Origin of the sequence: Methylobacterium sp. J-067 (assembly GCF_022829465.1) — a bacterium.
GTDB lineage: Bacteria > Pseudomonadota > Alphaproteobacteria > Rhizobiales > Beijerinckiaceae > Methylobacterium > Methylobacterium litchii.
In genome coordinates, this window is record NZ_JAKSXZ010000135.1 from 56248 (window position 1) to 111584 (window position 55337).

The following is a 55337-nucleotide window of genomic DNA, read 5'->3' on the forward strand; positions in this document are numbered from 1 at the left end:
TGCCACGATCACGTTCATCCCAGGAGGTCCGCCGTGGTCACGATGGCGCGGGCGATGTCCGCGATCTTGCGCTTCTCGTTCATCGCCTTGCGCCGCAATTGCCGGTAGGCCTCGTCTTCCGAGAGCCCCTTGAGGTTCATCAGGATGCCCTTCGCCCGCTCGATGAGCTTCCGGTCGGCGAGCTCGCCCCGCGCCTCGGAGAGTTCCCGCTGCAGCCGGGCGAAGGCGTTGAAGCGCAGGATCGCGATGTCGATGATCGACTTGATCCGCTCGGGGCGCAGGCCGTCGACCACATAGGCCGAGATGCCGGCATCCACGGCAGCCTCCATCATCGTCGTGTCGGAGCGGTCCACGAACATCGCCACGGGCCGTCCGGCATGGCGCGAGACCCCCGACATCTGCTCCAGGATGTCCCGGCTCGGGCTCTCCAGATGGATCACCACCACGTCCGGCTTGAGGGCGCTCACCCGCTCCTGAAGGTCGGCCGTGTCGGGCAGGACGACGATCCGCCCGATCCCGGCGGCGCGCAGCCCCTCTTCGAGGATCGCCGCGCGGGCCTGGCTCGGATCGATCACGGCGACGGTGAGACTCGATTCGGTCATCGCGGCCCGTTCTGGGGCGGGGTTCACCCGTGCCCTACGGATGCGGGGCCGCGCTGCCGGAAGCAAGGGACATGCCTTCGGCCAAGCTTGGCGCGTTGTCGCTGGCGGATACCCACAGGCAAACATCCGGTCTAGCTTCTGCCGCAATGTCGCGGCCTTCTGTGACCTTCGGAGCGTAAGAGAGGGTCGAGAAGCGGATGCGCGGGCCTGATCGTACTTCGGTGGCGACGCCTTGCCGGCCTCAGGACCGGCCGGCCATGGCCGATACCGGCGGCCGCGTGACGATGCCGTTCCTGCCGACGCTGGCGACCGTCGTCGTCCTGGCGGCGGCCTCCTTCCTCTGCCCCAAGGGCGATGCCCCGGCGCCGGGCGCCGCCGCGCGGATGATCCCCGCCTCCGGCGCGGCGACCCTCGCCATGTCGGCGCCGGCCACGCCCGCCGCCGAGCCGGCTCCGCGCCCGCCCGCGGTGATCGCCTTCGGTGAGATCTTCCCCCTCACGGCCGATCCGAGCGTCACCTCCGCCCTCCCCGCGCCGTCGCCGAGCGCCGCCGCGATGCAGGCGCCGCGCCCGGCCCGCCGGGTCGCCTCCTCCGTGCGCCGCCCCTGCCCCGGCAAGCGCTGCCAGGAGACCGCCCCCCACGACGCCATGGCACAGGACAACCCGTTCCAGGCGGCGCGCACCGCCTCCGAGGAGCCGGCCACCCCGTCCACGGTGCCGACCGCCCTCCCCTTCGCCGAATCGGTGGTCGAGGCGGTGGTGCCCGTCGCCCGCGAGGTCGGTGCGCGGGTCGAGCGGATCTCCGGAAGCGCGGGCGATCTGGTGCGCGGCGGGCAGGCCGTCGTGAAGGGTTCCGTCGCGGTGCTGACCGACCGCCTGTTCTAACGCCCCTGGATACTGCGCCGCATCATCCTAGTTCGCGCTCAATCGCGGACCGGGGGTAGGCCTGTGGCCGAACGTATCGAAGACTATGCGCTTATCGGCGACGGCCGCACCGCCGCGCTCGTGAGCCGGACCGGCAGCGTCGACTGGCTGTGCTGGCCGCGTTTCGACGCCGCCGCCCTGTTCACCGCCCTCCTCGGCACCAGGGATCACGGTTTCTGGGAGATCCGCCCCGAGGCGACCCATGTCGAGACGACCTGGGCCTACCGCGAGGGCAGCCTCGTCCTCGAAACGCGACACAAGACCCGCCAGGGCGAGGTGCTCGTCACCGATTTCATGCCGACCGGCGACGGGCCGCACCTCGTGCGCCTCGTGAAGGGAATCCACGGCCGGGTCGCCATGCGCTCCGAGATGGCGGTGCGGTTCGATTACGGCTCGGCGGTGCCCTGGGTCTCGCATTCGGAACTCGGCGACCTGCGGGCCATCGCGGGGCCGCACAAGGTGGTCATGCGCACCGATGTCGACCTGCACGGCACCGACCGGCAGACGACCCTGGGCGAGTTCACGGTCCATGCCGGCGAGCAGCGCCGCTTCGTCCTGAGCTACGGCGCCTCGCACGAGCCCGACCCGCCGCCGATCGAGCCGTGCCAGATGCTGGCCGACACCGACCGGGCGTGGCGCGACTGGTCGAAGCGCTGCGCCAAGGGCACGCCCTGGGACGGGTTGCTGCAGCGCTCCCTCCTGACCCTCAAGGCGCTGATCTACCACCCGACCGGCGGCATCGTCGCCGCGCCGACCGCCTCCCTGCCGGAAGGCTTGGGCGGCGAGCGGAACTGGGATTACCGCTTCTGCTGGCTGCGCGATTCGACCCTGACGCTCATCGCCCTGATGGACGGCGGCTACATCGAGGAGGCGCGCAACTGGCTGAACTGGCTGCTGCGGGCGGTGGCCGGCAACCCCGAGCAGGCGCATATCCTCTACGGCATCGCGGGCGAGCGGCTTCTGCCGGAGATCGAGCTCGACTGGCTGCCGGGCTACGAGAATTCCCGCCCCGTGCGCATCGGCAACGCGGCGGCCGCGCAGTTCCAGCTCGACGTCTACGGCGAACTCTTCGACGCGCTCTATCAGGCCCATGCCCGCGGCCTGCCGGTGAGCGAGGACGGGCGCCGGGTCGGCCTCGCCCTCCTCGGACACCTGGAGAAGGCGTGGCGCAAGCCCGACGAGGGCATCTGGGAGGTGCGCGGCGGCTCGCGCCACTTCGTCCATTCGAAGGTCATGGCCTGGGTCGCCTTCGACCGGGCGCTGCGGATGCACGAACTCGACGAATCGGGCGCGACCCACGAGCAGGCCGAGCGCTGGCGGGCGATCCGCGACGAGATCCACGCGGAGGTCTGCGAGAAGGGGTTCGACCGCGACCTCAACAGCTTCGTGCAATATTACGGGGCGAAGGCGCTGGATGCGAGCCTGCTGCTCATGGCCCATACCGGCTTCCTGCCGCAGCACGATCCCCGCGTGGTCGGCACCGTCGATGCCATCGGCAAGGGGCTGATGCGCGACGGATTCATCCTCCGCTACGAGACGCAGGGGTCGGCCACGGACGGATTGTCGGGCAACGAGGGAGCCTTCCTGCCCTGCACCTATTGGTATGCCGACAACCTCATCGGGCTCGGCCGCCGCGAGGAGGCCCGCGCGTTGATCGACCGCCTGATCGGGATCTGTAACGATCTCGGTCTCGTGAGCGAGGAGTACGACGTGCAAGCCAAGCGTCTTGTGGGTAACTACCCGCAGGCGTTCACCCACGTGGCCCTCGTCAACACGCTCCTCAGCTATGCCCATGGCGAGGGGCCCGCCGAGAAACAGGGCGCTAAGTCTGATGGGGCGCCGCCCGCGGTCCACCGCCACCAGGCGGCCCAGCGGTCGCGCTAGAGAACAGGACGACGTGATACCATGAGCGGAGCCGATACACCCGCCCGCGCCGAGCTTGCCGCCATCGACAAGCTCAGCATCGACACGATCCGCACGCTGGCGATCGACGCCGTGCAGAAGGCGAATTCGGGCCATCCCGGCGCGCCGATGGCGCTGGCCCCCGTCGCCTACACCCTGTGGAACCGTTACCTGCGCTACGACCCGGCGCATCCGCACTGGCCGAACCGCGACCGGTTCGTGCTCTCCTGCGGCCACGCCTCGATGCTGCTCTACGCGCTGCTGCATCTGGCCAACGTCGCGGAGAAGGACGGCGGCAACGCCCCGGCCGTGAGCCTCGACGAGATCAAGCGCTTCCGGCAGATCGACAGCCGCACCCCCGGCCACCCGGAATACCATTTCACCACCGGCGTCGAGACCACCACCGGGCCGCTGGGCCAGGGTGTCGCGAACTCCGTCGGCATGGCGATGGGCGGCCGGTTCATGGGCCGGCACCTCAACCGGCCGGGGCTGAACCTGTTCGATTACAACGTCTACGCGATGTGCTCGGACGGCGACCTGATGGAGGGCGTCGCCTCGGAGGCCGCCTCCATCGCCGGCCATCTGCGGCTGGCGAACCTCTGCTGGATCTACGACGATAACACCGTCACCATCGAGGGCCACACCGAACTCGCCTTCGGTGAGGAGGTCGCCACCCGCTTCCTCGCCTATGGCTGGCAGGTGCTGCGCGTCGCGGACGCCAACGACCTCCACGCCATCACGGCGGCCCTGGACACCTTCGTCGCCAGCCAGGACCGGCCGACGCTCATCATCGTGAAGTCGGTGATCGGCTTCGGCGCCCCGAAGAAGCAGGGCACCTCGAAGGCCCACTCCGACGCGCTCGGCGAGGACGAGGTCAAGGGTGCCAAGCGCGCCTATGGCTGGCCGGAGGATTCGCAGTTCCTCGTGCCCGACGGGGTGCACGAGAACTTTCGCGATGGCATCGGCAAGCGCGGCGCCGCCCTCTACGACGAATGGCAGTCGCTCTTCACCCAGGCGAAGGAATCCGACGCGGCCCACGCGGAACAGCTCGACGCGTTCCTCGAAGGGCGCCTGCCCGAGGGCTGGGACAAGGACATCCCCGTCTTCGAACCGGACGCCAAGGGTGTCGCCACCCGTGAATCGTCGGGCAAGGTACTGAACGCCATCGCCCAGCACGTGCCGTTCCTGCTCGGCGGCTCGGCCGACCTCTCCCCGTCGAACAAGTCGAACCTGACCTTCGACGGCGCGGGCTCGCTGACCCCGCTCAATCCCGGCGGGCGCAACGTCCATTTCGGTGTGCGCGAGCACGCGATGGGCTCTATCGTGAACGGCCTCGGCCTCGTCGGGCTTCGGGCCTACGGCGCGACCTTCCTCGTCTTCGCCGACTACATGCGCCCGCCGATCCGGCTCGCCGCGCTGATGGAACTGCCGATCTTCCACATCTTCACCCACGACTCCATCGGCGTGGGCGAAGACGGGCCGACCCACCAGCCGGTGGAGCAACTGCTCTCCCTGCGCTGCATCCCCGGCCTCGTGACCATCCGCCCGGCGGATGCCAACGAGGTGGCGGAGGCCTACCGGGTGATCTTTTCCTTGAAGAACCAGCCGGCGGTGTTGGCTCTCTCCCGGCAGGCGCTGCCGACCCTCGACCGGTCGAAGTACGGCGCCGCCTCCGGCACGGCGAAGGGCGGCTACGTGCTGGCCGATTGCGAGGGCACGCCGGAGGTGATCCTGATGGCCTCCGGCTCGGAGGTGCAGCTGTGCCTCGGCGCCTACGACGCCTTGACGGGCGAGGGCGTGAAGGCCCGCGTCGTGTCGATGCCGTCGTGGGACCTGTTCGAGCGGCAGGACGAAGCCTACCGCCACTCGGTGCTGCCGCCGGCGGTGAAGGCCCGCGTCGCCGTCGAGCAGGGCAGCGTGATCGGCTGGGACCGCTATGCCGGTTCCGAGGGCGCGATCATCGGCATGAGCACCTTCGGCGCCTCGGCGCCCCTGAAGGATCTCCTGACCAAGTTCGGGTTTACCCCCGAGAAGGTTCTGGAGGCCGCGAAGGCGCAGGTGGCCAAGCACAGGGGGTAACCATTCCCCCTCCTCTCCTCCCCGTCGCGGGGAGGAGGGCGCGAACCAATCGGACAACGAGGCTTGGACATGAACGCGCTCAAGGCCCTGCACGACCAACAGGATCAGGCCGTCTGGCTCGACTTCGTCGCCCGGGGCTTCATCGAGAAGGGTGAACTCAAGAAGCTCGTGGAGGAGGACGGCCTGCGCGGCGTCACCTCCAACCCGGCGATCTTCGAGAAGGCCATCGGCCACTCGGAGGAGTACGATGCCAGCCTCAAGGCGGTGCAGGAGACCGGCGACAGCCGGGTCATCGACCTCTACGAAGGCCTCGCCATCGCCGACATCCAGGCCGCCGCCGACGTGCTGCGGCCGGTCTACGAGGCGAGCGACGGCGCCGACGGCTACGTGAGCCTCGAAGTCTCGCCCTACCTCGCCCTCGACACGCAGGCGACGCTGGACGAGGCCCGCCGCCTCCACAAGGCGGTCGCCCGCGACAACCTGATGGTGAAGGTGCCCGCCACCCCGGAGGGCATCCCGGCGATCAAGCAGCTGACCGCCGAGGGCATCTCGATCAACGTCACCCTGCTGTTCTCGCAAGAGGCTTACGAAACGGTGGCCCGCGCCTTCGTCGAGGGACTCGACGAGCGCGCGAAGGCCGGGCACGACGTCTCGCGCATCGCGAGCGTGGCAAGCTTCTTCATCAGCCGCATCGACGCGCTGGTCGACAAGATGCTCGACGAGAAGATCGCGCAGGCGAACGACCCGGACGAGAAGATCGCGCTGACCTCCCTCAAGGGGAAGGTCGCCATCGCGAACGCCAAGCTCGCCTACCAGCGCTACAAGCGCATCTTCGCCGAGCCGACGTGGCAGGCGCTGGCCGAGAAGGGCGCCAAGGCGCAGCGCCTGCTCTGGGCCTCCACCGGCACCAAGAACAAGGCCTATTCCGACGTGCTCTACGTCGAGGAGCTGATCGGCCCGAACACCGTCAACACCATGCCCCCCGCCACCATGGCCGCCTTCCGCGACCACGGCGAAGTCCGCCCGACCATCGAGGAGGACGTGCCCGGCGCCGAGGCGGTGATGGCGAGCCTCGCCCGGGCCGGCATCGACATCGAGGCCGTGGCGCGGCAACTGGTCGAGGAGGGCGTGCAGCTCTTCATCGATGCCGCCGACAACCTGCTCGGCGCGGTGGCCGGCAAGCGCGCGGCCCTGCTCGGCGCCCGCCTCGACCCGCTGGCGCTGGCGCTCGACGATGCCCTCGCCGCCGACGCGAAGAAGGCCGTCGAGGCCTGGCGGGCGAGCGGCGCGATCCGCCGCCTCTGGGCCCGCGACGCCACGGTCTGGACCGGCGCCGACGAGGCCAGTTGGCTCGGCTGGCTCCACATCGTGGAGGAGGAGCTGGAGAAGGCCTCCGACTACGCCGCCTTCGCCGAGTGGGTGAAGGCGCGGGGCTTCACCCATGCGGTGGTGCTCGGCATGGGCGGATCGAGCCTCGGGCCTGAGGTCCTGAGCCTCACCTACGGTCAGCGGCCGGGCTTCCCGGCGCTCCGCATCCTCGACTCCACCCACCCGGACGAGGTGCGCGCCGTCGAGGCCGAGATCGACCTCGCCAGGACGCTGTTCATCGTCTCCTCCAAGTCGGGCTCGACCCTGGAGCCGAACGTTTTTCGCGATTACTTCTACGACCGCGTGAAGCAGAGTGTCGGTGACAAGGTCGGCGAGCATTTCGTCGCCGTCACCGATCCCGGCTCCGACATGGAGAAGGCGGCCAAGGCCCAGAACTTCGCCAAGATCTTCTATGGCGTGAAGCAGATCGGCGGGCGCTACTCGGTGCTCTCGGCCTTCGGCCTCGTGCCGGCCGCCGCCATGGGCCTCGACGTCAAGGACGTGCTCGACCGCGCCCGCATCATGGTCCGCTCCTGCGGTCCCGCCGTGCCGCCGCATGTGAACCCCGGCGTGCTGCTCGGCACCGCCATGGGCGCGGCGGCGCTCAAGGGCCGGGACAAGGTGACGGTGATCGCCTCCCCCGGCGTCGCGAGCTTCGGCGCCTGGGCCGAGCAGCTGATCGCCGAGTCGACCGGCAAGGTCGGCAAGGGCCTGATCCCGGTGGACGGCGAGCCGGCGGGCGTGCCGGCGGTCTACGGGCACGACCGCTTCTTCCTGTACCTTCGCCTCGATTCCCAGGCCGACCCGGCCCAGGACGCCGCCCTCTCGGCCCTGGAGAAGGACGGGCATCCGATCGCCCGGATCGGCCTCGACGGCGTCGAGCAATTGCCGCAGGAATTCTACCGGCTGGAGATCGCCACCGCGGTCGCCGGCGCGCTCTTGGAGATCAACCCGTTCGACCAGCCCGACGTCGAGGCGAGCAAGATCGAGACGAAGAAGCTCTTCGCCGAGGCCGAGCGCACCGGGGCGCTGCCCGACGAGACGCCGCTCTTCGAGGACGAGACGCTCGCCCTCTACGCCGATGCGAAGAACGCCGAGGCCCTGCCGCAGGCGGCCGATGGGCTCGACGCGGCGGTCAAGGGGCACCTGGCCCGGCTGAGGAGCGACGATTATGTCGCCCTCCTCGCCTACCTGCCGCGCAACGAAGCGCACCACGGCGTGTTGCAGGAGGCGCGGCTCGCGGTGCGGGACGCGCGCAAGGTGGCGACCTGCCTGGAATTCGGGCCGCGCTTCCTGCACTCGACGGGGCAGGCCTACAAGGGCGGGCCGAACAGCGGCGTGTTCCTGCAGATCACGGCCGACGCCGCCGAGGACCTGCCGATCCCCGGCCGGTCGCTGGGCTTCGGCACGGTGGTTGCGGCGCAGGCGCGGGGCGACTTCGCCGTGCTCGCCGAGCGCGGGCGCCGGGCGCTGCGGGTCCACCTCAAGGCCGGGCAGATGGAAGCCGGGCTGAAACGTGTCGCGGCGGCGCTGAAGGCGACCGTCGCCTGAACCCATAGTCACTCGCTGCGGAGGCCACCACGATGCAACTCGGCATGATAGGCCTCGGCCGGATGGGCGGCAACATCGTCCGCCGCCTTCTGCGCGGCGGGCATACGGCGGTGGTGTTCGATCAGAACGCCGAGGCCGTGGCGTCCCTCGTGAAGGAAGGCGCCGTCGGCGCGACGAGCCTGGAGGACTTCGTCTCCAAGCTCGAGGTGCCGCGCACTGCCTGGGTGATGCTGCCGGCGGGCAAGATCACCGAGGAGACGGTGCAGGCGCTGGGCAAGCTGATGCAATCGGACGATTGCATCATCGACGGCGGCAATTCCTTCTTCGGCGACGACGTGCGCCGGGGCGGGGAACTGAAGCCGAAGGGCATCCACTACGTCGATGTCGGCACGTCCGGCGGCGTCTGGGGCCTAGAGCGCGGCTATTGCATGATGATCGGCGGCGACACGTCCGCCGTGGACCGGCTCGATCCGATCTTCGCGACCCTCGCCCCCGGGATCGGCGACGTGACCCGCACCCCCGGCCGCGATGGGCGCGACGCCCGTGCCGAGCACGGCTACATCCATGCCGGGCCGACCGGCGCGGGCCATTACGTGAAGATGGTTCATAACGGCATCGAGTACGGGCTGATGCAGGCCTACGCGGAAGGGTTCGACATCCTCCGCCACGCCAATTCCGAGAACCTGCCGGAGGAGCGGCGCTTCGACCTCAACCTCGGCGACATCGCCGAGGTCTGGCGGCGGGGCAGCGTGGTCTCCTCCTGGCTCCTCGACCTCACCGCCCATGCGCTGGCCGGCGACGAGGACCTGACCGACTTCTCCGGCTGGGTCGAGGATTCCGGTGAGGGCCGCTGGACCATCAACGCCGCCGTCGAACAGGCCGTGCCGGCCACCGTCCTCTCGGCCGCCCTGTACCGGCGCTTCCGCTCGCGGGAGGACGCCTCCTACGCCGACAAGCTCCTCTCCGCGATGCGCAAGGGCTTCGGCGGCCACCAGGAACCCAAGAAGTCCTGAAGTTCGCAATCGTGAGGGGCGCATGGTGAGCTTGCCGGAGGGCGCGCAGGTCCTGCCCGATGCCGAGGCGGTGGCCCGCGAGGCCGCCGAGCGGTTGATCGCAGCCTGCGGCGAGGCGCAGAGGGCGGACGGCGACGAGCGGATCGCGATCTGCCTCTCCGGCGGCTCGACGCCCAAGCGCCTCTACGCCCTCCTCGCCGGCCCCGACTACGCCGCGCGGGTGCCGTGGACGCAGATCCACTGGTTCTTCGGCGACGACCGGGCGGTGCCGTGGGACGATGCCCGCAGCAACGTGCGCATGGTACGCGAGGCCTTCGGCCACGGCAGCGAGATCCCGCCGACGCATCTGCACTTCATGCCGTCGGACGAGGGCATCGAGGCAGGCGCCAAGGCCTATGAGCGTACCCTCCTCGATTTCTACGGCGCGGACACCCTCACGGCCGAACGGCCGCTCTTCGACCTCGTGCTGCTGGGCCTTGGGGAGGACGGACACACCGCCTCGCTCTTCCCCGGCAAGCCGGAGGTGGGGGAAGCGACCGCTTTGGCCGTGCCGGTGCCGGAGGCGGGGCTGGAACCCTTCGTGCCACGCATCAGCCTCACCGTGCCGGCGCTGACCTCCGCCCGGCACGTGCTCTTCCTCGTGACCGGCGCGGGCAAGCGCACGCCGCTGGCCCGCCTCGCGGCAGGCGAGGACCTGCCGGCCGGGGCGATCCAGGGGCCGCAGGTGGCGTGGCTCCTCGACGAGGCGGCGGCGGGCTGAGCCGCCGTTACGCCTTGGCAAGGTAAAAGGGGTATTGTCGGATTCGGAGTCGCAGGGCCCGACCGGCCGTCCCTGGAGAGCCATGCAAGAGGGCACGCTCGTATTGTTCACCGACCGGGCGACGCAGCGCCTGGATCTCGTGCGGGCCCTGGACGAGGTCGTCCCCTGCCATGTCCGCGATGCCGCCTCCGTCCTACCGGCCGGCGATTGCGTGGGTTTCGTCGCCGATATCGACCTGCTGCAGCCCGCCCAGTTGAGGGGCCTGCGCGCCCTCATCGCCGAGGCGCCGCAACTGCCCCGCCTGTTCCTGATGCGCAGCATGGGCGAGCGCAGCCTCTCCACCGCCCGCAGCCTTGGCGCGAGCCTCTGCCTCCCCTTCGACACCGCCGCCGACACCGTCGCGGAGGCGATGCGCGTCCACCTGACGAACCCGTTCCCCGGCATGGTGCGCGTCCCCGCCCCGGAGCGCGGGCGGCCCCTCGTCATCGCCAGAGCCGCCGACGAGGCGGGCGCCGTGCTCGCCGGCCTCCTCGATTCCGCCCGGCAGACCGGCAGGGTCGATTCGCGGCTGGTCGATCACGGGCTCGACCCGATCCTCGGCGCCGTGGGCGAGGCCGGGCTCGGGGCGTGGCTCGACACGGTGCGCGCCTACGACGACGCCACCTACCAGCACTGCCTGCTGGTCGCGGGCGTGGCGGCGACGTTCGCCATCGAACTCGGCTTCAGCCGGCGCGACCGCGAGCATCTGGTGCGCGCCGCCCTGGTCCACGATGTCGGCAAGGCGCGGATTCCGCTCGCCATCCTGAACAAGGCCGGCCCCCTCGACGCGGACGAACGCGCGACCATGAGCACCCATGCCGCGCTCGGCCACGAGATCCTCGTGGAGGCGGGCGGGTTCGACGCGTCGATCCTGTCCGTGGTTCGGCACCATCACGAGATGCTGGACGGCAGCGGATACCCCGACAAGCTCACCGGGGCGGCGATCCCGGACATCGTCCGATTGATCACCATCTGCGACATCTACGCGGCACTGGTCGAGCGGCGGCCCTACCGCGCGCCGATGCCGGCCCCGGAGGCCCTGCGCATCCTACGCGGCATGGAAGGCAAGCTCGACATGGCCCTGGTGCGCTCCTTCGAGCACGCCGTGTCGAAGGATGTCAGATGAAGTGCTTGGAAAGCTTCAGGCCCTGGGCCTGATAGTTCGAGCCGGCCCCGGCGCCGTAGAGCGTGGCGGGAACCTCGCTCATGCGCTCGTAGACGAGACGCCCGACGATCTGGCCGTCCTCCAGGAGGAACGGCACGTCGCGGGAGCGCACCTCCAGCACCGCCCGCGCGCCGGTCCCGCCCGCCGCCGCATGGCCGAAGCCGGGATCGAAGAAGCCGGCGTAATGCACCCGGAACTCGCCCACCAGCGGATCGAACGGCACCATCTCGGCGGCGTGGTCCGGCGGCACCTGCACCGATTCCTTCGAGGCGAGGATGTAGAACTGGCCGGGATCGAGGATCAGGCTGGCGCTGCCGTCCGACGGCAGCCGCTCCCAGAAGGCGTCGATGCCGTGCTGGCCCGGCGCGTCCACGTCCACGAGGCCGGTATGGCGCTTGGCCCGGTAGCCGATCAGCCCGTCGAAGCCCGACAGGTCCACCGACACCGCGACGCCGCCCTGCAACGACGGCGTGGCCACGTTCACGAGCGGCGTCCGGGCATGGAGGGCGGCCAGCTCCGCCTCCCCGAGGCGCGGCTGGCCGGAGCGGAAGCGGATCTGCGACAGGCGCGAGCCCGTCCGCACCAGCACCGGGAAGGTGCGGGGGGAAATCTCCGCGTAGAGCGGCCCGGTATAGCCGGCCGCCACCTGATCGAACGCCTCGGCCCGGTCGGTGATCACGCGGGTGAACACGTCGATGCGGCCGGTGGAGCTCTTCGGGTTCGCCGAGGCCGCGAGGCCCGGCGGCAGGGCCAGCGTCTCCTGCAGTTCCGCGATGTAGACGCAGCCCGTTTCCAGCACGGCGCCCGGCCGCAGGTCGATGGCGTGGAGCGACAGGCGCTCGACGCAGGCCTCGACCGTGCGCGAGCCCCCCGGCAGGAAGCTGGTCCGCACCCGGTAGGCGCGCTGCCCGAGCCGCAGGTCGAGGCTCGCGGGCTGGATCTGGTCCGACGCGTAGGGCGTGGCCGGCAGGATGCCGCCCGCGCGGGTGAGGGCGTCGATCGCCTGGGCCGGCAGAATGCCCTCGCCCGTCCTGTTCGCGCCCGCCCGCATCGCCCGCTCCGTTCGCGCGGCGGTGGACCGCGCCCTGTCTTGTCCGCCACAGGCACCTAAGGCCGGTTTAATACCACATGACTTGGCCCGAGCCGGCCGCGCGACGTAATCCGCCGCAATTGACGCCGATTCACCTGGGAATTACCACCGGGGCTCATGGCGCGGCCAAGGCCGGGCGGGTCGAATCGCTGAAGTCCTCGGGGGCGATCAAAGGCAATGTACAGGGCCGAGACGCGCGGAATAAGCGTGACTGTACAGCCGCGCTTCGTGGAGGAAGAGTCTTCCCCCAACGAAAGTCGCTATTTCTTCGCCTACACGGTCGAGATCGTGAACAACGGCGAGGAGCAGGTACAGCTCCGCTCGCGCCACTGGCGCATCATCGACGGGCGCGGCTCCTGCCAGGAGGTGCGCGGCGTCGGCGTCGTGGGCAAGCAGCCGGTTCTGGAGCCCGGCGAGTCGTTCTGCTACACGAGTGGCTGTCCGCTCACGACACCCGACGGGCTGATGGCCGGCAGCTACACGATGGCGACGGTGGCCGGCGAGAGCTTCGAGGCCGAGATTCCGGCCTTCTCCCTCGATAGCCCGCACGTCCGCCGCAGCCTGCACTGACGGCGGCCGCGTCACCGGCGGGGAGCGCGTGAGCCGGGCGGCCCCGGAGGGATCATGGCTTTGAACGGCGAGCGGCTTTCCCCGCTCGAGATGCTGGCCCGCCTCGTCGCGTTCGACACCGAGAGCGACAAGCCCAACCTCGCGCTGATCGATTCGGTCTGCGCCTATCTGGACGGATGGGGCGTGCCCGTCCGCCGCTTCCCCGACGCCACCGGCACCAAGGCCGCGATCCTCGCGACGCTCGGGCCGGCGCGCGACGGCGGGGTCGTCCTGTCGGGCCACACCGACGTCGTGCCCGTCGCCGGCCAGCCCTGGACGTCGGACCCCTTCACCCTGCGCGTCGCGGGCGGCCGGGCCTACGGGCGCGGCGCCGTCGACATGAAGGGCTTCTGCGCCACCGTCCTGGCCCTGGTGCCGGAGATGCTGAAGGCCGACCTCGCGCGGCCGATCCACCTCCTCCTCTCCTACGACGAGGAGACCACCTGCCTCGGCCCGATGGACGCCATCGCCCGCTTCGGCGAGGATCTGCCCCGCCCCGGCGCCTGCATCGTCGGCGAGCCGACCGGGCTCGACGTGGCGGACGCGCACAAGAGCATCGTCACCTGCCTCACCACGGTCCATGGCCGCGAGGCGCATTCCTCCCGGCCGGAGCTCGGGGCCAACGCGGTCTCGGCGGCCTGCGATCTCGTCGCCGCCCTCAACCGCATCGCCGACCGGATGATCGAGCGCGGCGACGCCTCCGGCCGGTTCGACCCGCCCGCCACGACGATCCATGTCGGCACGATCCAGGGCGGGACGGCGCGCAACATCCTGGCGCGGGAATGCCATTTCCACTGGGAGTATCGCGGCCTGCCCGATCTCGACCCGGCCGAGATCCCCACCCTGTTCCGCGCGGCGGTGGCCGAGGTGACGGCCCGGCGCCTCAACCGCTACGGCGAGTTCGGCCGGATCGACACCCTGGAGGAGGTGGACATTCCCGGCCTCGCCCCCGATCCGGGCTCGGCGGCCGAACGCCTCGCCCTGCGCGTCGCCGGGCGCAATCGCACGGTGGCGATGCCCTACGCCACCGAGGCCGGGCGCTTCCAGGGGGCGGGCATCCCCACGGTGGTCTGCGGCCCCGGCGACATCGCCCAGGCGCATCAGCCCGACGAATATATTACCCTCGATGCGCTGAAGGCGGGCGAGGATTTCCTGCGCCGGCTGATCGCGGAGTGCGCGGCATGAACCCGGTGCGGGCCAACGAGTATGTGAAGCTGCGGCCGCTGGAGCGCGAGGATCTGCGCTTCGTCCACCAGCTGAACAACAACGACAGCATCATGCGCTACTGGTTCGAGGAGGCCTACGAGTCCTTCGCCGAACTGCAGCAACTCTACGAGCGCAACATCCACAACCAGACCGAGCGCCGCTTCATCGTCGCCGCACCGGACGGCGAGCCGGCGGGGCTGATCGAGCTGGTGGAGATCAACCACCTTCACCGCCGCTGCGAGTTCCAGATCGCGATCCACCCGTCCTTCCAGGGGCGGGGCTATGCGTGGCGGGCGACGCGGATCGTGATGGATTACGCGTTCAGCGTGCTCAACATCCACAAGCTCTACCTGCACGTGGATCGCGAGAACCAGCGGGCGGTGCGGATCTACGAGCAATGCGGCTTCCGCCCCGAAGGCGTGCTGAAGGACGAGTTCTTCGTGAACGGGCGCTACCGCGACGCGGTGCGCATGTGCCTGTTCCAGCCGGATTACCTCGCCGCGCGGGGCGTCGGCGATCCGAACGAGCCGGTGCTGAAAACCTAAGGAGGGGCCGGGCTCTCCCTGAATTCCTTCGCTCCGCTCGCGAGGAGGACGAGGCGGGAGGCGTCAGGGCGTGGCCGGACGGGGGCCGAGGTGCTCGTGGCACACGTCGTGGACGATCCGCTGGAGGATCCCGATGCGCCCGACGAGCCAGTCCAGTTCCTCGGTCGTGATCGTGTAATGCGGCGAGTAGCGGGCCTTCACGTAGGCATCGTGCAAGAGATTGAAGTGGCGCCGGCTGACGCGATCATGGCGCGGCCATGCCTCCACCAGCCGGCGGTCGATGCCCTCGGCCATCGGGCGAAGCCGCCGCAGGGCGTGAAGTTTCGGGCTGTACAGCGTCAGAACGAGCAGGACACAGTGATACAGTCCCTCGGTGGCTTGATGCAGCTCGAAAGCGGCAATGGCTAATTGTTCGTGCATCGAAGAATAGCGGGCGAGGTCGATGCGGAAGATCGAGCTTGCATACCATTTGTCGAAGTGAAGCCACGCCTCCTCGTTCCGAACCTCCGGCGTGAGCGGGCCGGGCTTGGCGAGGGGAAAGCCGTCCGCCTCGTAGAGAACGAGGGCATCCCGGTCGATGTCCACGAAGAACGGCCGCCCCCGGGCGAGCTGGTCGTTCACGTCCTGATAGCTGTGAACGATGAAGCTCACCACGGAGTGACGGGCCGACCGCACCAGTTCGATCTGGTCGAATCGGTCGCGGATCGTCTCCCACAGGTCGAAATCCTCCACGAGATCGTCGTGGTTCACGAGGACGAGCAGGTCGTAGTCGGAGAAGTAGCCCGAGATCCGGTCCTCGACCCAATCACCCCGTGCGTGTGAACCGTAGAGCAGCACCTTGAGGATGCGCCCGCTCTTCTTCCTGTCGGAGAGCTTGCCCTTGCGGGCCTCCTCGAGCTCCTCGAACAGGATCTTCACCGCGCGCGTCAGGTCGCGGCGCTTGCGGGCAGGCAGGTGGGCGAGGCGGTCTTCGAGCGTCATGGTCGCCCGCCGGTAGAGCACGACGGGTCGCCGTTTCGAACCCCCCTACGAGCCCTGCGCGATCTCCGTCTCGACCTCGGCCGGGTCGAGGTCGTAGCGGCGGGAGCAGAATTCGCAGGTGATCACGATGCGCCCGTCATCGGCCACCATGTCCCGGCGCTCCTCCGGGCTGAAGGAGCGGATCATGCCCATCACCCGCTCGCGGGAGCAGCGGCAAGTCTCGTGCACCGGCTGGCGGTCGAAGACGCGCACGCCGCGCTCGTGGAACAGCCGGTAGAGCAGCCGCTCGCTCGACACGTTGGGATCGACGAGTTCGTGGTCCTCGATGGTGGCGGCCAGCGAGCGCGCCTCGACCCAGGCATCGTCCTCCGGCGCATCGGGGCCGAGATGGGCGTGGCCCTCGGGGATGTCGCCCGGCGGCAGGTCGGCGAGGCGCGCCCGGTCGATGGATTGGGGCAGGAACTGCACGATCAGGCCGCCGGCCCGCCAATGCCCGTCCCCCTCCCCGAGGGATTCGGCGACCGCGAGGCGCACCACGGTGGGAATCTGCTCGGATTGCAGGAAATACTGGTGGGCCGCCTCCTCCAGGCTCTGGCCCTCCATCGGCACCACGCCCTGGTAGCGGCTGGCAGCACTGCCCTGGTCGATGGTCATGGCGAGGTAGCCGTTGCCGATCAGGTCGGCATCGCGCACGGGGGCGCTGCCCAGGGCCGCGACACGCTCGGCATCGAAGCGGGCGGTGGCGCGCAGCCGGTCGGGGGCCTCGAAGTCGACCACGATCATCTCGACCGGGCCGTCGGTCTTGGTCTGGAGCTGGAAGCGGCCCTCGAATTTCAGCGACGCGCCGAGCAGGACGGTGAGCGCCGCCGCCTCGCCGAGGAGGCGCGCGACGGAATCCGGGTAGCCGTGACGGCGCAGGATCGTGTCGATGGAGGGCCCCAGGCGCACCACCCGTCCGCGCACGTCGAGGGCCTCGACGGCGAAGGGCAGCACCGCGTCATCGACGCCGGGGGTCTCGGTTCCTGCGGTCATGGTCTCTCCGTGAAGTCCCCCATCATATGGTGACTCGCCATGGGGTTCCCAAAGGGCCGGCCCCTCAGGCGCCGGCCGCCTGAAGGCACCACGCGAGGATGCCCTTCTGGGCATGCAGCCGGTTCTCGGCCTCGTCGAACACCACCGATTGCGGCCCGTCCATCACCTCGGCGGTGACTTCCTCCCCCCGGTGGGCCGGCAGGCAATGCATGAAGATCGCATCGCGCTTGGCCGCCGCCATCAGCGCGGCGTCGACCCGGTAGGGCGAGAGCAGGTTGTGCCGGTGGCTCTCGTCGTCGTCGCCCATCGACACCCAGCAATCGGTGACGACCGCGTCCGCCCCGTCCACCGCCGCGCGGGCGTCGGTGGTGACGTTGAGTCTCGCCCCCTCGCGCTTCGCCCAGGCGATCAGCGCGGCGGGCGGTGCCAGCTCCGGCGGGCAGGCGACGTTCATGGTGAAGTCGAGCCGGGCGGCGGCGTGGACCCAGCTCGCCAGCACGTTGTTCGCGTCCCCCGACCACGCGACGGTGCGGCCCGTGATCGGCCCGCGATGCTCCTCGAAGGTCAGCACGTCGGCCATGATCTGGCACGGATGCGAGTGCTTGGTCAGCGCGTTGATCACCGGCACCGTGGCGTATTCGGCCAGTTCCAGCATCTGCCCGTGGTCGAGGATGCGGATCATGATCGCGTCCACGAAGCGCGAGAGCACCTGCGCCGTGTCGCCGATGGTCTCGCCCCGGCCGAGCTGCATCTCGGAGCCGGTGAGCATCAGCGTCTCGCCGCCGAGTTCGCGCATCGCCACGTCGAACGAGACGCGGGTGCGGGTCGAGGGCCGGTCGAACACCATCGCCAGGGTCTTGCCGACGAGCGGGCGCTCGGCCGCGCGCTCGCCCTTCCGGCGCCGGGCCTTCATGGCGGCGCTGGAATCCAGCATGCGGCGGATCTCCTTTCCGGAGAAATCCGAGAGGTCGAGGAAGTGGCGGGGCTGGGCAGCGGCGCCGGGACCGGCCGTGGCCGTTGCCCGGCCGTTGGTTTGGGTGGTCATGGGTCAGGGACTTTCCGGCGGCGCCTTACTCGGCCGCCCCGCGCAGCGCCGAGAAACCGTTCGCGGCGGCATCGAGCCGCCGGACCGCCTCTTCGACGTCCGACTCGGTGACGATCAGCGGCGGAATCAGCCGCACGACGTTGTCGCCGGCCGGGATCACGAGGAGGTTGGCCTCCCGTGCCGCCGCGGCGAATTCGGTGTTGGGCACGCCGAGCTTGAGGCCGACCATCAGCCCCTCGCCGCGCACTTCCTGGATCACGCGCGGGTGCTTGTCGCGCAGGGAAGCGAGCTTCTGCTTCAGGACGAGCCCGGTGTGGGCCACGCGGTCGAGGAAGCCGTCGGACAGGATCACGTCGAGCACGGCGTTGCCCACCGCCATGGCGAGCGGGTTGCCGCCGAAGGTCGAGCCGTGGCTGCCGGCGACCATGCCGCGCGCGGCCTCCTTGGTGGTCAGGCAGGCGCCGAGCGGGAAGCCGCCGCCGATGCCCTTGGCCGCGCTCAGGATGTCCGGCGCGATGCCCGACCACTCATAGGCGAAGAGCTTGCCGGTGCGGCCCATGCCGGTCTGCACCTCGTCCATGATGAGGAGCAGGCCGTGCTCGTCGCAGAGGTCGCGCAGGCGGCGCAGGTCGGCGGGGGGGATGACGCGCACGCCGCCCTCGCCCTGCACGGGCTCGATCATCAGGGCGGCGGTCTCGGGACCGATGGCGGCTTCGAGCGCCGCGAAATCGCCGGTCGGCACCTGATCGAAGCCCTCGACCTTCGGGCCGAAGCCGTCGATGTACTTCTGCTGGCCGCCCGCCGCGAGGGTCGCCAGCGTCCGCCCGTGGAACGCGCCCTCGAAGGTCACGATCCGGTAGCGCTCCGGGTGGCCGCCCGCCGCATGGTACTTCCGCGCGATCTTGATCGCGGCCTCGTTCGCCTCGGCGCCCGAATTGCAGAAGAACGCCACCTCCGCGAAGGTCGCCTCCACGAAGCGCCGGCCGAGCCGCTCGCCCTCCGGGATCTGGTAGAGGTTCGAGACGTGCCAGACCTTCGCCGCCTGCTCCTGCAGCGCAGCGACGAGGTGCGGGTGCGCGTGGCCCAGCGCGTTCACGGCGACGCCGGCCCCGAAATCGAGGTATCGCTGCCCGTCACGCGTGAAGAGCCAAGCGCCCTCACCGCGCTCGAACGCGAGGGGGGCGCGGGCGTAGTTCGGCAGAAGGGCGGATGTCACGGTCCGGTCTCCGTCGCGCGAGGTTTCGGCGGCACCAAATGAAAGTGCCGCCTCGATCACCGGGCGGCACGCGCGCGATTACTATGAATCGGGTCGGCGCTGTCAATCGCGCAAGGGCTGTGCCGCACGCGCGGCAGGTGCGTCCGGGGCCGCGAAAGCCTGTCCGCAACGGGTGCCCTCCCCTTGCGCGGGCCGCCCCGCCCGTGTTCCAGAACCCCGGATTCCGGTGGAGATTCTCACATGAGCACGGTCAAGGAACGTCTGGCGGCCCTGGGGCTGAGCCTGCCCAAGGCGGCGGCCCCCGTGGCGAACTACGTGCCGTTCGTGCGCACGGGCAACCTCGTGATGATCTCCGGCCAGGTCTGCTTCGGCGCCGACGGCAAGATCGCCTCCACCCACACCGGCAAGGTCGGCGGCAACGTCTCGCCCGAGACCGGCAAGGAGGCCGCGCGGCTTTGCGCCCTCAACCTGCTGTCGCAGCTCGAGGCGGCGGTGGGCGATCTCGACCGCGCGGTGGTGCAGTGCGTGCGCCTCGGCGGCTTCATCAACAGCGCCCCCGGCTTCTCGGCGGTGGCCGGGGTGATGAACGGCGCCTCGGACCTGATGGTCGAGGTGCTGGGGGATCGCGGCCGGCACGCCCGCTCGACGGTGGGCGTCGCGGAACTGCCCCTCGACGCTGCCGTCGAGGTCGAGGGCCTGTTCGAGGTGAAGGGGTGACGGGGTTCGGCTGGCTCACCGCCCGGCCGATCGCCCATCGCGGCCTGCACGACCGCGCGGCGGGCCGACCGGAGAACACGCTCGCCGCCGCCCGCGCGGCGGTGGCCGGCGGGTTCGCCATCGAGTGCGACGTGCAGATCAGCGCGGACGGGGAAGCGATGGTCTTCCACGACCCGGCTTTGGGCCGCCTCACGGGGGCCAGCGAGCGTGTCGGCGAGACGAGCGCGCAGGACCTCGGCCGGCTGACCGTGGCGGGCTCGGCCGAACGCATCCCGACCCTGCCGGATTTCCTGGCGGCGGTCGCGGGCGCCGTGCCGGTGATCGTGGAGATCAAGTCGGCCTATGACGGCGACCTGCGCCTCGCCCGCCGCACGGCCGAGATCGCCGCCGCCTATGACGGCCCGGTGGCGCTGAAATCCTTCGATCCCGAGATCGTCGCGGCGCTCCGCGAGGGCCTGCCCGCCCGCATCCCGCGCGGGATCGTGTCGGAGACCCGGCAGGACGATCCCGTCTACGCGACGATGACGGAGAGCCGCCGCCGCAGCCTGCGCGACCTCCTGCATTTCGAGGCAACGCGGCCGGACTTCCTGTCCTGGCGGGTGGACGACCTGCCCTGCGCGCCGACCTCGCTCTGCCGCCTCCTCGCGGGGCTCCCGGTCATGGCCTGGACGGTGCGCAACCCGGACCAACGCGCCAACGCCGCCGCGCACGCGGACCAGATGGTGTTCGAGGGGTTCGTGCCCTGACAATCCAACCTGTATGGACCTCGGATGGACAGTGATTTTCACTGCGTGGCATAAGCAGCCGAGGAGGCCCGCCATGCCCACGCCCCGCGGACAGATGACCGTGACGCTCACGGACGAGTTGGAGAAGTTCGTCCGGGACAAGGTCCGCGAGGGGGCTTTCGCCACGCCGAGCGAGTACATCCGCGATCTGGTCCGCAGCCGCTATCTGGCCGAGCATGACCGGGCCGCGAGGCTGAAGGCGCTCGATGCCGCGCTGGCCGAGGGCTTGGCGGATGCCGAAGCCGGCCGACTCGTGCCTATCGGCGAGGCGTTCGCCCGGGTCCGAGCCGCCCTGGGAATCGCCGACGAGGATACGATTGCGTGAGAGTCGTCCTCTCCGAGAGGGCGATCGACGACCTCATCGCGATCGGCACCTTTATCGGGCGGGACAATCCCACCCGCGCCGCCAGTTTCGTGGCCGAGTTGGAGGCCCGTTGCGTGACCCTGGGCGACATGCCGAAGGGCTACCCGCTGCTCAGCGGTTATGAAGCCCGCGGCATCCGGCGTCGCCCATTCGGCGACTACCTGATCTTCTACAGGGTGGACGAGACCGCCTCGCGCATCGACGTTCTGCGCGTGCTCAGCGGCGCGCGGAACATCGACGCGATCCTTTTCCCGTCCGGCTAATCCCCGCCTGCTGCGATCCGCCGCTTGCCCCGTCCCCGGCGGCCGCTAGACTGGCGGGCATGAAGCAAGCCTCCGCGCCGCCGCCGGACGCCACCGCCCTTACGGTGAGGGCGCTCCCCGGCCTCAAGGAGATCGGTGCGCAGGCCTGGGATGCCTGTGCCCTGTCCCCCGAAACCCTGGCGGCGGGGGACGAGACCTACAATCCCTTCGTCACCCACGCCTTCCTCTCGGCGCTGGAGGAATCCGGCTGCGTCTCGCGCCGCACCGGCTGGCTGCCGGTGCATGTGGTGGTGGAGCGGGAGGGCAAGCTGCTCGCCGCCGCGCCCTGCTACCTGAAATCCCACAGCCAGGGCGAATACGTCTTCGACCATGGCTGGGCCGACGCCTTCGAGCGGGCCGGCGGCAGCTACTACCCGAAGCTGCAGGTCAGCGTGCCCTTCACCCCCGTGACCGGACCGCGCTTCCTCATCGCCCCCGGCACCGATCCCAACGAGGCGACGGCGGGGCTCGTCGCGGGTCTGCGCGCCCTGCGGGGGGAGGTCGAGGCCTCCTCGATCCACGTCACCTTCATGCGCGAGGCCGAATGGGAGCGCGCCGGGGCCGCCGGCTTCCTGAAGCGCACCGACCAGCAATTCCACTGGGAGAACGACGGCTATTCCAGCTTCGACGGCTTTCTCGAAGCCCTCTCCTCGCGCAAGCGCAAGACGATCAAGCGGGAGCGCCGCGACGCGCTGGCGCCCGGCATCACCATCGAGCACCTCACCGGGCCCGACCTGACCGAGGCGGTCTGGGACGCGTTCTACGGCTTCTACATGGATACCGGCGCCCGCAAATGGGGCCGCCCCTACCTGAACCGCCGGTTCTTCTCCCTGCTCACCGAGCGGATGGCCGACCGCATCCTGCTCATCATGGCCAAACGCGAGGGCCGCTACATCGCGGGCGCCATCAACATGATCGGCGACACCGCCCTCTACGGGCGCAACTGGGGCTGCGTCGAGGACCACCCGTTCCTGCATTTCGAGGTCTGCTACTATCAGGCCATCGAGTTCGCCATCGCGCGCGGCCTCAAACGGGTGGAGGCCGGGGCGCAGGGGGAGCACAAGCTCGCCCGCGGCTACCGCCCGGTGCTGATGCACTCCGCCCACGACATCGCCGACCCGTCCCTGCGGAAGGCGGTGGCCGACTACTTGCAGCGCGAGCGCGCCCATGTGGCCGAGGCGGTCGATGTCCTCGACACCCTCACCCCCTTCCGGCGCGGCACTCCCGACGAGCAGGCATAATGAACCCGATCGAGCGCATCCAAGGCTTCTCCGACGAACTCACCGCCCTGCGGCGCGACCTCCACGCCCATCCCGAGATCGGCTTCGAGGAGGTCCGCACCTCCGGCATCGTCGCCGATCTCCTGGAAAAATTCGGCTGCGAGGTGCATCGCGGCATCGGCGGCACGGGGGTCGTCGGGCTCCTGAAGGGCCGCAGCGACAACGGCCGCCGGATCGGCCTGCGCGCCGACATGGACGCCCTGCCCATCGAGGAGAAGACCAACCTCCCCTACCGCTCGACCTATCCGGGCAAGATGCACGCCTGCGGCCATGACGGCCACACGACGATGCTGGTCGGCGCCGCCCGCTACCTCGCCGAGACCCGCGACTTCGACGGCACGGCGGTGTTCATCTTCCAGCCCGCCGAGGAGGGCTTAGGCGGCGCCCGCGCCATGCTGAAGGACGGGCTGTTCGAGAAATTCCCTTGCGACGAGATCTACGGGCTGCACAACCAGCCGGGCGGGCAGCACGGGCAGATCAAGCTCTGCCCCGGCCCGATCATGGCGGCGGCGGACTTCTTCGACATCCGCATCCGGGGGCGCGGCATCCACGCGGCGCAGCCTCACCGGGGCAACGACCCGATCATCGTCGCCACCGGCCTCGCCCAGGCGCTGCAATCCATCGTCTCGCGCAATGCCGACCCGCTGAAATCGATCGTGCTCTCGATCACGCGGATCGCGGCGGGCTCGGCCTACAACGTCATACCCGAGACGGCGCACATGGCCGGCACCGTGCGGACCTTCGACGCGGAGGTGCGCAAGCTCGCCGGCACGCGCATCCGCGAGTTGGCGGCGGGCTTCGCCGCCGCCTACGGCGCGGAGATCGAGGTCGACCTGCAGGACGTGTTCTCGGTGCTGGAGAATGCCCCGGAGCAATCCGCCGCCGCGACGGACATCGCCACCGAACTGCTCGGCGCGGAGAACGTCGATCCGCACGCCACCCCGCGCATGGGCAGCGAGGATTTCGCCGACATGACGATGCGGGTGCCCGGTGCCTATGTCTGGCTCGGGGCGGGGCCGGGGCCGGGGCTGCACAACGCCGCGTACAATTTCGAGGATTCGATCATCCCCATCGGCAGCGCCTTCCTGGCGCGGATGGTGGAGCGCCGCACGGCGGCGTAAGCTGGACTTGGGCCGGTGGATCACCACCGGCCCGCAAGAACAAAGGGGGGGAGACGCGATGTCGTCCGACATGCAGGAATCGCGGGCGAGCCTGATCTTGCTCGGCGTCTCCGTCGCGGCGGTGCTGATCTTCGGCGCCCTCACCCTCCTGACGCAGCTCGGCTGAGCCCCGCCTACTGCACCAGCACGGCCTGTCCGCACAGGGTGCCGTCGACGCCGAAATCGGCATAGCCAAGGCGTAGGCCGGCCACCCTCAGCACCGTGTTGAGGACGAGGTCCAGAGCCGGCGCCGCCGCGCTCAGGGTGAGGGTGAGCGCGGGCTGGAGCAGCGGCCCGGCGCCGATCCCGTTCACCGACAGGACAAGGCCTCCGAGCAGGCTCCCCGTCAGGGATTGCGCCACGTTGCCGGAGGAGACGCTGCGCAGGGTCTTCGCGGTGATGTCCGTATCGGTGAAGGTGAGCGATTGCGTGCCGGTGCCGGGCGTCATCTGCGCCCGGCCCGTGACCCGCACCAGCGGCAGGGCCAGCAGCGTCGCGGGCTGCGACAGGTCCGGCCCGGTGTCGGCGGTCGTGATCGCGCTGCGCGGCACGTCGGCGATGGCCAGCGTCGCGATGCCGGTCTGGCCGTCGATCACCACCTGCCGCCCCCCCGACGACGAGCAGGTCAGGCTGCGCAGCGTGCCCTGGGCCGGGGCGACCTGCACGAGGAGCGGCAGCGCGAGCTGCCCGAGCCCGAGGGGCGCCGTCAGACTCGTCTCGATCAGCAGGCGCGTCTGGGCCGTGCGCACGGTGGCGTTGGCGGTGCCGGGGCGGACCCAGCCGGAGCTGCGCCGCCGCTCGCCGATGGCCAGCGTCAGCTTGGTCGAGAGCAGACCGGGGATGGTCGCCCCGAGATCGATCGCCACCGGATTCTGGCCGTTCGCGAGGGCGGCGGTGGCGCTCACGAGCCCCATCACCGGCACCGCAGGCCCGGCGAGACCCTTGCCCGGCGCCAGGGCCGCCGCATCGGCCAGGGCATCGAGCCGGCTCACCGGCACGAGGTTGCCGGCATTGGGCAGGGCGTTGAGGAGGCCCGTCAGCGCCGAGACGGCGGGCCCGTTGCCCTGCGCGCCGACCCGGAGCGCCATCAGGATCTGCCCGACGCTAGCATTGGCCTGCAGGATCTGCGTGTAGCTCCCTGCCTGCAGGCCGAGGCTGACACCGAGCGCGTCGAGGACGCGCAGGCCGTCCACCCGCGCCCCGAGCAGGGCGTTGTAATCCATGACGCTCAGGGAGAGCTTGGCGCCGAGCAGGGCGCCGAGGACGCCGTTGGCGATCCCGCCATCCAGGGATGCGAGCCCCGAACCGACGCTGAAGGCGGCGAACTGCGCCGTCGCGGCGGTGGCCGTGACGGCGATCGGCACCGAGCCCGGCATCCCGATGACGCGGGCGAAGGTCGCGGGCGCGGCGGCGGTGAGCCTCACCCGCACGGCGTTGCCGGTGCCGCCCGTGGCCTCGCTGTAGCGCGCCCCGTTCGGCGCGGACGAATCGTAGGTCCCGGTTCCGATGGTCGCCTGGGAGGCGGCATAGCCGTTATCCGCGAGGGACCGGCGCGCAAGGTCGCCGGCATGGCCGACATCGATGGCCGCCAGCATGGCGGCGACGTCCGCCGCGCCCTGCGCCTTGCGCTTGGTCTGGACCGCGACGCCGAGATCGATCCCGACGGCGCCGACCGCCATCAGCATCGTCGAGCACAGGGCGACGAGGATCGCGACGTTGCCGCCCCGCGCCCGGCCGAAATGCCGCGCGGCCCTCACAGCCCGCCCCGACGCACGCTCACCGTGCTCGACAGGACGGTCGGCAGTTGCGGCAGGATGCGCCCGAACAGTCCGAAACCCAGGCTCGTGGCGTCGAGGGTCACGGTCACGACCGTGACGTCCGGATCGCCGGAATCGGTGCCGACCTGCACGATAACGCTGCCCGGCTTGAACATCGCGCCGTGGCTGAGGCTGCGCGTCACCGTATCCCGGACGAGGGAGGCGCGCTCGGCATCGGTGGTCCCGGCGATGGAGGCCCGGGCGGCCTCGGCCGCTACCAATCGCAGGTTGTGTGACGCGCCAAGGAAGATCCCGAACACGGTGATGCCGAAGAACAGGGTGACGAGCATTGGCGCCACCAGCGCGGACTCCACGGCGGCGCCGCCACGGGCGCAGGACGCCCATCGACGGCAGCGGGTTCGGGCGGATACAGTGCGCCGGGAGGGGGAATGGACAGGGAGCATGGGTCGGATCCGGCCGGGGCTCGGTGGCGAGATACAACCCAGGGTAGAAATCTAAAACCTAATTTATAGTTGTATTTGCAACTACAAGGTTGCGATATCGTGCAGCCTGCGGCGTCAGATCGCGATGGTCGGACGGCCCGTCCCGAAGCCGGCGGGGTCGAAGGCCGCGCTCTTGACGATCGCCACGACCTCCCGGCCGGGGGCGAGGGCGAGGTCGCGCACGGCGGCCTCGGTCAGGCGGGCGAGCAGGATCGTGCCGTGGCAATCGATCTCCACCAGCACCCCCGTCCCGGCGGGGACGAGGCCGGCGACCCGGCCCGGCAGGGCGTTGCGCGCGGAGAGCCCCTGCGGGAGCGCGGTGGCGACGAGCACGTCGCGGGCGGGGATGCGCACGCGCAGCGGCGTGCCGGGGGGCTTGGCGAGGTCGGGCACCAATAGCGGCCCCGCCTGCCCCGTCAGGCGGGTGAGGCCGGTGGCGGCGTCGGTGCCCTCCACCACCATGTCAAGGAGGGCGCCGGGCTCCCCGTGGAGGGGGATCAGATCGGCCCGGCGCAGGAGGGTTTCGGCGGGGCCGGTCGCGGCGACGCGCCCACCGTCGAGCACGACGAGGGTGTCGGCGAGCCGCGCCACCTCCGCGACGGAGTGGCTGACATAGACGATGGGCACGCCCGCCTCGTCGCGCAGGCGCTCGATGTAGGGAAGGATCTCGGCCTTGCGGGCTTCGTCGAGGGCGGCCAGGGGCTCGTCCATCAGGAGGAGCCGGGGCTTGGCGAGCAGCGCCCGGCCGAGGGCGACGCGCTGACGCTCGCCCCCCGACAGGCCCGCCGGCTGCCGGGCGAGGAGCGGTTCGATGCCGAGCATCCCGGTGATGGCGGCGTACTCCGCCGGATCGTCGGGCAGGCGGGCGAAGACGCGGCCGTAGGCGAGGTTCTGCGCGACGCTGAGATGCGGGAAGAGCCGCGCATCCTGGAACACCACGCCGACCCGGCGGCGGTGCGGCGGCAGGAAGCGCCTGGCCGCCGTGTCCACGAGGACATGGCCGCCGGCCACGATCCGCCCCCGGTCGGGCCGGGCGAGGCCGGCGATCAGGTCGATCAGCGTGGTCTTGCCGGAGCCCGAGCGTCCGAACAGGGCGGTGAGGCCCGGCCCGGCGGCGAAGGACGCCTCCAGCGTGAACGCCCCCCGCCGGAGGGCGACATCGACGGCGAGGGCCGGCTCCGTCATCCCGCCCCCAGCCGGCGCCCGGCGCGGGCGGCCAGCGCCTCCGAGACGAGGAGGGCCGTGATCGACAGGGCGACGGAGACGAGGGTGAGGCGCAAAGCCGGCCCCTCCCCGCCCGGCACCTGGGTGAGGGTGTAGATCGCCGAGGGCAGGGTCTGCGTCTGCCCGGGGATGTTCGAGACGAAGGTGATGGTCGCGCCGAACTCGCCCATCGCCTTGGCGAAGGCGAGCACCGCCCCGGCGAGGCAGCCGGGCAGGCTCAAGGGCAGGGTGACGGTGAGGAACACCATCAGGGGCGAGGCCCCGAGCGTCCCGGCCGCGTCCTCAAGGCGGGCATCGACCGCTTCGAGGGACAGGCGCATCGCCCGCACCATCAGGGGGAAGCCCATCACCGCGCAGGCCAGCGCTGCCCCGGTCCAGCGGAAGGCGAAGACGATGCCGAACTCCGCGAGCGGCGCGCCGAACACGCCCTTCCGTCCGAAGGCGAGGAGCAGCAGGTAGCCGGTGACGACCGGCGGCAGGATCAGCGGCAGGTGGACGAGCCCGTCGAGGAGCGCCCGCCCCGGAAAGCGCCGTCGCGCCAGCAGCCACGCCACCCCGAGCCCAAGGGGCAGGGAGGCGAGTGTGGCCAAGGTCGCCACCTGAAGGCTGAGCAGGACGGCCTGCCACTCCTCGGGGCCTAGGCCGAAGGTCAATGCCCGCTGCCGGGCGCGCCGATCACCGTGAAGCCCTGCCGCTCGAAGGCCGCCCGCGCCGGGGCGCTCTTCAGGAAGGCCAGCAGGGCCTCCGCATCCGGGTTCCGCGAGTCCTCTGTCAGGGCCGCCGGGTAGACGATGGGCGGGTGGCTGTCGGAGGGGAAGGTCGCCACCACCCGCACGCCGCGGTCGGCGGCGGCATCGGTGGCGTAGACGATGCCGAGCGGCGCCTCGCCCCGGGCGACGAGGAGCAGAGCCGCCCGCACGTTCTCGGCCTGGGCCACCTGCCCCTTCACCGCGTCCCAGCCGCCGAGCTTGTCCAGGGCCGCCTTGCCGTACTTGCCCGCCGGCACCGCCTCGGTGTTGGCCATGGCGAGCTTGCCGCCGGCCAGCGCCTTGGACAGCGTCGTGCCGAGGTCCGGCGCCAGGGCGATCTGGGGGTCCGACCCCGCATTGGCCCCCGCCGGGGCGATCAGCACCAGGCTATTGCGCAGGAAGTTGAACCGGCTGCCGGGCCGGATCGCGCCGGCCTTCTCGGCATAGTCCATCCAGGCCTCGTCGGCCGAGATGAACAGGTCGGCCGGCGCCCCGGCCTCGATCTGCTTGGCCAGCGCGTTCGAGCCGGCATACGAGATCCGCGCCGTCTTGCCCGTGTCCTTCGTCCAGAGGGCGGAGGCGTCGTCGAGGGCGTTCTTGAGGCTGGCGGCGGCGAAGACCACCACCGGCTCCGCCGCCAGCGCGGGCGGACCCGACACCAACGGCAGCGCCGCCAGCACCGCCGCGAGCCAGATGCGTCGTGTGATCGCCATGAAGACACCCCTCGCCGGCCGGACCGTTATATCCGGCCGGCTATCGCGATGATCTTATGACCGGAGCGAAATCCGGCAAGGGGTGATGTGCGGTCAGGCCTCGTCGGAGGTCTGCCCGGCGGCGAGGGACGGGGTGCCCTCGGCGCGGTGGAGGCGGCTGAGGGCCACGAGCAGGCGGCCCGGCAGGGGCGAATCCGGCAGCGGCGCGCCGTAACGGGCGTCGCGTCGGGCTTTGGCCGACTGCGCCAGAACGATCGGCCCGAACGGGCCGGATTGGCCAGGGAGGGGACGACTCGAACGCTTCACTCTTACGCTTCCCTTGAACGACTTCGTGACGAAGCCGGCAAAAACGTCGTCGCCCTGCGCGGGTTCCAGGCTCATGTGGTCAACGGCCGGCCACGATGCCGCATTCCTGTGCATGGTTGAGAAAGAATCGCGGGAGCGTGTCCGAACCGGCACGATTTCGCGCCAGCCCCTGTGCCGCGACGGGCGGGCGCGCTAACAGGGCGATCATGCTCGAAGGCCTGCCGCCCCACCGCCCGACTCACGTCCTCCGCCTCGACACCGACGAGAAGTCGGCGCGGGCGATGACCGACTTGCTGGGCGAGATGTTCGACCCCACCGAGACGGCGGTCGCCGCCTTCGAGGACGAGGACGGGAAGACGTGGCGCCTCGAAGCCTATTTCGCCGATGAGCCCGACGAGGCGTTCGTCCGCGGCCTGATCCGGCCGGTGATCGGCGCGCAGGCCGACGAGGCCGAGTTCCGCACCATCGCGGAGCAGGATTGGGTGCGCTCCTCGCTCGAAGGGCTGAAGCCGGTGCGCGCCGGCCGCTTCCTGATCCACGGCTCCCACGACCGGGAGGCGCGGCGGGTGAACGACCTCGCCATCGAGATCGAGGCGGCGCTGGCCTTCGGCACCGGCCATCACGGCACGACGTTGGGCTGCCTGCGGGCACTGGTCGCCGAGCGCAAGCGCCGCCGGCCGCGCCATGTCCTCGATGTCGGCACCGGCACGGGCATCCTGGCCTTCGCCGCCGCCAAGGAGTTGCGCCGCCCGGTCGTGGCGGGGGACCTCGACGGCGAGGCCGTGACCACCGCGCGGGAGAATGCCCGCCTCAACGGTCTCGGCCCCTGGCTGAAGCTCTACCATGCCGGCGGCACCCGCCACCGCATGGCGGCGCGGGACCGGCATTTCGATCTCGTCTTCGCCAACATCCTCGCGCGGCCCCTGCGGCTCCTCGCCCCGAGCCTCGCCCGCGTCGTGGCGCCGGGGGGCACGCTGGTCCTGTCGGGCCTGATCGAGCGCGACGTGCCGGGCGTCCTCTCGGCCTATCGCCACCAGGGCTTCGCCCTGTCCAAGCGCGGCGTGATCGAGGGGTGGGTCCACCTCGTCCTGCGCCGGGGCGGCGCCGCGCCGCGCCATCGGACCAACTCTGTCCGGACGCCGTGACCCGTTGCGGGCCGAGCCTCGCGGGCGATAGGCTCCGCGCATGACCGAGCCCCGCCGCCGCTTCCAGACCTTCGACGATCCCGGCCACCGTAAGGGGCCGGAACGGATCGCGGCCCTGCGCGCGGCGCTCCGCGAGGCGGGCGTCGACGGGTTCGTGGTGCCCCGCGCCGACGAGCACCAGTCGGAATACGTCCCCGCCGACGCGGAGCGGCTGGCTTGGCTCACCGGCTTCACCGGCTCGGCCGGCACCGCCGTGATTCTCACCGACGCCGCCGCCCTGGTCGTGGACGGCCGCTACACCCTGCAGGCGCCCGCGCAGGTCGATACCGGCGTGGTGAGCGTGGTGCCCCTGGCCGAGACCAGCGCGGAGGCCTGGATCGGCGAGCATCTCGGCCGCGACCGGGTGCTCGGCTACGATCCCTGGCTGCACACGCCGGACGGGATCGCGCGGCTCGAACGGGCGGTGGCCAAGGCCGGCGGCTCGCTCCGGGCGCTGCCGGAGAACCCGGTCGATTCCTGCTGGGCCGGGCGACCGAAGCCCCCCTCCGGCCAGGTCGTGGCGCAGCCCGAATCCCTCGCGGGCGAGGGGGCCGAGGACAAGCTCGCCCGGGTGCGCGCGGCGCTGGTCGCCGATTCCTGCGATGCCCTGGTGATCTCGGACCCGCACAACCTCGCCTGGGCGTTCAACCTGCGCGGCAGCGATGTCGGCCACACGCCTCTGGCGCTCGGCTACGCGATCCTGCCCCGCGAGGGCCGGGCGCGGCTCTACCTCGTCTCCGGCGACATCGACCCGGCGTTGCGCGCGGCGCTCGACCCCATCGCGGAAATCGGCGCGCGCCTCGACCTCGACGAGGGCATCGCCGCCCTGTCCGGGGCCCGCGTGCGCCTCGACGGGGCGACGGGCGCCGTCGCCCTCAAGGAGCGCGTGGAATCGGCCGGCGGCACGGTCGATGTCGGGAAGGACCCGATCACCGCGATGAAGGCGGTGAAGAACGCGGCCGAGATCGCCGGCACCCGCGAGGCCCACCGCCGCGACGGCGCGAGCGTGGTGCGCTTCCTGGCGTGGCTCGACGGCGCGGCGGCGCGGGGCGACCTCACCGAGATCACCGCCGTCGAGGCGCTGGAAAATTTCCGCGCCGAGGGCGGCGACCTGCGCGACGTCTCCTTTCCGACCATCTCCGGCTCCGGCGCGAACGGCGCCATCGTCCATTACCGGGTGACGCGGGAGACCAACCGGGCGGTCCGTCCGGGCGAATTGTTCCTCGTGGATTCCGGCGCGCAATACCCCGACGGCACCACCGACATCACCCGCACGCTCGCCATCGGTGAGCCCACGGCGGAGATGCGCGACCGCTACACGCGGGTGCTGCAGGGCCACGTCGCGATCTCCCGCGCCGTGTTCCCCAAGGGCACGAACGGCGCGCAGATCGACGGCTTCGCCCGCCTGCCCCTGTGGCGGGCCGGGCTCGATTTCGACCACGGCACTGGCCACGGGGTCGGCGCCTTCCTTTCGGTGCATGAGGGGCCGCAGCGCATCGCCAAGACTGGCACCGTGGCCCTCGAGCCCGGCATGATCCTCTCGAACGAGCCGGGCTATTACGCCGCCGGGCGCTACGGCATCCGCATCGAGAACCTCGTCCTCGTGGAGCCCCGCGAGGTGCCGGGCAGCGAGCGGCCGGTGCTCGGCTTCGAGACCCTGACCCTCGCCCCCTACGACCGGCGCCTCATCGACGCGTCCCTGCTGGAACCGGGCGAGCGCGCCTGGATCGACGCCTACCATGCCCGCGTGCGCGAGGCGCTGTCGCCGCTCCTCGACGCGCCGACGCGGGGCTGGCTGGAGGCCGCGACGGAACCCCTCGGGGCGTAAGGCCCGCCCCTGCCCCAATTAAGCCGGTGCGGAGGCCGAGAAACCTCCCGCCGTCCGGCGCGAAGAGTCCCGCATGATCGCCCGCCTGCTCCTGATCCTCGCCTGCCTCGCCTGCGGCCCCGCCCTGGCGCAGGGGTTCCGCGCCCCGGCGGACCTCGTGCGGGCGAGCCTCGTGGCCGAGCCTTCGGCGGTGGCGGGGGGCACGCCCTTCACCCTCGCCGTGCACATGAAGCTTAAGCGCGGCTGGCACGTCTACTGGCGCAACCCCGGCGATTCCGGCCTGCCGCCGGAGGTGACGTGGACGCTGCCCGCCGGCTTCGGCACGGGGGCGATCCGCTGGCCGGCGCCGCACCGCATCCCCATCGCGACGCTGATGAACTACGGCTACGAGGACGAGGTGACGCTCCTCGTCCCCGTCACGCCGCCGCCGAGCCTCGACCCGGCCGAGCCGGTGCGGATCGCGGGCAAGCTCACCTACCTCGTCTGCGAGACCGAATGCGTGCCGGGCGCGGCCGACCTCGCCCTGACCCTCCCCGTGGGCAAGCCGACGCCGGACCCCGCCAACGCCGCCCTGTTCACCCGCGCGCGCGCGGCGCTCCCCGTCGCCCCGGTCTGGCCGATGCGCCTGTCCCGCGAGGGCGACCGCATCCGCCTGGACTTCGCCACGAGCGGCCTGCGGGCGGATTCGATCAAGTCGGCCGCCTATTTCCCCTATGGCGAGACCGCCCTCGACAACGCCGCCGAGCAAACTCTCAGCGTCGACGACCAGGGCCTGCACCTCAGCCTCACACGGGGCGACGACAAGACCTTCCCCCTCTCCCTGCCCGGCGTGCTGACGGTGGAGGAGGACACCGGCAACGGCGTTGTCCGCCTCGCCTTCGCCTATGGCGACGAGCCGGCGCAGGTGCCCTCCGCCGCCGTCGCCCCCCCGGCGGCAGCCGGCGCCCTGCCCGTCCCGGCGGCGGACCAGCCGACCCTCCTCGCGGCCATCGGCCTCGCCCTGCTCGGGGGGCTGATCCTCAACCTGATGCCCTGCGTCTTCCCCGTCCTCTCGATCAAGGTGCTCGGCCTCGTGCGCCAATCGGGTGAGAACCGCACCCGCGTGCGCCTGCACGGCCTCGCCTACACGGCCGGCGTGCTGGCGAGCTTCCTCGCCCTCGCCGGGCTGCTGATCGGCCTGAAGGGCGGCGGGGCGAGCCTCGGCTGGGGCTTCCAGTTGCAATCGCCGCCGGTCGTGGCGGGGCTCGCCTATCTCCTCGTCGCGGTGGGCCTGAGCCTGTCGGGGGTGTTCAGCCTCGGCGGACGCTTCACCGGCCTCGGCGACGGGCTCGCGCGGCGGGCGGGGCTGCCGGGCTCGTTCTTCACCGGCGTGCTCGCGACCCTTGTCGCCACCCCCTGCACCGCGCCGTTCATGGGCGCGGCGGTGGGCTTTGCCCTGACGCAGGGCCCCGCCGTGGCGCTCGCCGTCTTCGCGGCCCTGGGCCTCGGCCTCTCCCTGCCCTTCCTGGCCCTCACCCTGTGGCCCGGCGCCGTGCGGGTGCTGCCGCGCCCGGGCGCGTGGATGGAGACGCTGAAGCAGGCCCTCGCCTTCCCGGTCTACGCCACGGCGGCGTGGCTGATCTGGGTGCTGGCACAGCAGGTCGATGCGCGGGGGCTGTTCGCGGCTCTGATCGGCGTGGTGCTGGTGGGCTTCGCCGCCTGGGCCTGGGAGCGCAGCCGGGGCGCGACGGCCCTCGGGGAGCGGATCTTCCAGGGCCTCGCGGGTCTCGCGATCATCGCCGTGGTGACGCTCGGCTTCGGGCTCTCCCAGCAGCGGGCGGTGCCGGCGGCGCAGGCCGCCGCCGAGGGCACCGAGCCCTACAGCCAAGCCCGCCTCGACACCCTGCGGGATGCGCGCCGGCCGGTCTTCGTGAACCTGACGGCGGCGTGGTGCATCACCTGCGCCGTCAACGAGACCACCTCGCTGTCGCGGCCGTCCGTGCAGGCGGCGATGCGGGCGAAGGGCGTGACCTACCTGAAGGGCGACTGGACCAACCAGAACCCCGAGATCACCCGCCTGCTGGAGCGACACGGCCGCAGCGGCGTGCCGCTCTACCTGCTCTACACGGGCGGTGGCGACCCCACGATCCTGCCGCAGATCCTCACCGAGGGCACGGTGCTGGAGGCGCTGGCCGCGATCCCCGACCGCACGGCCGAGGCGCGCTGACGCCTCACGGCTCGAGCGAGAAGGTCTCGTCGAAGGCGTAGCCCGAGCCGCGCACGGTGCGGATCGGATCGGCCTGGCGCGGGCCGTTCAGCGCCTTGCGCAGCCGGCCGACATGCACGTCCACGGTGCGCTCGTCGATGTAGACATCGTGCCCCCAGACCCCGTCGAGCAATTGCTCGCGGGAGAAGACCCGGCCGGGGCTGAGCATCAGGAATTCCAGCAGGCGGAACTCGGTCGGCCCGAGATGAAGCTCCTGGCCGCCGCGCCGGACGCGGTGGCCGGTGCGGTCCAGCTCGATGTCCCCCGCCGCCAGCCGGTCGGCCACATGGGCGGGCTTGGCCCGGCGCAGCAGCGCCCGGACGCGGGCGAGGAGTTCCGGCACGGAGAACGGCTTGACGATGTAATCGTCCGCCCCCGTGCCGAGGCCGCGCACGCGGTCGCCCTCCTCGCCCCGGGCGGTGAGCATGATCACCGGCATACGCTCGGTCTCGCGCCGGGCGCGGATGCGGCGGCACAGTTCGATGCCGGACAGGCCGGGCAGCATCCAGTCGAGGAGGACGAGGTCCGGGGTGCGCTCGGCGAGGAGCAGTTCCGCGTCGTCCCCGCGCGCGGCGGCATCGACGCTGAAACCCTCCGCTTCGAGGTTGTACCGCAGGAGGGTGGTGAGCGCCTCTTCGTCCTCGACGATCAGGACACGCATGCTCGGGAGTCCATTCCACGCCCGTTCCCCCCGGCCGGGTTCGACCGAGGGTGGCGGGCAACGCTGATACGCCGAAGCCGTCACCGCCGGGGAGGCGATGACGGCGATGGTTCACGCGCCGGGGGTGACGGTCGCGTAGTTGGAGGCGTCGTTCTTCGGCCGGTCGCCCATGAAGATCTCGCCGGTGGCGAGGTAATGGATCGTCTCGGCGATGTTGGTGGTGTGGTCGCCGATCCGCTCGACGTTCTTGGCGCAAAACAGCAGGTGTGTGCAGAACGAGATGTTGCGCGGGTCTTCCATCATGTAGGTCAGGAGTTCGCGGAACAGGGAATTGTAGAGGGCGTCGATTTCGCCGTCGCGCTCCCACACGTCATGCGCCGCCTTGGTGTCACGGCTGGCATAGGCGTCGAGCACGTCCTTGAGTTGCCCCTCGGCGAGGTCGCTCATGTGGCGCACGCCCAGCACGATCTTCTGCGCGGGCGCTTGGTCGGCGATGGCCGTGACGCGCTTGGCGACGTTCTTGGCGAGGTCGCCGATCCGCTCGAGGTCGCCCGAGACGCGGATCGCCGAGATGGTCTCGCGCAGGTCCACCGCCAGCGGCTGGCGCCGGGCGATGAGCAGGACGGCCTTCTCCTCGATCTCCCGCTGGAGCGTATCGAGGCGCTTGTCGGCGATGATGACGGTCTGGGCCAGGGCCTCGTCCTGCCGGGCGAGGGCGAGGGTCGCCTCGCCGGTCATCTTCTCCGCGACGCCGCCCATCTCGGAGATCGAGCGGCGCAGGTCTTCCAAGTCCGTGTCGTAGGACGTGACGATGTGGCCGGGCATGGCGAGACCTCTACGGTTCGGAGTCGGTGGCTCAGCCGAAGCGGCCGGTGATGTAGTCCTGCGTCTTACGCTCGTTCGGGTTCATGAAGATCTTGTCGGTCTGGCCGAACTCGACCAGCTCGCCGAGATACATGAACGCCGTGTACTGCGAGATGCGGGCGGCCTGCTGCATGTTGTGCGTGACGATCACGATGGTGAACTCATCGCGCAGCTGCTCCATCAGCTCCTCGATGCGGCCCGTGGAGATCGGGTCGAGGGCCGAGGTCGGCTCGTCGAACAGGATCACCTCCGGCTTCTGGGCCACGGTGCGGGCGATGCACAGGCGCTGCTGCTGGCCGCCGGAGAGGCCGGTGCCGGCCTGCTTGAGCTTGTCCTTCACCTCGTCCCACAGGGCGGACTTGCGCAGCGATTCCTCGACGCGGACGTCGAGGTCGGCCTTGGGCAACTTCTCGTAGAGGCGCAGACCGAAGGCGACGTTGTCGTAGATCGACATCGGGAACGGCGTCGGCTTCTGGAACACCATGCCGATGCGCGAGCGCAACTCGTTCAGGTCCACGTTCGAATCGAGGACGTTGCGCCCGTCGAGGAGGATCTCACCCTCGGCGCGCTGCTCCGGGTAGAGGCTGTAGATGCGGTTGAAGCAGCGCAGCAGGGTCGATTTCCCGCAGCCCGAGGGGCCGATCAGCGCCGTGACCTTCCGGTCGTAGAAGTTCAGGTTGACGTTCTTCAGGCCGTGGAACGACCCGTAATAGAAGTTGAGGTTCTTGACGGCGATGCGGATGGCCCGGTCGGTGGCGGCGTTGCCACGGCTGAGGTCCCCGGTCGGCAGCGCGGAGGCGGCGTTCATCGTCATGTCCTCGTGATGGGTTCGGACGTCACGCCCTCAGCGGGCGTTCTGCGGCTTGATCACCAAGCGGGCGATGATCGACAGGGCCAGGATGGTCGTGGTGATCAGCAGGGCGCCGGCCCAGGCGAGCCCCTGCCAGTTCGGATAGGGCGAGAGGGCGAACTGGTAGATCATCACCGGAAGGTTCGCGACGCCGCCCATCAGGTTGGGGGAGAACCAGGAATTGTTGTTGAGCGCGGTGAAGAGCAGCGGCGCGGTCTCGCCCGCGATGCGGGCCAGCGCCAGGATGATGCCCGTCACGATGCCGGAGGAGGCGGCCCGCCACGTCACCGAGGTGATGACCTTGGAGGGCGGGGCGCCCAGCGCCGCGCCGGCCTCGCGCAGGGTGCCGGGCACGAGGCGCAGCATGTCCTCCGTGGTGCGCACGATCACCGGCACGGCGATGATCGCCAGGGCGACGCCGCCGGCCCAGCCGGAATAGGTCCCCATCGGCCGCACCATCAGGGTGTAGACGAACAGGCCGATCAGGATGGATGGCGCCGAGAGCAGCACGTCGTTGAGGAAGCGGATGATGTCCGCGAGCTTCGAGCCCCGCCCGTATTCGGCGAGGTAGGTGCCCGCCATCACGCCGACCGGGGTGGCCACGACGATGCCGATCGTCGTCAGCACGAGGCTGCCGAGGATGGCGTTGGCGATGCCGCCGCCTTCCGAGCCGGGGCCGGGGGTCGGCTGGGTGAACAGGGTCGGGCTGAGGCCCCGGATGCCCTCGACGATGAGCATCAGGAGGATCGAGCCGAGCACCACCGCGCCGACCACCGTCGCGACGAGGCAGGAGATGCGCAGGGCCCGGTCCGCCACCCGGCGGCCGGGGCGGACGCGGCTGGCGCGGAGGGGGGACGGGGTCGTCACCAGGGGATTCGTGGCATCCATCGGGATCGGCTCCTCAGGCGGCCCGGACGCGGCGGGTCAGCAGCCGCGCGACGATCAGCACGATGAAGGTGATGACGAAGAGGATGCAGCCGAGCGCCATCAGGGCGTTCAGTTGCAGGCCGTCCGCCTCGTTGAACTCGTTGGCGATCCGCGACGCGATGGTCGAGGACGGGTCGAAGATCGAGGCCGAGAGCCGGTTGGCGTTGCCGACCACGAAGGTCACCGCCATCGTCTCGCCCAGCGCCCGGCCGAGGCCCAGCATGATCGCGCCGATGATCGACACGGCGGCCTGCGGCACGAGGACGTGGCGCACCACCTCCCAGGTGGTGCAGCCGATGCCGTAGGCGCTCTCGCGCAGGACCGTGGGGATCTGGTCCAGCATGTCCCGGGCGATCGAGGCGATGAACGGCACGATCATGATCGCCAGGATGATGCCGGCGGTGAAGATGCCGACGCCCGAGGGCACCCGCGCATAGAGCAGCGTACCGACCACCGGGAGCCCCTCGACGAGGTTCGAGAGGGGGATCTGCACGAAGCGCGCGAAGATCGGGGCGAAGATGAACAGGCCCCACATGCCGTAGATGATGCTCGGCACGGCGGCGAGCAATTCGATCGTCATGGCGACGGGCTTGCGCGCCCAGCCGGGGCAGAGCTGCGTCAGGAAGATCGCGATGCCCAGCGAGACCGGCACGCCGATCAGCAGCGCGATCACCGCCGAGGCGAGGGTGCCGATCACCGCGACCAGGGCGCCGTATTGCTCGGTGCCGATGTTCCAGGCGCTGGAGGTGAGGAAGCCGAAGCCGAATTCGCGGAAGACGGGCCAGCCGCCGTAGAGGATCGAGCCGAGGATGCCGGCGAGCACCAGCAGCACGAGCAGGGCGGCGGCGTAGGAGCAGGTACGGAACACCGCATCGAGTCCACGGCTCGGACCCCGGCGCGGGGTGGAGCGCGTCTCGGCGATGGCGATGGACTGCGACAAGGCGGGCATCCGCGATTCTCTGGAATGGACGGACTTCTATCGTGGCGGCACCCGCGATGCGAGGGAGGGGGCCCGAAGCCCCCTCCCCGCGCGGGATCACATGTCCAGGATCACATGCCGAAGACGGGCTTGCCGTCCTTGCCCTTGATGGTCTTCCACTCGTCGTGGATTAGGGCGACGACGTTGTCCGGCAGCGGGACGTAGTCGAGGTCCGAGGCGAGCTTGTCGCCGTTCTTGTACGACCAGTCGAAGAACTTCAGCACGTCGGCGGCCTTCGCCGGATCGGCCGGCTCCTTGTAGACGAGGATGAAGGTCGCGGCGGTGATCGGCCACGCATCCGCACCCGCCTGGTTGGTGAGCGAGATGCCGAAACCCGGAGCGGCCTTCCAGTCGGCGCTGGCGGCAGCCGCCTGGAACGCCTTGTCGGTCGGCTCGGGGAACTTGCCGTCCTTGTTCTGGATGAGCGTGTAGGCCAGCTTGTTCTGCTTGGCGTAGGCCGACTCGACGTAGCCGATCGAGTTCGGGACCTGCTTCACGGTGGCGGTCACGCCCTCGTTGCCCTTGCCGCCCTGGCCCACGGGCCAGGAGATCGTGGTGGCGGCGCCGTATTCCTTCTTCCACGCCTCGGAGGCCTGGGAGAGGTAGGTCGTGAAGATGTTCGTCGTGCCCGAGGCGTCGGACCGGTAGACCGGCGTGACGTTCGCGTCGGGGAGCTTCACGCCCTCGTTCAGCTTGGCGATGCGCGGGTCCGACCACTTGGCGATCTTGCCGGCGTAGATGTCGGCGATGAGTTCGCCGGTCAGCTTCAGCTTGCCGGCCTCGATGCCGGGGATGTTCACCACGGTGACGACGCCGCCCATCACGGTCGGGAACTGGATGAGGCCGTCCTTGGCGAGCTGCTCACCCTTCAGGGGGGCGTCGGTGGCGCCGAAATCGACGGTCTTGGCCTGGATCTGCTTGATGCCGCCGCCGGAGCCGATCGACTGGTAGTTCAGGCCCGTGCCGGTGTCCTTGCGGTAGGCTTCCGCCCACTTGGAATAGACCGGGAAGGGGAAGGTGGCCCCCGCTCCCGTGATGTCGGCGGCGAGAGCCGCGGAGGCGAGCTGGGCCGTCGCTAGGCCGAGGGCGAGCGCGTAAGCGAAGGGTCTCAAGGGTGTCTCCGTCTCGGTCGGCTGCGCCGCCAACCCTGGGGCGATACGGCGCAGATCCAAGGGGCACGGAAGGGTCCGGCCGGCGCTCGGGGCGGTACGACGGTCGTATGACAGGGCTATGACAACCCCGGCCCGCGCAGCCTTTCGCGCTGCGGTAAGAACCTGATTTTTCGATTCGATCCGCCTCCGACACAATCCAGCAATGGAGCCCCGCAGGCCTCCTTTCGAGGCGATGGCACGGGATGGCGGCCGACTGCGTTGGTGTCGCATCGACCCGTTGCCCGGAGGCACCGGGCGATGGGGCCGAAGGAATCGTGGACGTGGTGACAGGGCCTGCGAGGGAGGGCGACGATCCGGACGCGGCCTGGCGTGAGCTTCACGAGGAGCGCGAGGCGCTGGAGCGGGCGCTGTCCCTTTGCCAGACGCGGCAACGGGTGGCGCGGGACGAAGCCGAGGCCGGCGCGGCCGCGCGCGAGGAGGCGGAGCTGCTCCTCAGCCTGGACCGGGTGCTCACACGGATCAGGGCGGCGGAATACGGACGCCAGCCCGGCGCCCGGCGGTGGTGAGCGCGCGTCAGAGGGCCTGACGGCGGTCGCGCTCCTTGTGGCGCAGGCGCAGGAGCAGGTCGATCTGCGAATCGGGGATCGGCTGCGTGTCGATACTGTCTTCGTAGACGCGGCGCAGGCTCTGGCCGAGATGGCCGGTATCGACGCCATTCTCCGGCTTCACAGACGCGATGCGTGTTCCTGCCACGGCAGCAGTCCGGCTCATGGTCCTCTCCGATACCGAAAACCGGCTCGACCGACGATGACGGGACGAGCGACGGTGACCCTCCACTAACTTGGTTAACTGCGGGTTACCGTCAACCTATCGTTAAGCTTGCGGGGGAATCTGCGACAATACTGTCCAATTCAGACACCCAGTAACAATCGGGCGGCGGCGGCGCGGGCCTCGTCCGTCACCGTGGCGCCGGCGAGCATCCGGGCGATTTCCTCGCGGCGGTCCTCCACCGGCAGGGTCGAGACGCGGGTCGCCACCCGCCCCGCGCCCTTCACCGGCGCCTTGGCGATCAGGAGGTGCGTGGCTGCCCGCGCGGCGACCTGCGGCGCGTGGGTGACGGCGATGACCTGCACCGTGTCGGCGAGGCGCGAGAGGCGCAGGCCGATGGCGTCGGCCACCGCGCCGCCGACCCCCGTGTCGATCTCGTCGAAGATCAGGGTCGGGGCCGAGCCCTTGTCGGCGAGCACTACCTTCAGGGCCAGCATGAAGCGGGACAGCTCGCCCCCCGAGGCGACGCGCATCATCGGGCCGGGCTTCGTGCCGGGGTTGGTCTGCGCCCAGAACTCCACCCGGTCGATGCCGGCGGCGTCGCGGGAGGCGGGGTCGGTCGCGATCTCGGTGATGAACCGGGCGCGTTCCAGCTTCAGGGGCGGCAGCTCGGCCTGCACCGCCGCGTCGAGCTTGCGGGCTGCCTTCTTGCGGCCGGCGCTCAGGGCCTCGGCGGCGGCGGCATAGGCGGCCTCCGCCTTTCCCTGCGCGGCTTCCAGGGTGGCGAGTTCGGCCTCGCCCGCGTCGATGGCGGCGACGTCGGCGGCGAAGCGCCCGGCGAGGTCGGCAAGGTCGTCGGCGGCAACGTTGTACTTCCGCGCCGCGGCGCGCAGGGCGAACAGCCGTTCCTCGACGCGTTCCAGTTCGCGCGGATCGAATTCCGCCTCCGCCACCGCGTTCTCGATGGCGGCCCGCGCCTCGTCGAGGGCGACGAGGGCCGCGTCGAGGGCGTTGACGCAGGGCTCGACCAGGGCCGGCAGCAGCGCCGCCCGGCGTTCCAGCTTGCGCAGGGCGGCCGAGAGGTGCGGCACGCCCGAATGCGGCCCGCCCGCCGCGTCCAGGGCCTCGTTGAGTTCGCGGGCGATCTTTTCCGATTGCTGCATCACCGTGCGACGCTCGGCGAGGCTCGCCTCCTCCCCCGGCAACGGGTTCAGTTCGCCGAGTTCCTCGACGGCGTGCCGGAGGAAGTCGGCCTCGCGCCGGGCGGTCTCGACTCGCTCCTTGTGCTCGCTGAAGGCGGTGCGGGCGGCGCGCAGGGCGCGGGCGGCGGTGCCGACCTTGGCCGCCTGCGGCTGGAGCCCGCCGAAGGCGTCGAGGATCGCCCGGTGCGAGGCGGGATCGGCCAGCGCCCGGTCGTCGTGCTGGCCGTGGATCTCCACCAGGGCTGCGCCGATGGCCCGCAGCACCTGCACGCCCACCGCCTGATCGTTGACGAAGGCGCGGGTGCGCCCGTCCGCCATCTGCGTGCGGCGCAGGATCAGGTCGCCCTCGGTGTCGAGTTCGGCCTCGGCGGCAATGCGCCTCGCCGGGTGGTCGAGGGGCACGTCGAACACCGCCGTCACGCCGCCCTGCGATTCGCCGGAGCGCACGAGGCGGCCGTCGCCGCGGCCACCAAGGGCCAGGGCGAAGGCGTCGAGCAGGATCGACTTCCCCGCGCCCGTCTCACCCGTGAGGACGCTGAGCCCTTCGCGGAAATTGAGTTCGAGCTTGTCGATCAGAACGATGTCGCGGATCGCGAGCTGCGCGAGCATGCTGCGGCGGGGCATCCCAGGGGGCGGAAGGGACCGGGAGCACACCGCCGCGACCGGCGGCGCGCTCTCGGGAACGGAGTGCGTACATAAGCCGGCCGCCCCGGCGATTCACCCTAAAAGTTCGCGGCGTGCCGCCCCTACAGGAGCGCCCCCCGCGCCGTGACCGGCCACAGGGCCTCGACGCGGCCGTTGCGGACGCCCACCAGCCAGTCGTGGACGTTGACGGTGGGGTCGCAATGGCCGGGGATCAGGCGCAGCCGGTCGTTGAGCCGGAGCACGTTGCCGGGATCGGCGATCACCCCGTGCTCGTCGGAGGCCTTCAGGTATTCGACGTCGCTGCGGCCGAACACGATCGGCATGCCGCTGTCGACGCTCTGCGCCTTGAGGCCGGCATCGCAGATCGCGACGTCCCGCTTCGCCTTGCTCATCACCGAGGTGAGGATGAACAGGCTGTTCTCGAACTCCGAGATCGGCTTGTCGCCGGCATCGCGGACGCGCTGATAGTCGGCGTCCATGAAGACGTAGGAGCCGCATTGCAGCTCGTTGTAGACGCCGCTCGCCCCCTCCATCTCGAAGCTGCCGGTGCCCGCCCCCGCGACGATGGCGCAGGACAGGCCCTCGGCCTTCAGCAGATCGATGGTGCGCTTCGTGTCGTCGATGGCCTTCTGGATCAGGTCCCGGCGCTCGTTGTGGTCGCGGACATGCTGGGCCTTGCCCTGGTAGGCCTGGAGCCCGGCGAAGGAGAGGCCCGGCCGGTCGGCGATGCGGCGGGCGATGGCGACCGCCGGCTCGCCCGGCGCGACGCCGCAGCGGCCCGCGCCGACATCGATCTCCACGAGGCATTCGAGGGTGACGCCGTACTTCACCGCCGCCGCCGAGAGGTCGTCGACGTTGCCGAGGTCGTCCACGCAGACCAGCACCCGGGCGCGGGTGGCGAGCGCCGCCAGCCGCTCGATCTTCTTGGGCGCGACGACCTGGTTCGAGACCAGCACGTCGCGGATGCCCGCGCTCACCAGGGCCTCGGCCTCGCTGACCTTCTGACAGCACACGCCGCAGGCCCCGCCCCGCTCCATCTGGATCATCGCGATGTCGGAGGACTTGTGCGTCTTGGCGTGCGCCCGGTGGCGCAGGCCCTTCTCCTTCATGTAGCGGCCGAGCTTTTCCACGTTGCGCTCGAAGGCGTCGAGATCGACCACGAGGCAGGGGGTGTCGACCTCATCGACCGGCATGCCGATGGCGGCGGGGAGCGTGTTGGCCATGGGGTTCCTCCTTTGTTGTTGTGTCTCAGGCTCGGGCGTCGAGCAGGTCGGCGATGCGCGGCGTGGCCTTGATGCCGGTGCCGGTGAGGACGACGACGCTCGTTTCGTCGGCGCGGATGGCGCCGCGTTTCGTCAGGTCGCTCAGCGCCGCCGCCGCCATGGCGCAGGTCGGCTCGACGTAGAGGCCTGAGCGGGCCAGTTCATGCAGCGCCGCCTCGATGGCCGCCTCGGACACCGCGACGGTGCCGCCGCCGGAGCGCCGCAGGGCCGCTAGCACCTCCCGCCCGCGCACCGGCCGGGCGATGGAGGCGCCCTCGGCGAGCGTCGGGTGCGGATCGATGGGCAGGGCGTCCTCCGCTCCCGCCGCGAAGCCGGCATGGAGCGGCGCGCAATGGGCCGGCTGCACCGCGTAGAGGCGCGGCAGGCGGTCGATCTCGCCCCGGCGCAGCAATTCGCGGAAGCCGATATCGCAGCCGAGGATGTTGCTGCCCGCCCCGCAGGGGATGATGACACAATCCGGCGTGCGGAAGCCCAGATCCTCCCACAGCTCATAGGCCAGGGTCTTGGTGCCCTGAAGGAAATGCGCCTGCCAATTGTGGCTGGCGTAGAAGATCGACTCGGCCTGGGCGACGGCCGCGTCGGCGGTGTCCTGCCGGGTGCCGGGGATCAGTTCGATGGCGGCGCCGGCCGCGCGCATCTGCACGGTCTTGGCCGGCGAGGTCGAGGCCGGCACCAGGATCTTGGCGCGCATCCCGGCGGCGGCCGCATAGGTCGCCACCGCCGCGCCGCCGTTGCCGGAGGAATCCTCCAGCACCGCGTCGATCCCCTGCTGCCGCAGGATCGAGAGCATCACCGAGGCGCCCCGGTCCTTGAAGCTGCCGGAGGGGGCGAACCATTCGAGCTTGAAATGCGCGTGCCCGCCCCGCCACGGCCGGCGGACGAGGGGGGTGCAGCCCTCGCCCAGGCTGATCGGATCGGCCACCGCGACCGGCAGGGCGCCGGCATAGCGCCAGAGCGAGCGCGCGGCGGTGTCGATCCCGTCCCGCCCGATGCCGGGCAGGTCGGTGATCATCAGCGGTCGCCCCACTTCCGAGCGCCAGCGCGGCGTGTCGATGGGGTAGGTCGTCCCGTCGATGGGATCGACATAGGCGGGCATCGTCATGGTCGAGCCTCTCTCCGATGATCGTAGCGCGGCGTGAACTTTATTCAAAATTCAAACCGCGCTGCGGGGTGCCTCACGCCGCGAGGCGCAGGCCCGCCGTGCCGGGCGCGTGCTCGGCCGCGATGGCCTCGGCCACGAGTTCGGCGGTGGCGCCGGAGAGGGTCCAGCCAAGATGGCCGTGGCCGGTGTTGTAGAACACCCCCGCCCGGCGCCCGCGCCCGACCTTCGGCAGCATGTTCGGCAGCATCGGCCGCAGGCCGCTCCAGGCGATCACCCGGTCGGTGGCGACGCCAGGGAACTGCTCGCGGGTCCAGTCCACCAGGGGCTGGATGCGGTCGTGGCGGATGTCACGGTTGAAGCCGTTGAACTCGGCGGTGCCGGCCACGCGGAAGCGGTCCTCGCCGAGCCGGCTGGTGACGATCTTTGTGGCCTCGTCGAGGATGCTCACCTGCGGCGCCGCCGCCTGGGCCTCCGGCGTGTAGAGGTTCACGGTGATCGAGTAGCCCTTCACGGGGTAGATGTTCACCCGGTCGCCCAGCATCGCCGCGAAATGGCGGCTCGCCGTGCCGGCGCAGATCACCACCGCGTCGAAACTCTCCTCGCGGGCCTCGCCTCGTCCGGCCTCCCGCCAGCCGACGACGTGGCCCCCCTCCCCGCCCGGCGCGACCGAGGCGACGGCGGCGTCGTGGACGAAGCGCACGCCCCTGCGGGCGCAGGCGGCGGCGAGACCCCGCGTGAACTTGTGGATGTCGCCCGTGGCGTCGGAGGGGGTGAAGAACCCGCCGTAATAGGTGCCCGCCAGCGTCGGCTCGATGGCCCGGATCTCGTCGGGCGTGACGGCGTGGCGCTCCAGCCCGCCCTCGCGGAGCAGGGAGTTCACCCCCTCCGCCTTCCGGAAGGCCGCTTCGTCCCGGTAGAAATGCAGGATGCCGCGGGTCTTCAGGTCGAAGTCGATCCCCTCGGCGCGGGCCATGGCGAACAGGGCCTCCCGCGCCTTGATCGCGAGCCGCACCGTCTCGACGGTGTTCGCCCGATAATGGGCGATCTCGCGGACGAACTCGGCCATCCACGACAGCTTGTGCCAGGACGGGGCCGGATTCATCAGCAGCGGCGCGTCGCGGCGGGTCATCCAGCGCAGGCCCTGGATCACCGTCGAGACCTTGTTCCACACCTCGGCATTGCAGGCCGAGAGCTGTCCGCCATTGGCGAAGGAGGTCTCCATCGCGGCGTAGCGGTTGCGGTCGAGGACGGTGACGCGATACCCCCGCGTGGCGAGGGCATAGGCTGTCGTCACGCCGGTGATGCCGGCGCCGATCACGGCGACATGGGTCATGGGTTTGGGACTCCGGGCCATCTGGACGCATGGGACCGGATTCGAGTGAAGCCGGCCGGTCGCGCCCCATCTGTCCCGGTGCCTGAGAGTTTGATCCGGCGCCGCCTTGGCAGGGCGGTGAGCACGGACGTCCCCTTCGGCGGGTGCCAGCGGACGAATCCGCCGCACCGCTCTCCAGATTGCCCCGACGACACGGTTCTGGTGCCTGAGAGTTTCCGGGGCGGTTGCTCCGTCGGCGCCGGGCGGCCTCTGTCGGGCCGTCCCGGTCTCTCCCGCATCGTCGTCATGGGCGCTGCGACATTAGCGCAGGCGACCCCATCCGCCCAAGCCCGTTTTCGGGGCAGCGCGCCCGTCTTCCTTGCAATCGGCGGCGCCTGTCACACCTGCCCCCACGACGCCGTCATGGAGCCCACGACCGGATGCCAGCCCTGAGCCTCGCCATCGCCTTCGGCACCCGCCTGCTCCTCGTCCTGCTGTTCCTGCCCTTCAGCGCCCTCGACAAGATCGTGAACTTCAGGGGCGCGGTCGGTCAGGCGAAGCAGGCGGTACACGCCACCGCCCCGGCCGTGGTGCTGATCCTCCTCGGGCTCACCGTCGAGATCGGCATGTCGGCCTGCATCCTGACGGGGGCGTTCGACCGCGCCGCCGCCTTCGTGATGGCCGGCTATTGCGGCGTCACGGCCCTCCTGTGGAAGCAGTTCTGGGCGCCGGGCGACTTCTGGTCAGGCGGCAAGGGCCGGGAGCTGTTCTGGGACTTCCTAAAGAACTTCGCGCTGGCCGGGGGCTTCCTGCTCATCACCTTCGGAACGGGGGCGAGCACGGTGGAGAACTTCTTCGCCAACCCGCTCGCCTCCTCGCACCCGTACGAGATCGCCTCGCCGCGCTGAGCCTCAGCCCTGCGGCGGCACCGTCGCCGTCATGGACGGGCGGCCCTCGAACACGGCGTACCACGCCGCCGTCGCGGGGCGCCCGTCGCGCCACGCGAGGTCGGGGAAGCGGTAATCGAGGTAGCCGAGGGCGCAGGCGATGGCGACCGTGCCGATGTCGAGCACCGGCATGTCGGCGACGAAAGTCTCGATCCGGTCGAGCCCCGCCACGATCTTGGCGATCTGGCCGGCATCCCAATCCTGCCAGCGCAGAGGCTCGGGGCGCATCACGCGCTCGTAGCGGGTGATGAGCGCCGCATCGAGCATCCCGTCCGCCAGGGCCTGACGGGTCAGGGCGTCCCAGCGCTCGGCACCCTCGGGGAAGAGGTGCGCGCCCTCGGAGCGCATGTCGAGGTATTCGCAGATCACCCGGCTGTCGAATAGGCAGGTGCCGTCCGCGAGGATCAGCGCCGGCACCTTGCCCAGCGGGTTGTGGGGGGCGACGTCGGGCGCGCCGGCCACGGGCGACGTGCCAGCGGTCACGACCTCGATTGCGCCGGCCTGGCCGGTTTCGTGGGCCAGCACCAGCACCTTGCGGGCATAGGGTGAGGCGGGGGAGTAGAGGAGCTTCATCGGCCTGTCCCGGCTGTCACGGTCGAGGGGCACAACGCACCGTTCCGGCCGGGAAATCCAGCCCCGGTGCGGCGCCTATCCGCGGCATTCACCGATCAGGCGGCGGAGGAAGCCGGCGCAGGCGTCGAGCTCGCCCCGGGTGACGTACTCGTCCGCCCGGTGGGCGCGGGCGATGGAGCCGGGGCCGATCACCACGCTCGGCACCCCGGCGGCGTCGAACAGCCCGGCCTCCGTCCCGTACGAGACCTTGGCGTGGGCGTTCCGCCCGGCGAGACGCTTGGCCAGCGTCGCGATCTCCGCCTCCGGCGCGGTGTCGAGGCCGGGATAGGCGATGAGCGGCTCGACCGTGATCCCGCAGGCGGGGTCGGCGGCGCGCATGAGGGGAACGAGCTGCTCCTCGGCATAGGCGACGGCCGCCGCCGTGAGGGCGCCGGCATCGTCGGCGCCGATGGCCCGCACCTCGAAATCGACGCTGCACGTATCGGGCACGATGTTGAGCGCCGAGCCGCCGCGCACCACGCTCGACAGGGCGGTGGTGTGGGGCACGTCGTAGAGCCCGTCGCGGGCGCCCTCGCGGGCCAGCCCCTCGGCCATCAGCCGGACATGCTCGATGAACCGCGCGGCGTATTCCACCGCGTTCACCCCCTGCGGCGCCAGGGCCGAATGGCAGGCGCGGCCGGTGAACGTCACCCGCGCCGCCGACTTGCCCTTGTGGCCGAGGACGACCTCCATCCCCGTGGGCTCGCCCACGAAGCAGCCGAGCGGCTTCGGGAACAGGTCGCCCATCCGGGCGATGAGCGGCCGCACGCCGAGGCAGCCGACCTCCTCGTCGTAGGAGACCGCGATGTGCAGCGGCAGGGCCAGGGGCTCGGCCGCCATCTCCGGCAGCAGGGCGAGGCACACGGCCAGGAACCCCTTCATGTCCGAGGTGCCGCGCCCGTAGAGCCGGCCGCCCTCCTCCCGCAGCCGGAACGGGTCCGAGCTCCAGGGCTGGCCGTCGGCGGGCACCACGTCGCTGTGGCCCGAGAGCACGTAGCCCGGCCGGTCCAGGGGACCGAGGCCGATCCACAGCCCCGCCTTGGTACCGGTCTCGTCGGACACCCGCGTCACCGCCGCCCCGTGGCGCCGGGCGAACTCCTCGATCCAGTCGATCAGCGGAAGGTTCGAGCGGTCGCTCACCGTGTCGAAGGCGACGAGCGTCGCCAGGATCTCCGCCGCGTCCACCGTCTCAATCCCGTTCCCGGTCATACCCTTGGTCCCTTACGTGCCCCTCGACAACGCACGGAAGTCTTACTACGCGCACCGGGAACCGGAGAGCCCCAAAGGCGTAGCTCGGCTGAACGCCTCGCGGTCTTCCGCCAACGTGGCGTCAGGGATTCATCGATGCGCGTCCGATCCGCCGCCCTCCTCACCAGCCTCCTCCTCGCGCTCGGCGCCGCCCCAGCCCGCGCCGACGTGGTCATCACCGTCGACAAGGATGCCCAGCGCATGTCCGTCGTCGTCGACGGCACGCCGCGCTATTCCTGGCCGGTCTCGACCGGCGCGGCGGGCTACGACACGCCCTCGGGGAGCTTCCGCCCGTTCCGCATGGAGCGCACGCACTTCTCCAAGGAGTTCGATGACGCGCCGATGCCCTACGCGACGTTCTTCACGAACCAGGGCCACGCCATCCACGGCACGAACCACGTCCGCAGCCTCGGCCGCGCGGTCTCGCATGGCTGCGTGCGCCTGTCGGTGCGCAACGCCGCGACCCTGTTCACCCTCGTGAAGGCGCAGGGCATGAACCATACCCAGGTACGGATCGAGGGCGAGGGCGCCGCCATGGCCGAGGGTGGCTCCCGCACCCGCACCGTCGCGCGCGGCCGGGGCACCGGATACGGCGTCGAATCGTTCGACGACGACCAGACCGGCGCCCGCACCGTCTACTACGCCGTGCCCGCCCGGCGCCCCGTCGCCATCGATCCGCGCGGGATCGACGGCGGCGGCTACGGCCCCGCTGGCTTCTACGACGGCTACTGAGAACGCAACTCCTGCGGGAATGCGCAGGCGTTAACTCTTCTTCTAAGTGAAGCGTTTACGGGCGGTCGCGATGGTGTTCCCCGCACCCGCGCCGCCCGTGGCGCGAGGTTGGAAGAGGGGGACGATTCGATGATGCGGCTCGCTGCATTCTCCACCGCGTGCCTCATGCTGGCGACGCCGGTCCTGGCGAGCACCGCCGAGGGCGTGGTCTCGACCCGGGGTCCGCGCCTCGACGCATGGCTGCGCGGCATCGAGCCCGGCACGACCGGCTCGGTCCAGCCCGCCCAGGCCGCGCCGGCCAAGCCCTCCTGCCCGCCCGAGCGCCGGGTCGGCACGGGCGCGGGCTTCTGCCTCATCAACTGAATCCGGCTCACTCGCCGATCGCCGCCCCCGCCGGGCGGCGGTTGTCGTTGGCGCCGTAGAGCAGGCCCGGACGCATGGATTGCGTGCGCGAGGCGTCGTTGCCGGAGGATGGCGCGCTCGGCTCCGCCGGCACCGCGCCGCTCGTGGCGATGAGTTCCTGCGCCCCCCACGGCACCTGCACCTGCACGCTGTGGCCCATGCCCTTGAGGATCGCGAGGGTGTCGGCTGAGAGGGCGAAGGGCTCCGCGTAGACCGTGTTCGGCAGCCATTGGTGATGGATGCGCGGGGCGTCGACCGCCTCCTGCGGCTGCATCCGGAAATCGAGCATGTTCATGATCGCCTGCGCGTTGATCGTGATGATCCGCGAGCCGCCGGGCGAGCCCACCACCATCACCGGCTTGCCCTCCCGCAGGACGATGGTCGGCGCCATGGAGGAGAGCGGGCGCTTGCCCGGCGCGATGGCGTTGGCGTTGCCCTGGACGAGGCCGAACAGGTTCGGCACCCCGACCTTGGTGGTGAAGTCGTCCATCTCGTTGTTGAGGAAGAAGCCCGTGCCCGGCGCCATCGCCCCGGAGCCGAAATAGCCGTTGATCGTGTAGGTCAGCGAGGCCGCGTTGCCCGCCCGGTCGAGGACGGAGATATGCGTCGTCTCGGGCCGCTCGCGGGGCGGCTGCAGCGCCGGATCGGGGCGGATGTCGGACGAGGGCGTCGCCCGGTCGAGGCGGATCCCCTCCCGGAGGGTGCGGGCGTAGTCGGGCGAGATCAGCCGCGCCACGGGGTTGTCCACGAAGGCGGGGTCACCGAGCGTCGCGTTGCGGTCGGCATAGGCCCGCCGCATCGCCTCGACCATCAGGTGCACGGTCCGCGCCGAATTGAAGCCGGAGGCGGCGATGTCGTAGCCGTCGAGGATCGTCAGCGTCTCGCAGAGCGTCGTCCCCCCCGAGGAGGGCGGCGGCGCCGAGAGGATCGTCGCCCCCCGGTAGGTGCACGAGAGCGGCCTGTCGTCGGTGATCGTGTAGTCCGCGAAATCCTGCGCGGTGAGGATCCCGCCCCCCGCCGACGAGGCCGCCTCGACGGCGCGGGGAATCTCGCCCCGGTAGAAGGCCGCCTGCCCGCCCTCGGCGATGGCCTGGAGGGTCTTGCCGAGGTCGGCCTGGACGAGCCGGTCCCCCGGCCGGAACGGCGTCCCGTCCGGCCGCAGGAAGATCTTGGCCACCGTCGGGTCGCGTTCGAACTTCTTCGTGCCGGTTTCGAGGATGTCGGTGTCGCCGCGTGTCAGCACGAACCCGTCCTTCGCCAGGGCGATGGCGGGGGCCATGATCCGCGCGAGGGGGAGCGTGCCGTAGCGGGCAAGCGCGGTGGTGAGGCCGAGCACCGTGCCCGGCACGCCGGCCGCCTTCCAGCCGCGCAGGGTCGAGAACGGCACGAGGTTGCCGTCCGCGCCGAGATACATGTCGCGGCTCGCGGCGCCGGGGGCCTTTTCGCGGAAGTTGACGAAGCGGCTGCGCCCTTCCGCCGTGTGCAGCACCAGGAAGCCGCCGCCGCCGAGATTGCCGCAGCAGGGGTTCACCACCGCCTCGGCGAAGGCCACCGCCACCGCCGCATCGACGGCGTTGCCCCCCGCCGCCAGGATGTCCGCCCCGACCTGCGAGGCCAGCGCCTGGGACGAGACGACCATGCCGTTCCGGCCTTCGACCGCCGGGGCCGAGGCCCCCCGCGCGAGGCCCGGCAGGGCCAGGGCACAGGCGACGACGAGGGCGCTCCGCCAGCGTGTTTGCATTCCCGGCCCTTCCGATCCCGTCCGACGACAGGGGGGATCTAGGCCGGGATGCGCCGGAATCAGCCGTTGCGGAAGGTGTAGCTGTAGCCGTTCAGCGCCGGGGCGCCGCCGAGATGGGCGTAGAGCACCTTGGAGCCCTTGGGGAAGAAGCCCTTCTGGATGAGGTCGATCATGCCCTGCATCGACTTCCCCTCGTAGACCGGGTCGGTGATCATGCCTTCGAGGCGGGCCGAGAGGCGGATCGCCTCCACGGTCTCCTTCGAGGGCACGCCGTAGACCGGGTAGGCGTAGTCTTCCTTGATGACCACGTCCTCGTCCTCGACGCGGGCGGCGCCAATGAGTTCGGCGGTGTTGCGGGCGATGTCGAGCACCTGGGCGCGGGTCTGCGCCGGGGTGCAGGAGGCGTCGATGCCGATGACGTTGCGGGCACGCCCATCCGCGCCGAAGCCGACCACCATGCCGGCATGGGTCGAGCCCGTCACCGTGCAGACCACGATGTAGTCGAAGCGCACGCCCATCTCCTTCTCCTGGGCGCGGACCTCCTCGGCGAAGCCGACATAGCCGAGGCCGCCGTACTTGTGCACCGAGGCGCCGGCCGGGATCGCGTAGGGCTTGCCGCCCTCGGCCTCGACCTCGGCGAGCGCCCGCTTCCACGAATCGCGGATGCCGATGTCGAACCCGTCATCGACGAGTTGGGCCTGCGCGCCCATCAGGCGCGAGAGCAGGATGTTGCCGACGCGGTCGTACACGGCGTCCTCGTGCGGCACCCAGGCTTCCTGGATCAGCCGGCACTTGAGGCCGAGCTTGGCCGCCACCGCCGCCACCATCCGCGTGTGGTTCGACTGCACGCCGCCGATGGAGACCAGGGTGTCCGCGCCGGACTTCAGGGCGTCCGGCACGATGTATTCGAGCTTGCGCAGCTTGTTGCCGCCATAGGCGAGGCCGGAATTGCAATCCTCGCGCTTGGCGTAGATCTCGACCTCGTTCCCGAGATGGGCCGAGAGCCGCTTCAGCGGCTCGATCGGCGTCGGGCCGAAGGTGAGGGGATAGCGCTCGAACTTTTCCAGCATCGGGTCTGTCTCCGGGTCTTGGACGCGTGGCCAAGGTAGCAAACGCCGAACGGAAGGTGCTCTCGATTTTACCCCCGCCAATGTGCTTTCTGTTTTCCCGAATTGCCTTGACCCTTCCGAACGTTCCGCATCAGCCTCCCAAAATGAAAGAATCCACCGATCCGCCTGCGCTCGACCGCACCGATCTCAGGATCCTGCGCCTGCTCCAATCCGACGGGCGGATGGGCAATGCCGAGATCGCCAAGCGGGTGAACACCAGCGCCGCCACCTGCCACCGCCGGCTCCAGGCGCTGTTCGCCGGCGGCGTGGTGCGGGTGGTGCGGGCGCTCATCGACCCTGCGCGGGTGGGGCGCGGCACCCTCGTCATCGTCGGCGTGGTGCTCGACCGCTCGACCCCGGAGGCCTTCTCCGCCTTCGAGGCCGCCGTGCGCGGGATTCCCACCGTCCTCGATTGCCACCTCGTGGCCGGGGACTTCGATTACTTCCTCAAGATCCGGGTCTCGGACATGGCGGATTTCAACCGCCTGCACAGCACGACCCTGCTCGGCCTGCCGGGCGTCCGACAGCTGCGGACCTTCTTCGTGATGAAGGAGGTCATCGACAACGCGCCCCTCGATCTCTAGACACGCCCCATGGCGTGGGACTTTTGCCCACGAAATGGATCGAGACGGGTGGCCCTCGCGGCGGCCTCATGAAAACCGCATTGGAATCGTCACCAGCCCAGCCTGGAACATCGCTTGTCCGGATGAAGCCGCCCATGCCGCCCCCGCACCCGGAGACGGCGACCGCCGCCCCCGCGCCGGGGCTCGCGCGGATCGCCGCCGGGATCACCCTCTTCCACCCGACACCGGCCCAGGTCGCGGCCCTGCCCTCGCGCCTGCCCGACGGCCTCGGGGCGCGGCTCGCCTATGCCAACTCCCCCCTCGACGGGCAGACGCGGGACATGCTGGCGCGGGCGGGCTTCACCCTCCTCGGCGACGGCACGAATCGCGGCATTGCGGAGGCCCTGAACCGCCTCGCGGCGGCGGCCCAGGCGGCGGGGGGGGAATGCCTCTACCTTCTCGATCAGGACGCAGCCGCCGCCCCCTCCCTGCCGGGGGCGCTGCTCGCCGGGCGGGATCGCCTGCGGGCACGGGGCCTCGCCCCGGCGGTCATCGGCCCCGCCGCCTCGGCCGCGCCGGGCCACAAGGCGCCCGCCTACCCGGCGAGGGCCGGCGAGGCCGCCGTGGCGGGCCTGAGCCCCGTGCAGTTCGTCGCGACCTCCGGCACGCTCCTCGACCTGGCGGCCTTCGCGCGCACCGGCCCGTTCCGGGCGGATTTCTTCATCGACGGGGTCGAGCTCGAATGGTGCTTCCGCGCCTGGAGCCTCGGCCACGGCACCTATTGCGACCCTAGCGTCTGCCTGCCCCACCGGGTCGGCGGCGGGACGATCCGGCGGCTGGGTCTCACGATGCCGCGCCAGCCCCTGTTCCGCATGGCGACCTATCTGAGGAACAGCGTCTACGCGTGGCGCCTGCCGCACCTGCCGCTCTCGTGGAAGCTCGCCCAGGGGCTCTACCTGCCCCTCCAGGCCCTCCTCTACTGGGCCGATTCCGGCTGGCGCCCCGCCGTGCTCGGCCGCCTCGCGGGCGCGGCGCGGGACGGGCTGATGGGCCGCCTTGGCCCCCCTCGGGATCTGCCGCGATGAGCGATCTCGACGTGGTGATCGTCAACTGGAACGGCGGCGCCCTGCTGCGCGATTGCCTCGCCGGGCTCGCCGCCTCGGAGGGGGCGGACCGCCTCGCCGTGACCGTGGTGGACAACGCCTCCACCGACGCCTCCCTCGATCACCTGCCTGCCCTGCCCTTCCCGTTCCGGGTGATCCGCAACGCGGACAATCTCGGCTTCGGCCGCGCCTGCAACCAGGGCGCGGCGGCGGGCACGGCCCCGGCGATCCTGTTCCTGAACCCCGACGCGCGGGTCGAGCCCGACGCCCTGCCCCGCGCCCGCGCCGCGCTCCTCGGGGAGCCGGGATGGGGCATCGTCGGCGCGCGGCTCGTCGAACCGGACGGGCAGAATGCCCGCTCCTGCGCCCGCGCGCCCCGGCCGCTCGCGATGCTCGGCCGAGCCTTCGCCCTGGACCGGATCGGCCTCGTGCCCCCGCATTTCCTGCGCGACTGGGACCACGGGCAGGACCGCGCCGTCGATCAGGTGATGGGCGCCTTCCTGATGATCCGGCGCGACCTGTTCGCCGCGCTCGGCGGCTTCGACGAGCGCTTCTTCGTCTATTACGAGGATGTCGACCTGTGCCTGAGGGCGCGGCAGGCGGGCTACGCCGTGCGCCACCTCGCCGGCCCCGCCGCCCGCCATCTCGGCCAGGGCACCACCCGGCAGGCCAAGGCGCGCCGCCTGTTCTACATCCTGCGCAGCGAGATCCTCTATGCCGCCAAGCACCACGGACGGCTCGCCGCCCTCGGCCTGACCGCCGCCGCCTTCTGCGGGCAGATCCCCCTGCGCCTCGCGCAGGCGCTGGCTCGCCGCTCCATCACCGAGGCCGGCGAGGTGCTTCGCGCCGCCCGCCTCCTCGCCGCCGCCCTGCCCGAGATCGCCCCGGCGATCCTCCGGGCCTGACCCGTTCGAAGACCCTGCCGATGCTCC

54 protein-coding genes and 2 riboswitches (1 of these 56 running past the window's edge) are annotated in these 55337 nt (G+C 70.8%); of the genes, 27 read left to right on the plus strand and 27 right to left on the minus strand.

Annotation, left to right across the window (positions count from 1 at the left end; all coding sequences use genetic code 11):
- Positions 1 to 14 precede the first annotated feature (14 nt).
- Entirely contained in the window at positions 15 to 602 is a 588-nt protein-coding gene (locus tag MKK52_RS20125) for an ANTAR domain-containing response regulator (RefSeq protein WP_243956812.1), read from the minus strand.
- 257 nt (positions 603 to 859) lie between these two features.
- Between MKK52_RS20125 and MKK52_RS20130 the strand changes: the two genes are divergently transcribed.
- The 7 genes from MKK52_RS20130 to MKK52_RS20160 all read left to right on the plus strand — a co-directional run bounded on the left by MKK52_RS20130 (position 860) and on the right by MKK52_RS20160 (position 11363).
- Positions 860 to 1486, plus strand: coding sequence for a hypothetical protein (locus MKK52_RS20130; RefSeq protein ID WP_243956813.1), 627 nt, complete (start codon positions 860 to 862; stop codon positions 1484 to 1486).
- Between the two features lie 63 nt (positions 1487 to 1549).
- A complete protein-coding gene (locus tag MKK52_RS20135; RefSeq protein WP_243956815.1) occupies positions 1550 to 3409 on the plus strand; it encodes a glycoside hydrolase family 15 protein in 1860 nt (619 codons plus the stop codon).
- A 21-nt stretch (positions 3410 to 3430) separates the two neighbouring features.
- A complete protein-coding gene (gene tkt, locus MKK52_RS20140) occupies positions 3431 to 5506 on the plus strand; it encodes a transketolase (protein WP_243956817.1) in 2076 nt (691 codons plus the stop codon).
- 69 nt (positions 5507 to 5575) lie between these two features.
- Positions 5576 to 8425 (plus strand): bifunctional transaldolase/phosoglucose isomerase, encoded by a 2850-nt coding sequence (locus MKK52_RS20145; protein ID WP_243956819.1) that lies wholly within the window; start codon positions 5576 to 5578, stop codon positions 8423 to 8425.
- Between the two features lie 32 nt (positions 8426 to 8457).
- Complete coding sequence (gene gnd / locus MKK52_RS20150; protein WP_243956821.1) at positions 8458 to 9438, plus strand: phosphogluconate dehydrogenase (NAD(+)-dependent, decarboxylating); 981 nt, start codon at positions 8458 to 8460, stop codon at positions 9436 to 9438.
- A 22-nt stretch (positions 9439 to 9460) separates the two neighbouring features.
- Positions 9461 to 10198, plus strand: a complete 738-nt coding sequence (gene pgl, locus MKK52_RS20155) for a 6-phosphogluconolactonase (protein WP_243956832.1) — start codon at positions 9461 to 9463, stop codon at positions 10196 to 10198.
- An 82-nt stretch (positions 10199 to 10280) separates the two neighbouring features.
- On the plus strand, positions 10281 to 11363 hold the full coding sequence (locus MKK52_RS20160) for an HD-GYP domain-containing protein (RefSeq protein ID WP_243956834.1): 1083 nt from the start codon (positions 10281 to 10283) through the stop codon (positions 11361 to 11363).
- On the opposite strand, the gene MKK52_RS20165 is transcribed toward MKK52_RS20160, so the two are convergent.
- Positions 11356 to 12453, minus strand: a complete 1098-nt coding sequence (locus MKK52_RS20165) for a 2'-deoxycytidine 5'-triphosphate deaminase (RefSeq protein ID WP_243956836.1) — start codon at positions 12451 to 12453, stop codon at positions 11356 to 11358. The two genes, MKK52_RS20160 and MKK52_RS20165, sit on opposite strands and share 8 nt — an antisense overlap.
- Positions 12454 to 12669: 216 nt before the next feature.
- On the opposite strand from MKK52_RS20165, the gene apaG reads away from it, so the two are divergent.
- The 3 genes from apaG to speG are packed head-to-tail and all read left to right on the plus strand — an operon-like array spanning position 12670 to position 14852.
- Positions 12670 to 13062, plus strand: coding sequence for a Co2+/Mg2+ efflux protein ApaG (apaG, locus tag MKK52_RS20170; protein ID WP_243956838.1), 393 nt, complete (start codon positions 12670 to 12672; stop codon positions 13060 to 13062).
- 54 nt (positions 13063 to 13116) lie between these two features.
- Positions 13117 to 14286 carry an acetylornithine deacetylase gene (argE, locus tag MKK52_RS20175; RefSeq protein WP_243956840.1) on the plus strand — a complete coding sequence of 390 codons (1170 nt, stop codon included), beginning with the start codon at positions 13117 to 13119 and terminating at the stop codon, positions 14284 to 14286.
- Complete coding sequence (speG, locus tag MKK52_RS20180) at positions 14283 to 14852, plus strand: spermidine N1-acetyltransferase (protein WP_243956842.1); 570 nt, start codon at positions 14283 to 14285, stop codon at positions 14850 to 14852. Before argE (MKK52_RS20175) ends, speG begins: the two co-directional genes overlap by 4 nt.
- A 63-nt stretch (positions 14853 to 14915) precedes the next feature.
- Here speG and MKK52_RS20185 read toward each other — a convergent pair whose 3' ends face one another.
- From MKK52_RS20185 to MKK52_RS20200, 4 genes are all read right to left on the minus strand, one after another.
- Positions 14916 to 15833, minus strand: coding sequence for a HEPN domain-containing protein (locus MKK52_RS20185; protein WP_243956850.1), 918 nt, complete (start codon positions 15831 to 15833; stop codon positions 14916 to 14918).
- A gap of 45 nt (positions 15834 to 15878) precedes the next feature.
- Positions 15879 to 16865 carry an Hsp33 family molecular chaperone gene (locus MKK52_RS20190; protein WP_243956852.1) on the minus strand — a complete coding sequence of 329 codons (987 nt, stop codon included), beginning with the start codon at positions 16863 to 16865 and terminating at the stop codon, positions 15879 to 15881.
- A 64-nt stretch (positions 16866 to 16929) separates the two neighbouring features.
- Positions 16930 to 17910, minus strand: a complete 981-nt coding sequence (gene argF, locus MKK52_RS20195) for an ornithine carbamoyltransferase (RefSeq protein ID WP_243956854.1) — start codon at positions 17908 to 17910, stop codon at positions 16930 to 16932.
- Between the two features lie 25 nt (positions 17911 to 17935).
- A complete protein-coding gene (locus MKK52_RS20200; RefSeq protein WP_243956856.1) occupies positions 17936 to 19126 on the minus strand; it encodes an aspartate aminotransferase family protein in 1191 nt (396 codons plus the stop codon).
- A gap of 240 nt (positions 19127 to 19366) precedes the next feature.
- Between MKK52_RS20200 and MKK52_RS20205 the strand changes: the two genes are divergently transcribed.
- From MKK52_RS20205 to MKK52_RS20230, 6 genes are all read left to right on the plus strand, one after another.
- On the plus strand, positions 19367 to 19843 hold the full coding sequence (locus MKK52_RS20205; RefSeq protein WP_243956858.1) for a RidA family protein: 477 nt from the start codon (positions 19367 to 19369) through the stop codon (positions 19841 to 19843).
- Complete coding sequence (locus MKK52_RS20210) at positions 19840 to 20589, plus strand: glycerophosphodiester phosphodiesterase family protein (RefSeq protein WP_243956860.1); 750 nt, start codon at positions 19840 to 19842, stop codon at positions 20587 to 20589. The genes MKK52_RS20205 and MKK52_RS20210 overlap by 4 nt, the downstream gene beginning before the upstream one ends.
- Positions 20590 to 20662: 73 nt before the next feature.
- A complete protein-coding gene (locus tag MKK52_RS20215; RefSeq protein ID WP_243956862.1) occupies positions 20663 to 20953 on the plus strand; it encodes a type II toxin-antitoxin system ParD family antitoxin in 291 nt (96 codons plus the stop codon).
- A complete protein-coding gene (locus MKK52_RS20220; protein ID WP_243956864.1) occupies positions 20950 to 21255 on the plus strand; it encodes a type II toxin-antitoxin system RelE/ParE family toxin in 306 nt (101 codons plus the stop codon). Before MKK52_RS20215 ends, MKK52_RS20220 begins: the two co-directional genes overlap by 4 nt.
- Before the next feature lie 59 nt (positions 21256 to 21314).
- Complete coding sequence (locus MKK52_RS20225) at positions 21315 to 22535, plus strand: GNAT family N-acetyltransferase (protein ID WP_243956866.1); 1221 nt, start codon at positions 21315 to 21317, stop codon at positions 22533 to 22535.
- The gene (locus MKK52_RS20230) at positions 22535 to 23695 is read left to right on the plus strand and encodes a M20 aminoacylase family protein (RefSeq protein WP_243956874.1); all 1161 of its coding nucleotides are present in this window, start codon (positions 22535 to 22537) and stop codon (positions 23693 to 23695) included. The genes MKK52_RS20225 and MKK52_RS20230 overlap by 1 nt, the downstream gene beginning before the upstream one ends.
- A gap of 173 nt (positions 23696 to 23868) precedes the next feature.
- On the opposite strand, the gene MKK52_RS20235 is transcribed toward MKK52_RS20230, so the two are convergent.
- The 6 genes from MKK52_RS20235 to MKK52_RS20260 all read right to left on the minus strand — a co-directional run bounded on the left by MKK52_RS20235 (position 23869) and on the right by MKK52_RS20260 (position 29061).
- The gene (locus MKK52_RS20235; RefSeq protein ID WP_243956876.1) at positions 23869 to 25491 is read right to left on the minus strand and encodes a TadG family pilus assembly protein; all 1623 of its coding nucleotides are present in this window, start codon (positions 25489 to 25491) and stop codon (positions 23869 to 23871) included.
- A complete protein-coding gene (locus MKK52_RS20240; protein WP_279597942.1) occupies positions 25488 to 25955 on the minus strand; it encodes a TadE/TadG family type IV pilus assembly protein in 468 nt (155 codons plus the stop codon). The genes MKK52_RS20235 and MKK52_RS20240 overlap by 4 nt, the downstream gene beginning before the upstream one ends.
- A 114-nt stretch (positions 25956 to 26069) precedes the next feature.
- Positions 26070 to 27179: a molybdenum ABC transporter ATP-binding protein gene (modC, locus tag MKK52_RS20245; RefSeq protein ID WP_243956878.1), complete on the minus strand. Its 1110-nt coding sequence runs from the start codon at positions 27177 to 27179 to the stop codon at positions 26070 to 26072.
- Positions 27176 to 27871 (minus strand): molybdate ABC transporter permease subunit, encoded by a 696-nt coding sequence (modB, locus tag MKK52_RS20250; protein ID WP_243956880.1) that lies wholly within the window; start codon positions 27869 to 27871, stop codon positions 27176 to 27178. The genes modC and modB overlap by 4 nt, the downstream gene beginning before the upstream one ends.
- The gene (modA, locus tag MKK52_RS20255; RefSeq protein WP_243956882.1) at positions 27868 to 28680 is read right to left on the minus strand and encodes a molybdate ABC transporter substrate-binding protein; all 813 of its coding nucleotides are present in this window, start codon (positions 28678 to 28680) and stop codon (positions 27868 to 27870) included. The genes modB and modA overlap by 4 nt, the downstream gene beginning before the upstream one ends.
- Positions 28681 to 28773: 93 nt before the next feature.
- Complete coding sequence (locus MKK52_RS20260) at positions 28774 to 29061, minus strand: hypothetical protein (protein ID WP_243956884.1); 288 nt, start codon at positions 29059 to 29061, stop codon at positions 28774 to 28776.
- A gap of 131 nt (positions 29062 to 29192) precedes the next feature.
- On the opposite strand from MKK52_RS20260, the gene MKK52_RS20265 reads away from it, so the two are divergent.
- From MKK52_RS20265 to MKK52_RS20275, 3 genes are all read left to right on the plus strand, one after another.
- Positions 29193 to 30131, plus strand: a complete 939-nt coding sequence (locus MKK52_RS20265; protein ID WP_243956885.1) for a 50S ribosomal protein L11 methyltransferase — start codon at positions 29193 to 29195, stop codon at positions 30129 to 30131.
- A 40-nt stretch (positions 30132 to 30171) separates the two neighbouring features.
- Positions 30172 to 31998 carry an aminopeptidase P family protein gene (locus MKK52_RS20270; RefSeq protein WP_243956887.1) on the plus strand — a complete coding sequence of 609 codons (1827 nt, stop codon included), beginning with the start codon at positions 30172 to 30174 and terminating at the stop codon, positions 31996 to 31998.
- 73 nt (positions 31999 to 32071) lie between these two features.
- Positions 32072 to 34204 carry a protein-disulfide reductase DsbD family protein gene (locus MKK52_RS20275; RefSeq protein ID WP_243956889.1) on the plus strand — a complete coding sequence of 711 codons (2133 nt, stop codon included), beginning with the start codon at positions 32072 to 32074 and terminating at the stop codon, positions 34202 to 34204.
- A 4-nt stretch (positions 34205 to 34208) separates the two neighbouring features.
- On the opposite strand, the gene phoB is transcribed toward MKK52_RS20275, so the two are convergent.
- The 6 genes from phoB to pstS all read right to left on the minus strand — a co-directional run bounded on the left by phoB (position 34209) and on the right by pstS (position 39636).
- Entirely contained in the window at positions 34209 to 34904 is a 696-nt protein-coding gene (gene phoB / locus MKK52_RS20280; RefSeq protein ID WP_243956897.1) for a phosphate regulon transcriptional regulator PhoB, read from the minus strand.
- 111 nt (positions 34905 to 35015) lie between these two features.
- Complete coding sequence (phoU, locus tag MKK52_RS20285; RefSeq protein ID WP_243956899.1) at positions 35016 to 35729, minus strand: phosphate signaling complex protein PhoU; 714 nt, start codon at positions 35727 to 35729, stop codon at positions 35016 to 35018.
- Positions 35730 to 35760: 31 nt separating this feature from the next.
- On the minus strand, positions 35761 to 36576 hold the full coding sequence (pstB, locus tag MKK52_RS20290) for a phosphate ABC transporter ATP-binding protein PstB (RefSeq protein WP_243956901.1): 816 nt from the start codon (positions 36574 to 36576) through the stop codon (positions 35761 to 35763).
- Positions 36577 to 36612: 36 nt separating this feature from the next.
- Complete coding sequence (gene pstA, locus MKK52_RS20295) at positions 36613 to 37506, minus strand: phosphate ABC transporter permease PstA (protein ID WP_243956903.1); 894 nt, start codon at positions 37504 to 37506, stop codon at positions 36613 to 36615.
- Positions 37507 to 37519: 13 nt separating this feature from the next.
- On the minus strand, positions 37520 to 38494 hold the full coding sequence (pstC, locus tag MKK52_RS20300) for a phosphate ABC transporter permease subunit PstC (RefSeq protein WP_243956905.1): 975 nt from the start codon (positions 38492 to 38494) through the stop codon (positions 37520 to 37522).
- A 101-nt stretch (positions 38495 to 38595) separates the two neighbouring features.
- The gene (gene pstS / locus MKK52_RS20305) at positions 38596 to 39636 is read right to left on the minus strand and encodes a phosphate ABC transporter substrate-binding protein PstS (protein ID WP_243956907.1); all 1041 of its coding nucleotides are present in this window, start codon (positions 39634 to 39636) and stop codon (positions 38596 to 38598) included.
- 314 nt (positions 39637 to 39950) lie between these two features.
- On the opposite strand from pstS, the gene MKK52_RS20310 reads away from it, so the two are divergent.
- Positions 39951 to 40202: a hypothetical protein gene (locus MKK52_RS20310; protein ID WP_243956909.1), complete on the plus strand. Its 252-nt coding sequence runs from the start codon at positions 39951 to 39953 to the stop codon at positions 40200 to 40202.
- Positions 40203 to 40209: 7 nt separating this feature from the next.
- On the opposite strand, the gene MKK52_RS20315 is transcribed toward MKK52_RS20310, so the two are convergent.
- The 5 genes from MKK52_RS20315 to MKK52_RS20335 form a co-directional block, all read right to left on the minus strand.
- Entirely contained in the window at positions 40210 to 40407 is a 198-nt protein-coding gene (locus tag MKK52_RS20315; protein WP_243956911.1) for a hypothetical protein, read from the minus strand.
- Between the two features lie 140 nt (positions 40408 to 40547).
- A complete protein-coding gene (recN, locus tag MKK52_RS20320; RefSeq protein ID WP_243956913.1) occupies positions 40548 to 42215 on the minus strand; it encodes a DNA repair protein RecN in 1668 nt (555 codons plus the stop codon).
- 137 nt (positions 42216 to 42352) lie between these two features.
- Positions 42353 to 43474 (minus strand): DSD1 family PLP-dependent enzyme, encoded by a 1122-nt coding sequence (locus tag MKK52_RS20325; RefSeq protein ID WP_243956915.1) that lies wholly within the window; start codon positions 43472 to 43474, stop codon positions 42353 to 42355.
- A 25-nt stretch (positions 43475 to 43499) separates the two neighbouring features.
- Entirely contained in the window at positions 43500 to 44630 is a 1131-nt protein-coding gene (locus tag MKK52_RS20330) for a threonine synthase (RefSeq protein WP_243957066.1), read from the minus strand.
- Between the two features lie 79 nt (positions 44631 to 44709).
- Complete coding sequence (locus MKK52_RS20335) at positions 44710 to 45969, minus strand: D-amino acid dehydrogenase (protein WP_243956917.1); 1260 nt, start codon at positions 45967 to 45969, stop codon at positions 44710 to 44712.
- A 66-nt stretch (positions 45970 to 46035) separates the two neighbouring features.
- Positions 46036 to 46151, minus strand: a riboswitch (glycine riboswitch).
- Between the two features lies 1 nt (position 46152).
- Positions 46153 to 46254: riboswitch (glycine riboswitch) on the minus strand.
- A 134-nt stretch (positions 46255 to 46388) separates the two neighbouring features.
- Between MKK52_RS20335 and MKK52_RS20340 the strand changes: the two genes are divergently transcribed.
- Entirely contained in the window at positions 46389 to 46856 is a 468-nt protein-coding gene (locus MKK52_RS20340) for a DoxX family membrane protein (RefSeq protein ID WP_243956925.1), read from the plus strand.
- A gap of 3 nt (positions 46857 to 46859) precedes the next feature.
- Here MKK52_RS20340 and MKK52_RS20345 read toward each other — a convergent pair whose 3' ends face one another.
- Together MKK52_RS20345 and argE (MKK52_RS20350) are read right to left on the minus strand one after the other, a co-directional pair.
- The gene (locus tag MKK52_RS20345) at positions 46860 to 47468 is read right to left on the minus strand and encodes a glutathione S-transferase (RefSeq protein WP_243956927.1); all 609 of its coding nucleotides are present in this window, start codon (positions 47466 to 47468) and stop codon (positions 46860 to 46862) included.
- 75 nt (positions 47469 to 47543) lie between these two features.
- Entirely contained in the window at positions 47544 to 48716 is a 1173-nt protein-coding gene (argE, locus tag MKK52_RS20350) for an acetylornithine deacetylase (protein ID WP_243956929.1), read from the minus strand.
- Positions 48717 to 48851: 135 nt separating this feature from the next.
- Here argE (MKK52_RS20350) and MKK52_RS20355 point away from each other — a divergent pair, with 135 nt between their 5' ends.
- Both MKK52_RS20355 and MKK52_RS20360 read left to right on the plus strand, forming a co-directional pair.
- Complete coding sequence (locus tag MKK52_RS20355; RefSeq protein WP_243956930.1) at positions 48852 to 49487, plus strand: L,D-transpeptidase; 636 nt, start codon at positions 48852 to 48854, stop codon at positions 49485 to 49487.
- 129 nt (positions 49488 to 49616) lie between these two features.
- Entirely contained in the window at positions 49617 to 49850 is a 234-nt protein-coding gene (locus MKK52_RS20360) for a hypothetical protein (protein WP_243956932.1), read from the plus strand.
- Between the two features lie 7 nt (positions 49851 to 49857).
- On the opposite strand, the gene ggt is transcribed toward MKK52_RS20360, so the two are convergent.
- Together ggt and MKK52_RS20370 are read right to left on the minus strand one after the other, a co-directional pair.
- Positions 49858 to 51630 (minus strand): gamma-glutamyltransferase, encoded by a 1773-nt coding sequence (gene ggt / locus MKK52_RS20365; protein WP_243956934.1) that lies wholly within the window; start codon positions 51628 to 51630, stop codon positions 49858 to 49860.
- A gap of 59 nt (positions 51631 to 51689) precedes the next feature.
- A complete protein-coding gene (locus tag MKK52_RS20370) occupies positions 51690 to 52700 on the minus strand; it encodes a 1-aminocyclopropane-1-carboxylate deaminase (RefSeq protein ID WP_243956936.1) in 1011 nt (336 codons plus the stop codon).
- A gap of 143 nt (positions 52701 to 52843) precedes the next feature.
- On the opposite strand from MKK52_RS20370, the gene MKK52_RS20375 reads away from it, so the two are divergent.
- The 4 genes from MKK52_RS20375 to MKK52_RS20390 all read left to right on the plus strand — a co-directional run.
- Positions 52844 to 53323, plus strand: coding sequence for an Lrp/AsnC family transcriptional regulator (locus tag MKK52_RS20375; RefSeq protein WP_243956938.1), 480 nt, complete (start codon positions 52844 to 52846; stop codon positions 53321 to 53323).
- Positions 53324 to 53457: 134 nt separating this feature from the next.
- Positions 53458 to 54387, plus strand: a complete 930-nt coding sequence (locus MKK52_RS20380; protein ID WP_243956940.1) for a glycosyltransferase family 2 protein — start codon at positions 53458 to 53460, stop codon at positions 54385 to 54387.
- Complete coding sequence (locus MKK52_RS20385) at positions 54384 to 55310, plus strand: glycosyltransferase family 2 protein (protein WP_243956941.1); 927 nt, start codon at positions 54384 to 54386, stop codon at positions 55308 to 55310. Before MKK52_RS20380 ends, MKK52_RS20385 begins: the two co-directional genes overlap by 4 nt.
- A 20-nt stretch (positions 55311 to 55330) precedes the next feature.
- On the plus strand, positions 55331 to 55337 hold the start of the coding sequence (locus MKK52_RS20390) for a glycosyltransferase family 2 protein (protein ID WP_243956943.1). It continues 761 nt past the right edge of the window; only the first 7 of its 768 coding nucleotides appear in the window; it begins with the start codon at positions 55331 to 55333; its stop codon lies beyond the right edge, outside the window.

Bases quoted from the DNA above. Each gene is read 5' to 3' on its own strand.
- MKK52_RS20125 (WP_243956812.1), bottom strand. From the start codon at position 602: ATGACCGAATCGAGTCTCACCGTCGCCGTGATCGATCCGAGCCAGGCC.
- MKK52_RS20130 (WP_243956813.1), top strand. From the start codon at position 860: ATGGCCGATACCGGCGGCCGCGTGACGATGCCGTTCCTGCCGACGCTG.
- tkt (WP_243956817.1), top strand. From the start codon at position 3,431: ATGAGCGGAGCCGATACACCCGCCCGCGCCGAGCTTGCCGCCATCGAC.
- MKK52_RS20145 (WP_243956819.1), top strand. From the start codon at position 5,576: ATGAACGCGCTCAAGGCCCTGCACGACCAACAGGATCAGGCCGTCTGG.
- gnd (WP_243956821.1), top strand. From the start codon at position 8,458: ATGCAACTCGGCATGATAGGCCTCGGCCGGATGGGCGGCAACATCGTC.
- pgl (WP_243956832.1), top strand. From the start codon at position 9,461: ATGGTGAGCTTGCCGGAGGGCGCGCAGGTCCTGCCCGATGCCGAGGCG.
- MKK52_RS20160 (WP_243956834.1), top strand. From the start codon at position 10,281: ATGCAAGAGGGCACGCTCGTATTGTTCACCGACCGGGCGACGCAGCGC.
- MKK52_RS20165 (WP_243956836.1), bottom strand. From the start codon at position 12,453: ATGCGGGCGGGCGCGAACAGGACGGGCGAGGGCATTCTGCCGGCCCAG.
- apaG (WP_243956838.1), top strand. From the start codon at position 12,670: ATGTACAGGGCCGAGACGCGCGGAATAAGCGTGACTGTACAGCCGCGC.
- argE (WP_243956840.1), top strand. From the start codon at position 13,117: ATGGCTTTGAACGGCGAGCGGCTTTCCCCGCTCGAGATGCTGGCCCGC.
- speG (WP_243956842.1), top strand. From the start codon at position 14,283: ATGAACCCGGTGCGGGCCAACGAGTATGTGAAGCTGCGGCCGCTGGAG.
- MKK52_RS20185 (WP_243956850.1), bottom strand. From the start codon at position 15,833: ATGACGCTCGAAGACCGCCTCGCCCACCTGCCTGCCCGCAAGCGCCGC.
- MKK52_RS20190 (WP_243956852.1), bottom strand. From the start codon at position 16,865: ATGACCGCAGGAACCGAGACCCCCGGCGTCGATGACGCGGTGCTGCCC.
- argF (WP_243956854.1), bottom strand. From the start codon at position 17,910: ATGACCACCCAAACCAACGGCCGGGCAACGGCCACGGCCGGTCCCGGC.
- MKK52_RS20205 (WP_243956858.1), top strand. From the start codon at position 19,367: ATGAGCACGGTCAAGGAACGTCTGGCGGCCCTGGGGCTGAGCCTGCCC.
- MKK52_RS20215 (WP_243956862.1), top strand. From the start codon at position 20,663: ATGCCCACGCCCCGCGGACAGATGACCGTGACGCTCACGGACGAGTTG.
- MKK52_RS20225 (WP_243956866.1), top strand. From the start codon at position 21,315: ATGAAGCAAGCCTCCGCGCCGCCGCCGGACGCCACCGCCCTTACGGTG.
- MKK52_RS20230 (WP_243956874.1), top strand. From the start codon at position 22,535: ATGAACCCGATCGAGCGCATCCAAGGCTTCTCCGACGAACTCACCGCC.
- MKK52_RS20240 (WP_279597942.1), bottom strand. From the start codon at position 25,955: ATGCTCCCTGTCCATTCCCCCTCCCGGCGCACTGTATCCGCCCGAACC.
- modC (WP_243956878.1), bottom strand. From the start codon at position 27,179: ATGACGGAGCCGGCCCTCGCCGTCGATGTCGCCCTCCGGCGGGGGGCG.
- modA (WP_243956882.1), bottom strand. From the start codon at position 28,680: ATGGCGATCACACGACGCATCTGGCTCGCGGCGGTGCTGGCGGCGCTG.
- MKK52_RS20260 (WP_243956884.1), bottom strand. From the start codon at position 29,061: ATGAGCCTGGAACCCGCGCAGGGCGACGACGTTTTTGCCGGCTTCGTC.
- MKK52_RS20265 (WP_243956885.1), top strand. From the start codon at position 29,193: ATGCTCGAAGGCCTGCCGCCCCACCGCCCGACTCACGTCCTCCGCCTC.
- MKK52_RS20270 (WP_243956887.1), top strand. From the start codon at position 30,172: ATGACCGAGCCCCGCCGCCGCTTCCAGACCTTCGACGATCCCGGCCAC.
- MKK52_RS20275 (WP_243956889.1), top strand. From the start codon at position 32,072: ATGATCGCCCGCCTGCTCCTGATCCTCGCCTGCCTCGCCTGCGGCCCC.
- phoB (WP_243956897.1), bottom strand. From the start codon at position 34,904: ATGCGTGTCCTGATCGTCGAGGACGAAGAGGCGCTCACCACCCTCCTG.
- phoU (WP_243956899.1), bottom strand. From the start codon at position 35,729: ATGCCCGGCCACATCGTCACGTCCTACGACACGGACTTGGAAGACCTG.
- pstB (WP_243956901.1), bottom strand. From the start codon at position 36,576: ATGAACGCCGCCTCCGCGCTGCCGACCGGGGACCTCAGCCGTGGCAAC.
- pstA (WP_243956903.1), bottom strand. From the start codon at position 37,506: ATGGATGCCACGAATCCCCTGGTGACGACCCCGTCCCCCCTCCGCGCC.
- pstC (WP_243956905.1), bottom strand. From the start codon at position 38,494: ATGCCCGCCTTGTCGCAGTCCATCGCCATCGCCGAGACGCGCTCCACC.
- MKK52_RS20315 (WP_243956911.1), bottom strand. From the start codon at position 40,407: ATGAGCCGGACTGCTGCCGTGGCAGGAACACGCATCGCGTCTGTGAAG.
- recN (WP_243956913.1), bottom strand. From the start codon at position 42,215: ATGCTCGCGCAGCTCGCGATCCGCGACATCGTTCTGATCGACAAGCTC.
- MKK52_RS20325 (WP_243956915.1), bottom strand. From the start codon at position 43,474: ATGGCCAACACGCTCCCCGCCGCCATCGGCATGCCGGTCGATGAGGTC.
- MKK52_RS20330 (WP_243957066.1), bottom strand. From the start codon at position 44,630: ATGCCCGCCTATGTCGATCCCATCGACGGGACGACCTACCCCATCGAC.
- MKK52_RS20335 (WP_243956917.1), bottom strand. From the start codon at position 45,969: ATGACCCATGTCGCCGTGATCGGCGCCGGCATCACCGGCGTGACGACA.
- MKK52_RS20340 (WP_243956925.1), top strand. From the start codon at position 46,389: ATGCCAGCCCTGAGCCTCGCCATCGCCTTCGGCACCCGCCTGCTCCTC.
- MKK52_RS20345 (WP_243956927.1), bottom strand. From the start codon at position 47,468: ATGAAGCTCCTCTACTCCCCCGCCTCACCCTATGCCCGCAAGGTGCTG.
- argE (WP_243956929.1), bottom strand. From the start codon at position 48,716: ATGACCGGGAACGGGATTGAGACGGTGGACGCGGCGGAGATCCTGGCG.
- MKK52_RS20355 (WP_243956930.1), top strand. From the start codon at position 48,852: ATGCGCGTCCGATCCGCCGCCCTCCTCACCAGCCTCCTCCTCGCGCTC.
- MKK52_RS20360 (WP_243956932.1), top strand. From the start codon at position 49,617: ATGATGCGGCTCGCTGCATTCTCCACCGCGTGCCTCATGCTGGCGACG.
- ggt (WP_243956934.1), bottom strand. From the start codon at position 51,630: ATGCAAACACGCTGGCGGAGCGCCCTCGTCGTCGCCTGTGCCCTGGCC.
- MKK52_RS20370 (WP_243956936.1), bottom strand. From the start codon at position 52,700: ATGCTGGAAAAGTTCGAGCGCTATCCCCTCACCTTCGGCCCGACGCCG.
- MKK52_RS20375 (WP_243956938.1), top strand. From the start codon at position 52,844: ATGAAAGAATCCACCGATCCGCCTGCGCTCGACCGCACCGATCTCAGG.
- MKK52_RS20380 (WP_243956940.1), top strand. From the start codon at position 53,458: ATGCCGCCCCCGCACCCGGAGACGGCGACCGCCGCCCCCGCGCCGGGG.
- MKK52_RS20385 (WP_243956941.1), top strand. From the start codon at position 54,384: ATGAGCGATCTCGACGTGGTGATCGTCAACTGGAACGGCGGCGCCCTG.